50 protein-coding genes and 7 tRNA genes (2 of these 57 only partly in view) are annotated in these 56847 nt (G+C 64.2%); 26 read left to right on the top strand and 31 right to left on the bottom strand.

Going from position 1 to position 56847, the window contains the following annotated elements; translation table 11 throughout:
* The 3 genes from EPK82_RS05075 to EPK82_RS05085 all read right to left on the bottom strand — a co-directional run.
* A protein-coding gene (locus tag EPK82_RS05075; protein WP_037051856.1) for an ABC transporter permease crosses the window boundary here: on the bottom strand, positions 1–52 show its 5' portion. The gene continues 743 nt to the left of window position 1, outside the view; 52 of the gene's 795 nt are visible here — the first part of the coding sequence; it begins with the start codon at positions 50–52; its stop codon lies beyond the left edge, outside the window.
* On the bottom strand, positions 49–981 hold the full coding sequence (locus EPK82_RS05080; protein WP_037051855.1) for an ABC transporter ATP-binding protein: 933 nt from the start codon (positions 979–981) through the stop codon (positions 49–51). The genes EPK82_RS05075 and EPK82_RS05080 overlap by 4 nt, the downstream gene beginning before the upstream one ends.
* A gap of 280 nt (positions 982–1261) precedes the next feature.
* Positions 1262–1924, bottom strand: coding sequence for a transglutaminase-like domain-containing protein (locus tag EPK82_RS05085; RefSeq protein ID WP_134675944.1), 663 nt, complete (start codon positions 1922–1924; stop codon positions 1262–1264).
* Between the two features lie 137 nt (positions 1925–2061).
* Between EPK82_RS05085 and EPK82_RS05090 the strand changes: the two genes are divergently transcribed.
* The 13 genes from EPK82_RS05090 to EPK82_RS05150 all read left to right on the top strand — a co-directional run bounded on the left by EPK82_RS05090 (position 2062) and on the right by EPK82_RS05150 (position 14419).
* Positions 2062–4509 carry an acyl-CoA dehydrogenase gene (locus tag EPK82_RS05090; RefSeq protein WP_134675945.1) on the top strand — a complete coding sequence of 816 codons (2448 nt, stop codon included), beginning with the start codon at positions 2062–2064 and terminating at the stop codon, positions 4507–4509.
* 94 nt (positions 4510–4603) lie between these two features.
* Positions 4604–5014, top strand: a complete 411-nt coding sequence (locus tag EPK82_RS05095) for a PA2817 family protein (protein ID WP_134675946.1) — start codon at positions 4604–4606, stop codon at positions 5012–5014.
* A gap of 104 nt (positions 5015–5118) precedes the next feature.
* Positions 5119–5667: a Tll0287-like domain-containing protein gene (locus tag EPK82_RS05100; RefSeq protein WP_037051848.1), complete on the top strand. Its 549-nt coding sequence runs from the start codon at positions 5119–5121 to the stop codon at positions 5665–5667.
* Positions 5664–5948, top strand: a complete 285-nt coding sequence (locus tag EPK82_RS05105) for a metal-sensing transcriptional repressor (RefSeq protein ID WP_037051846.1) — start codon at positions 5664–5666, stop codon at positions 5946–5948. The genes EPK82_RS05100 and EPK82_RS05105 overlap by 4 nt, the downstream gene beginning before the upstream one ends.
* 195 nt (positions 5949–6143) lie before the next feature.
* Positions 6144–7007 (top strand): MBL fold metallo-hydrolase, encoded by an 864-nt coding sequence (locus EPK82_RS05110; RefSeq protein WP_134675947.1) that lies wholly within the window; start codon positions 6144–6146, stop codon positions 7005–7007.
* A gap of 10 nt (positions 7008–7017) precedes the next feature.
* Positions 7018–8757, top strand: coding sequence for a bifunctional protein tyrosine phosphatase family protein/NAD(P)/FAD-dependent oxidoreductase (locus EPK82_RS05115; RefSeq protein ID WP_134675948.1), 1740 nt, complete (start codon positions 7018–7020; stop codon positions 8755–8757).
* The gene (locus EPK82_RS05120) at positions 8754–10529 is read left to right on the top strand and encodes a SulP family inorganic anion transporter (RefSeq protein ID WP_134675949.1); all 1776 of its coding nucleotides are present in this window, start codon (positions 8754–8756) and stop codon (positions 10527–10529) included. The genes EPK82_RS05115 and EPK82_RS05120 overlap by 4 nt, the downstream gene beginning before the upstream one ends.
* Positions 10526–10906, top strand: coding sequence for a rhodanese-like domain-containing protein (locus EPK82_RS05125; RefSeq protein WP_134675950.1), 381 nt, complete (start codon positions 10526–10528; stop codon positions 10904–10906). Before EPK82_RS05120 ends, EPK82_RS05125 begins: the two co-directional genes overlap by 4 nt.
* A 174-nt stretch (positions 10907–11080) precedes the next feature.
* A complete protein-coding gene (gene cydP, locus EPK82_RS05130) occupies positions 11081–11299 on the top strand; it encodes a cytochrome oxidase putative small subunit CydP (RefSeq protein WP_134675951.1) in 219 nt (72 codons plus the stop codon).
* Positions 11296–12861 carry a cytochrome ubiquinol oxidase subunit I gene (locus EPK82_RS05135; RefSeq protein WP_037051830.1) on the top strand — a complete coding sequence of 522 codons (1566 nt, stop codon included), beginning with the start codon at positions 11296–11298 and terminating at the stop codon, positions 12859–12861. Before cydP ends, EPK82_RS05135 begins: the two co-directional genes overlap by 4 nt.
* 10 nt (positions 12862–12871) lie before the next feature.
* Positions 12872–14011, top strand: coding sequence for a cytochrome d ubiquinol oxidase subunit II (cydB, locus tag EPK82_RS05140; protein ID WP_134675952.1), 1140 nt, complete (start codon positions 12872–12874; stop codon positions 14009–14011).
* 11 nt (positions 14012–14022) lie between these two features.
* Entirely contained in the window at positions 14023–14136 is a 114-nt protein-coding gene (gene cydX, locus EPK82_RS05145) for a cytochrome bd-I oxidase subunit CydX (protein ID WP_037051820.1), read from the top strand.
* Positions 14129–14419, top strand: coding sequence for a cyd operon YbgE family protein (locus EPK82_RS05150; RefSeq protein WP_037051816.1), 291 nt, complete (start codon positions 14129–14131; stop codon positions 14417–14419). The genes cydX and EPK82_RS05150 overlap by 8 nt, the downstream gene beginning before the upstream one ends.
* A 54-nt stretch (positions 14420–14473) precedes the next feature.
* Here the strand turns inward: EPK82_RS05150 and EPK82_RS05155 are convergent.
* From EPK82_RS05155 to EPK82_RS05170, 4 genes are all read right to left on the bottom strand, one after another.
* Positions 14474–14549 (bottom strand) — tRNA-Gly (locus tag EPK82_RS05155).
* Positions 14550–14563: 14 nt separating this feature from the next.
* Positions 14564–14639 (bottom strand) — tRNA-Glu (locus EPK82_RS05160).
* A 45-nt stretch (positions 14640–14684) separates the two neighbouring features.
* Positions 14685–14760, bottom strand: a tRNA-Gly gene (locus EPK82_RS05165).
* A gap of 15 nt (positions 14761–14775) precedes the next feature.
* Positions 14776–14851, bottom strand: a tRNA-Glu gene (locus tag EPK82_RS05170).
* Positions 14852–15073: 222 nt separating this feature from the next.
* Between EPK82_RS05170 and EPK82_RS05175 the strand changes: the two genes are divergently transcribed.
* Both EPK82_RS05175 and EPK82_RS05180 read left to right on the top strand, forming a co-directional pair.
* Positions 15074–15841 carry a hypothetical protein gene (locus tag EPK82_RS05175; protein ID WP_208651089.1) on the top strand — a complete coding sequence of 256 codons (768 nt, stop codon included), beginning with the start codon at positions 15074–15076 and terminating at the stop codon, positions 15839–15841.
* Between the two features lie 61 nt (positions 15842–15902).
* The gene (locus tag EPK82_RS05180; protein WP_134675953.1) at positions 15903–16565 is read left to right on the top strand and encodes a glutathione S-transferase family protein; all 663 of its coding nucleotides are present in this window, start codon (positions 15903–15905) and stop codon (positions 16563–16565) included.
* 109 nt (positions 16566–16674) lie between these two features.
* On the opposite strand, the gene EPK82_RS05185 is transcribed toward EPK82_RS05180, so the two are convergent.
* Positions 16675–17322, bottom strand: coding sequence for a membrane protein (locus EPK82_RS05185; RefSeq protein ID WP_047589564.1), 648 nt, complete (start codon positions 17320–17322; stop codon positions 16675–16677).
* A gap of 103 nt (positions 17323–17425) precedes the next feature.
* Here EPK82_RS05185 and EPK82_RS05190 point away from each other — a divergent pair, with 103 nt between their 5' ends.
* Complete coding sequence (locus EPK82_RS05190) at positions 17426–18202, top strand: TSUP family transporter (protein WP_037052932.1); 777 nt, start codon at positions 17426–17428, stop codon at positions 18200–18202.
* A 42-nt stretch (positions 18203–18244) separates the two neighbouring features.
* On the opposite strand, the gene nudC is transcribed toward EPK82_RS05190, so the two are convergent.
* The 7 genes from nudC to EPK82_RS05225 all read right to left on the bottom strand — a co-directional run bounded on the left by nudC (position 18245) and on the right by EPK82_RS05225 (position 26255).
* Entirely contained in the window at positions 18245–19069 is an 825-nt protein-coding gene (nudC, locus tag EPK82_RS05195) for an NAD(+) diphosphatase (RefSeq protein ID WP_134675954.1), read from the bottom strand.
* A complete protein-coding gene (locus EPK82_RS05200; RefSeq protein WP_037052934.1) occupies positions 19069–20748 on the bottom strand; it encodes a hypothetical protein in 1680 nt (559 codons plus the stop codon). The genes nudC and EPK82_RS05200 overlap by 1 nt, the downstream gene beginning before the upstream one ends.
* Before the next feature lie 49 nt (positions 20749–20797).
* Positions 20798–21610: a crotonase/enoyl-CoA hydratase family protein gene (locus EPK82_RS05205; RefSeq protein ID WP_134675955.1), complete on the bottom strand. Its 813-nt coding sequence runs from the start codon at positions 21608–21610 to the stop codon at positions 20798–20800.
* Between the two features lie 199 nt (positions 21611–21809).
* Positions 21810–24053: an Orn/Lys/Arg family decarboxylase gene (locus EPK82_RS05210; protein ID WP_134675956.1), complete on the bottom strand. Its 2244-nt coding sequence runs from the start codon at positions 24051–24053 to the stop codon at positions 21810–21812.
* Positions 24054–24174: 121 nt separating this feature from the next.
* Complete coding sequence (dnaQ, locus tag EPK82_RS05215; protein WP_134675957.1) at positions 24175–24933, bottom strand: DNA polymerase III subunit epsilon; 759 nt, start codon at positions 24931–24933, stop codon at positions 24175–24177.
* A gap of 69 nt (positions 24934–25002) precedes the next feature.
* Positions 25003–25455, bottom strand: a complete 453-nt coding sequence (gene rnhA / locus EPK82_RS05220) for a ribonuclease HI (protein WP_134675958.1) — start codon at positions 25453–25455, stop codon at positions 25003–25005.
* Between the two features lie 41 nt (positions 25456–25496).
* Complete coding sequence (locus EPK82_RS05225; protein WP_037052945.1) at positions 25497–26255, bottom strand: class I SAM-dependent methyltransferase; 759 nt, start codon at positions 26253–26255, stop codon at positions 25497–25499.
* A 72-nt stretch (positions 26256–26327) separates the two neighbouring features.
* Here EPK82_RS05225 and gloB point away from each other — a divergent pair, with 72 nt between their 5' ends.
* Both gloB and EPK82_RS05235 read left to right on the top strand, forming a co-directional pair.
* Positions 26328–27101, top strand: coding sequence for a hydroxyacylglutathione hydrolase (gene gloB / locus EPK82_RS05230; RefSeq protein ID WP_134675959.1), 774 nt, complete (start codon positions 26328–26330; stop codon positions 27099–27101).
* A gap of 174 nt (positions 27102–27275) precedes the next feature.
* Complete coding sequence (locus tag EPK82_RS05235; RefSeq protein WP_134675960.1) at positions 27276–28847, top strand: lytic transglycosylase domain-containing protein; 1572 nt, start codon at positions 27276–27278, stop codon at positions 28845–28847.
* On the opposite strand, the gene EPK82_RS05240 is transcribed toward EPK82_RS05235, so the two are convergent.
* A complete protein-coding gene (locus EPK82_RS05240) occupies positions 28848–30290 on the bottom strand; it encodes an HDOD domain-containing protein (protein WP_134675961.1) in 1443 nt (480 codons plus the stop codon).
* 148 nt (positions 30291–30438) lie between these two features.
* Between EPK82_RS05240 and EPK82_RS05245 the strand changes: the two genes are divergently transcribed.
* From EPK82_RS05245 to fabI, 6 genes are read left to right on the top strand one after another with little or no spacing between them, the layout of a single operon-like run.
* Positions 30439–32268 carry an extracellular solute-binding protein gene (locus EPK82_RS05245; RefSeq protein ID WP_037052953.1) on the top strand — a complete coding sequence of 610 codons (1830 nt, stop codon included), beginning with the start codon at positions 30439–30441 and terminating at the stop codon, positions 32266–32268.
* Positions 32265–34112, top strand: coding sequence for an extracellular solute-binding protein (locus tag EPK82_RS05250; RefSeq protein ID WP_134675962.1), 1848 nt, complete (start codon positions 32265–32267; stop codon positions 34110–34112). The genes EPK82_RS05245 and EPK82_RS05250 overlap by 4 nt, the downstream gene beginning before the upstream one ends.
* 2 nt (positions 34113–34114) lie before the next feature.
* Positions 34115–35188, top strand: coding sequence for a microcin C ABC transporter permease YejB (locus EPK82_RS05255; RefSeq protein WP_037052957.1), 1074 nt, complete (start codon positions 34115–34117; stop codon positions 35186–35188).
* A gap of 2 nt (positions 35189–35190) precedes the next feature.
* Entirely contained in the window at positions 35191–36210 is a 1020-nt protein-coding gene (locus EPK82_RS05260) for an ABC transporter permease (protein WP_134675963.1), read from the top strand.
* A gap of 1 nt (position 36211) precedes the next feature.
* On the top strand, positions 36212–37825 hold the full coding sequence (locus EPK82_RS05265) for an ABC transporter ATP-binding protein (RefSeq protein WP_037052961.1): 1614 nt from the start codon (positions 36212–36214) through the stop codon (positions 37823–37825).
* Positions 37826–37853: 28 nt separating this feature from the next.
* Positions 37854–38648: an enoyl-ACP reductase FabI gene (fabI, locus tag EPK82_RS05270; RefSeq protein ID WP_003461408.1), complete on the top strand. Its 795-nt coding sequence runs from the start codon at positions 37854–37856 to the stop codon at positions 38646–38648.
* A 138-nt stretch (positions 38649–38786) separates the two neighbouring features.
* Here fabI and EPK82_RS05275 read toward each other — a convergent pair whose 3' ends face one another.
* From EPK82_RS05275 to EPK82_RS05315, 9 genes are all read right to left on the bottom strand, one after another.
* Positions 38787–40634 (bottom strand): SurA N-terminal domain-containing protein, encoded by a 1848-nt coding sequence (locus tag EPK82_RS05275; RefSeq protein ID WP_134675964.1) that lies wholly within the window; start codon positions 40632–40634, stop codon positions 38787–38789.
* A 184-nt stretch (positions 40635–40818) separates the two neighbouring features.
* The gene (gene hupB / locus EPK82_RS05280; protein ID WP_003239952.1) at positions 40819–41091 is read right to left on the bottom strand and encodes a nucleoid-associated protein HU-beta; all 273 of its coding nucleotides are present in this window, start codon (positions 41089–41091) and stop codon (positions 40819–40821) included.
* Between the two features lie 135 nt (positions 41092–41226).
* Positions 41227–43623, bottom strand: coding sequence for an endopeptidase La (lon, locus tag EPK82_RS05285; protein ID WP_037052967.1), 2397 nt, complete (start codon positions 43621–43623; stop codon positions 41227–41229).
* 149 nt (positions 43624–43772) lie between these two features.
* Positions 43773–45053: an ATP-dependent Clp protease ATP-binding subunit ClpX gene (clpX, locus tag EPK82_RS05290; protein ID WP_037052970.1), complete on the bottom strand. Its 1281-nt coding sequence runs from the start codon at positions 45051–45053 to the stop codon at positions 43773–43775.
* A gap of 107 nt (positions 45054–45160) precedes the next feature.
* The gene (clpP, locus tag EPK82_RS05295) at positions 45161–45802 is read right to left on the bottom strand and encodes an ATP-dependent Clp endopeptidase proteolytic subunit ClpP (protein ID WP_037052973.1); all 642 of its coding nucleotides are present in this window, start codon (positions 45800–45802) and stop codon (positions 45161–45163) included.
* Between the two features lie 94 nt (positions 45803–45896).
* On the bottom strand, positions 45897–47207 hold the full coding sequence (gene tig, locus EPK82_RS05300; RefSeq protein ID WP_134675965.1) for a trigger factor: 1311 nt from the start codon (positions 47205–47207) through the stop codon (positions 45897–45899).
* A 126-nt stretch (positions 47208–47333) separates the two neighbouring features.
* Positions 47334–47418: transfer RNA gene (locus tag EPK82_RS05305), tRNA-Leu, on the bottom strand.
* A gap of 55 nt (positions 47419–47473) precedes the next feature.
* A tRNA-His gene (locus EPK82_RS05310) sits at positions 47474–47549 on the bottom strand.
* Between the two features lie 38 nt (positions 47550–47587).
* Positions 47588–47664, bottom strand: a tRNA-Arg gene (locus EPK82_RS05315).
* Positions 47665–47933: 269 nt separating this feature from the next.
* Between EPK82_RS05315 and folD the strand changes: the two genes are divergently transcribed.
* On the top strand, positions 47934–48788 hold the full coding sequence (folD, locus tag EPK82_RS05320; RefSeq protein WP_134675966.1) for a bifunctional methylenetetrahydrofolate dehydrogenase/methenyltetrahydrofolate cyclohydrolase FolD: 855 nt from the start codon (positions 47934–47936) through the stop codon (positions 48786–48788).
* A gap of 84 nt (positions 48789–48872) precedes the next feature.
* Here the strand turns inward: folD and EPK82_RS05325 are convergent, their stop codons facing one another.
* From EPK82_RS05325 to EPK82_RS05350, 6 genes are read right to left on the bottom strand one after another with little or no spacing between them, the layout of a single operon-like run.
* Positions 48873–50615, bottom strand: coding sequence for an ABC transporter substrate-binding protein (locus tag EPK82_RS05325; protein WP_037053052.1), 1743 nt, complete (start codon positions 50613–50615; stop codon positions 48873–48875).
* Between the two features lie 50 nt (positions 50616–50665).
* On the bottom strand, positions 50666–50938 hold the full coding sequence (locus tag EPK82_RS05330; RefSeq protein WP_134675967.1) for a DUF2160 domain-containing protein: 273 nt from the start codon (positions 50936–50938) through the stop codon (positions 50666–50668).
* An 11-nt stretch (positions 50939–50949) separates the two neighbouring features.
* A complete protein-coding gene (locus tag EPK82_RS05335; RefSeq protein WP_037053055.1) occupies positions 50950–51750 on the bottom strand; it encodes a carbohydrate ABC transporter permease in 801 nt (266 codons plus the stop codon).
* Positions 51751–51758: 8 nt separating this feature from the next.
* Positions 51759–52622, bottom strand: coding sequence for a carbohydrate ABC transporter permease (locus tag EPK82_RS05340; protein ID WP_037053057.1), 864 nt, complete (start codon positions 52620–52622; stop codon positions 51759–51761).
* Positions 52619–53716, bottom strand: a complete 1098-nt coding sequence (locus tag EPK82_RS05345; protein ID WP_134675968.1) for an ABC transporter ATP-binding protein — start codon at positions 53714–53716, stop codon at positions 52619–52621. The genes EPK82_RS05340 and EPK82_RS05345 overlap by 4 nt, the downstream gene beginning before the upstream one ends.
* Positions 53716–54810: an ABC transporter ATP-binding protein gene (locus EPK82_RS05350; RefSeq protein ID WP_037053060.1), complete on the bottom strand. Its 1095-nt coding sequence runs from the start codon at positions 54808–54810 to the stop codon at positions 53716–53718. Before EPK82_RS05350 ends, EPK82_RS05345 begins: the two co-directional genes overlap by 1 nt.
* A gap of 280 nt (positions 54811–55090) precedes the next feature.
* Between EPK82_RS05350 and EPK82_RS05355 the strand changes: the two genes are divergently transcribed.
* Positions 55091–56847 carry the 5' portion of a sigma-54-dependent Fis family transcriptional regulator gene (locus EPK82_RS05355; RefSeq protein ID WP_134675969.1) on the top strand. Its footprint extends 79 nt past the window's final position, so the window shows 1757 of its 1836 coding nt (coding positions 1–1757); the start codon lies at positions 55091–55093; the stop codon falls past the right edge of the window.

Below are 56847 nucleotides of genomic sequence, written 5' to 3' on the forward strand. Positions count from 1 at the left end.
GCAGGGCCACCAGGTTGGCGGCGAATTCGCTGTTGAGGTACTGGGTATTCATTGCGCCACCTTGGCCAGGTTCTTTTCCACCAGGGAGACGAACAGCTCCTCCAGGCGATTGGTCTTGTTGCGCAGGCTGAGCACCTGCACCTGCTGCTGCGCCAGTTGCTGGAACAGGGCATTGAGGCCCTGGCTCTTCTCCACCTGCACCTCCAGGGTGTGGTGGTCGAGCAGGCGCGCCGGGTAGCCGACCAGGTCAGGCGCCTCGCGGTAGGAGTCCTGCAGGTCGAGCAGGAAGGTCTCGACGTGCAGCTTCTTCAGCAGGTCCTTCATGCTGCTCAGCTCGACGATGCGACCATGGTCGATGATGCCGATGTTGCGGCACAGCTGCTCGGCCTCCTCCAGATAGTGGGTGGTGAGGATGATGGTGATGCCCTGCTTGTTCAGGTCGGTGAGGAAGCTCCACATCGAGCGACGCAACTCGATGTCCACCCCGGCGGTGGGCTCGTCGAGGATCAGCAGGCGCGGCTGATGCACCAGCGCGCGGGCGATCATCAGGCGCCGTTTCATGCCACCGGACAGCTCGCGCGAGGCGACATCACGCTTCTCCCACAACCCGAGCTGGGTCAGGTACTGCTCGGCACGCTCCTTGGCGATGGAGCGCGGAATGCCGTAGTAGCCGGCCTGGGTGACGACGATGTCGAACACCTTCTCGAACTGGTTGAAGTTGAATTCCTGCGGCACCACGCCCAGACAGCGCTTGAGCGCATAGGGCTCGCGGTCGAGGTCGTGGCCGAACACATTGACCGTACCGCTGCTCTTGTTCACCAGCGTGGAGAGAATGCCGATGGTGGTGGACTTGCCGGCGCCGTTGGGTCCGAGCAAGGCGAAGAAGTCTCCCTCGGCGACGTCCAGATCGATGCCGTGCAGGGCCTGGAAGCCGTTTCCGTAGGTCTTGGTCAACTGGCGAATGGTCAGGGCGGAGCTCATGTAGATGGGGTTTCCCGCGCGAGTGAGGTCATTGAAGGCAGCTCTGAAAACATGGACGAAGCAGTCAGCACGATACCGACGGCGGCCCTGCGAGAACAGGCGAAAAGCGCTCGCAGCCGCGCTGCAGATCAGCCGGGCCAGCAAAGCGTTTTCAGAGATGCCTTGTTGATGAGGGCGAAGAGGCGTGATTGCAACCAGGTGTTTCCGCTCTTCGCAGGCATGCACCCTACCGACCCTGGCGTGCGGAGAAAAGGCCGTCGTGACGATCTTGACTATCGACTCAGTCGATAACGCCCGCCTCGCGCTGCATGTCGCCGCTGGGTTGCTGCGCGCCCGGCTCGAACAGATGTGGGTAGCAGTGGCGCAGATGGCCGAAGAACAGCTGCTCGGGCAGGTCCTCGAACTGGCCGTGGTCCTGCAGGTATTCCATGTAGCGCTCGCCCTGCTCGTTGTAGGGGTGGAAGACGCTGTCACAGGTACCGTCGAACGCCAGCGGCGCCACCCTGAACACCCGGCATAGCGCCTCGTTGAACGCAGGCGTGGCCTTGACCCAGCGACCATCGAGGTACAGCTCGGTATAGCCATGCATGGCGAACACCTCGCTGCGCAACAGCTCCAGCAGACGCGGGGTGGACAGGTGATTGCGCACGTCGGCCAGGCCGATGCGCGCTGGAATGCCGCAGTGCCGGGCGCAGGCCGCGAGCAGGATGGCCTTCGGCACGCAATAGGACTCCCCCGCCAGCAACGCATGGCTGGCCTTCAGCGTCTGTGCATCGAGGCTGAAGGCATAGGGGTTGTAGCGAATCTCGTCACGCACGGCGAGATAGAGTGCGACAACCTGACTGCGCGGTTCTCGTGACGCACCACGGTAACGTTCGGCGAACTCGATTACCCTCGGGTGGTCACTGTCAATGAAGCGGCCGGGACGTAGGTAGGTCTGCATGGGGGCTCCTGAAGTTCGTTTCAGTGTAAGCCTGCCGATTGCGCCAACTTAACGACGATCCGGCCAAGCTCACCGCCCTTGCCGCCATTTATGGCTATGCTCGGGGCGTCGCCCGCTCGAATCATGGAGGAATGCAAATGCTCGTCATCTGGTTGCTGGTTCTGCTACTCGGGGTCGTCTATCTGGCCCATAGCCGTACCGCCGCCCTGCCCGCGCTGGGCATCACCGCCGCCTACCTGTTGGCCATGGCCCTGTTCAGCCCGGTACCCGGCTGGCTGCAGCTGCTGCTGTGGATCGTCACCGGCGCGGTCGCTGCCTTCATCCTGCTCGGCGACCTCCGCCGGCAGCTGTTCACCAGCCCGCTGTTCGCCTGGTTCCAGCGCGTGCTGCCGCCCATGTCGAGCACCGAGCGCGACGCCATCGAAGCCGGCACCGTCTGGTGGGATGGCGAGCTGTTCAGCGGCAGGCCGGACTGGGACAAGCTGCTGGCCTACCCCAAGGCCACGCTGAGCGAGGAAGAGCAGGCCTTCATCGACGGCCCCACCGAGGAACTCTGCGGCATGATCAGCGACTGGCAGGTCGGCCAGCAGCTGGACCTGCCGGAGAAAGCCTGGCAGCACATCAGGCAGCACGGTTTCTTCGCCCTGATCATCCCCAAGGAGTACGGCGGCAAGGGTTTCTCCGCCTATGCCCACTCGCAGGTGGCGATGAAACTGGCCACCCGCAGCGGTGACCTGGCCTCCACCGTGATGGTGCCCAACTCGCTCGGCCCTGCCGAGCTGCTGCTGCACTACGGCACCGACGCACAGCGCCAGCACTACCTGCCGCGCCTGGCCAGCGGCGAGGACATTCCCTGCTTCGCCCTCACCGGCCCGCTGGCAGGCTCCGATGCCGGCGCGATGCCCGACACCGGGATCATCTGCAAGGGCCAGTGGAATGGCGAGGAAGTCATCGGCCTGCGCCTGAACTGGGAGAAGCGCTACATCACCCTGGGCCCGGTCGCCACCCTGCTCGGCCTGGCGTTCAAGGCCTATGACCCCGAGCACCTGCTGGGCGACCAGGAAGACCTCGGCATCAGCCTGGCCCTGGTGCCCACCGACACCCCCGGCGTGGAAATCGGTCGCCGCCACCTGCCGCTGGGCGCCGCCTTCATGAACGGGCCCAACAGCGGCAAGGACGTGTTCATTCCGCTGGACTACCTGATCGGTGGCCAGGAGTACCTCGGCAAGGGCTGGATGATGCTGATGAACTGCCTGTCGGTCGGGCGCTCCATCTCGCTGCCGGCCGTCGGCACCGGCGCCGCCAAGTTCACCAGCCTGACCACCGGCCAGTACGCCCAGCTGCGTGAGCAGTTCAACGTGCCGCTGGCCGCCTTCGAAGGCATTCAGGAAGCCCTCGCGCGCATCGGCGGCAACGCCTGGCTGATGGACAGCGCGCGCATCCTCACCGCCAACGCCGTCGACCTGGGCGAGAAACCGTCGGTACTGTCGGCGATTCTCAAGTACCACCTCACCGAGCGCGGCCGCGAGTGCATCGGCCACGCCATGGACGTGCACGGCGGCAAGGGCATCATCATGGGCCCGAACAACTACCTGGCCCGCTCCTGGCAGGGCGCGCCGATCTTCATCACCGTCGAGGGCGCCAACATCCTTTCGCGCAACCTGATGATCTTCGGCCAGGGCGCCATCCGCTGCCATCCCTATGTGCTCAAGGAAATGGCCCTGGCAGACCGCGAGGACAAGGACCAGGCGCTGGCCGAATTCGACACGCTGCTGATGAGCCATATCGGCTTCGCCGTGGGCAACGCCGCCAGCAGCTTGCTCCTGGGCCTGACCCTCAACCGCCTGGGCCAGGTTCCCGGCGACGACATCAGCCAGCCCTACTACCGTGCGCTCAACCGCCTGGCGGCTGCGTTCGCCCTGTGTGCCGACAGCAGCATGATGCTGCTCGGCGGCGACCTGAAGCGCCGCGAGCGCCTCTCCGCGCGCCTCGGCGATGTGCTCAGCCACCTGTATCTGGGCTCGGCGGCGCTCAAGCGCTATCACGACCTGGACTACCCGGAGGCCCTGCGGCCGCTGCTGCGCTGGGCCATGGAGGAAAACCTGTACCACGCCGAGCAGGCCCTCGATGAGTTGCTGGGCAACTTCCCCAACCGCCTGTTCGGCTGCCTGCTCAAGGTACTGGTGTTCCCGCTGGGCCGCCGCCATCAGGGGCCGAGCGACGAACTGGATGCCGAAGTCGCCGCGATCATCGGCCGCCAGGCCGGCGACCCGGCCCTGGAGTCGGTACTGGAAGGCTGCTATCGCCCGCAGGCCGACCAGGATTCGGTCGGCGCCCTGCAGCATGCGCTGAACCTGGTGCACGCCAGCCACGATGCCCGCAAGCGCCTGCACCAGGCGCTCAAGGATGGCAGCCTGCAACCGGCCCCCGGCCAGGACGCCATCGAAGCGGCGATTGCCGCCGGCATTCTCGACGGCGAGCAGGGCCAGCGCCTGCAGGATGCCGAAGCGGCGCGGCGCCGCGTGATCGACGTCGACGACTTCGCCAAGGAAGAGCTCAAGCTCGGTCGCGGCAAGGTGCGCTGACAGCAGCCGGCACCAGGCCGGCAATCACCCGGACGGGACAGCGGGCGCCAGGAACTCTATACTCCTGCGCCCGTTTTACCCTTCAGGAAATCGCATCATGGCCAGCCATCTCGAACACCACCTCGCCCTGCTCAACCACCTGCGCGGCATCCTCGTCGCCCTGGGCGAAGCCGAACAGGTGCTCGACGACAGCCACGCCCTGTTCCTCGAACGTTACGACGAACTGCTCGCCGAACTGCCGCGTGACCCGGTCTCCAGTCAGTACCTGGGCCAGGACCTGATCAGCCAGGTGTTCAACCGCTACCCGCAGATCGCCCACCTGGTGCCGCGCGACCTGCTGTGGTTCTTCGGCGGCGATTGCCTGCACTTCATGCCGGACGAGGAAATTGCCCTGTACCAGACGCTCGATGAACGTCGCTTCGCCGCCGAAGAGAACGGCGAGCCGTTCGACTGGCACCAGGAAAAGCAACTGCTGACCCTGCCCACCGACGGCGCCCGGCACTGATCCGCACCTGAATGCACCACGAGTCGTCGTGTCGCAGGTCGTGGCGATGACAGCGCGCAGGTTTCGTGCATAAATACCCCCACCAGTATTTATGAGGATCGATCATGCGCACCCTGCTGCTCGCCGCCCTGCTTACCAGCGACACCCTGTATGCCGCCACGCCCTGGCAGGAGGACGCGGCGAAGCAGATACCTGCGTTCGCCGAACAGCTGCTCGGCACCGTGCGCCAGGCCATCGCCGATGGCGGGCCGGGTGCAGCGGTCCAGGCCTGCCATGCACTGGCGCCGCAGATCGCCAGCGAACACAGCCGGCAGGCCTGGCAGATCGGCCGCACGTCACTGAAGGTACGCAACCCGGACAACGCCCCCGATGCCTGGGAGCGCCGCGTACTGCAGGATTTTGCCGCCGCAGCCGCCAGCGGCACGCCCGTCGCGCAGCTGCGTCATGCCGAGGAAGTCGACGGGCAATACCGCTACATGCAGGCCATTGCCGTCGGCGAGCCTTGCCTGGCGTGCCACGGTGCGACGATCAGGACAGAGGTAGAGAATGCGATTGACCAGTACTATCCGCATGATCAGGCCCGCGGCTACCAGCTTGGCGAACTGCGCGGCGCCTTCACCCTGAGTCGCCCCATCGCACAGGACATGCCATGACCGAACCCACCGACCTGCACGCACGCATGCTCGAGCAGCAACAAGCGATGCTCAAACGCCTGGCCCGGGTCGAGGGCCAGATACGCGGCATCCAGGCGATGATCAGGCGCGGCGAGGATTGCGCCGCCATTGCCCAGCAGTTCTCGGCGGCGCGCAGTGCGCTGGACAAGTCCTATCGGCTGATGCTCACCTGCCTCATCGAGGAGGCCATGCTCGACCCGGAGCAGGACACCGAAGCGTCACTGCAGCGCGTGCGCGAGATCTTCACCAAGTACACCTGATCACCCCTCTCCGGCGTGCGTTCGAGTCCGCCGGATCTGGCCAAAGCCAAGTCATTCAACGACTTGCAGGACGGTTATGGCCGTCCTGAACAAGGCCACCCTCGCTTATTCCATATCAATCTATGCATAGAACCAAAACACAGTTAAGCTCTTTCTTAACTAAATACTCCCACGGGTATGAGAAGGAGCCTGGTCATGCAGCCCGATGTCGTCGAATTCTTCGATCCTGCCACCTACACCTACAGCTATGTGGTCATTGACCCAACCTCGCAGCATTGCGCGATCATCGACTCGGTGCTGGACTACGATGCCGCCTCCGGGCGCACCTCGCACGCCAGCGCCGAGCGCATCGTCGCCTTCGTCAGGGCACGCGACCTGCACGTCGAGTGGCTGCTGGAAACCCACGTGCACGCCGACCACCTCTCCGCCGCGCCCTACCTCAAGCGCGAGCTGGGCGGTCAGTTGGCCATCGGTGAAAACATCAGGGTGGTGCAGAACACCTTCGGCAAGCTGTTCAACGCCGGCAGCGAGTTCGCCACCGACGGCAGCCAGTTCGACCGCCTGCTTCGCGATGGTGACGAGTTCCGCATCGGCGAGCTGCGTGGCCGGGCCCTGCACACCCCTGGCCATACCCCGGCCTGTATGACTTACCTGATCGGCGACGCTGGCTTCGTCGGCGACACGCTGTTCATGCCGGACTACGGCACCGCGCGCTGCGACTTCCCCGGCGGCGATGCCCATGTGCTGTTCCAGTCGATCCAGAAGCTCTTCGCCCTGCCCGATGACACCCGCCTGTTCATGTGCCACGACTACAAGGCAGCGGGCCGCGACGATTTCCGCAACCAGACCACGGTCGCCGAACAGCGCGCGCACAACGTGCACGTTCACCAGGGCATCGCCGAGGCCGATTTCGTCGCCATGCGGCGCGAGCGCGACGCCACCCTGGGCATGCCCAACCTGATCCTGCCCTCGGTGCAGGTCAACATGCGCGCCGGTCAGTTGCCGCCGGCCGAAGGCAACGGCACCCGCTACCTGAAGATCCCTCTCGACGTGCTCTGAGGTCATCACCATGGAATCGCTCAAGCGCCTGACCCCGTTCATCGCCGTGGCAGCCCAGTTGCAGCCGGCGGACATGGGCATGCTCGCCGCTGCCGGTTTTCGCAGCATCATCAACAATCGCCCCGACGGCGAAGAACAGGGCCAGCCCGGCTCCGCCGAACTGGCGGTCGCCGCCCAGGCCAATGGCCTGGAGTACTACCACCTGCCCGTGGTTTCCGGACAGATCGGCGACGACGACGTCAGCGCCTTCAATGCCCTGCTGACACAGGCGCGTGGCCCGCTGCTGGCGTTCTGCCGAAGCGGCACTCGCTCGACCAGCCTGTGGGCGCTGAGCGAGGCCCACCACCTCGACCCGCAGGTGCTGCTCAGCACCGCAGGCGAGCACGGTTACGACCTCAGTGGGCTGGCACCACGCCTGCAGCAACGCTGGCAGCAGGCGCCGCTGCCCCAGGCGCAGTCCGCCAGTACGCCCACCCAGCGCTACGACGTGGTCGTGGTCGGAGGCGGCGCGGCGGGCTGTGCAGTGACCGCCAGTCTGTTCAAGCGCAACCCCGAGCTGCGCATCGCGGTGATCGAACCGCGTGAGCAGCACTACTACCAGCCGGGCTGGACCCTGGTCGGTGCCGGCGTGTTCGACCGCGCCCGCACCGAGCGCCCGATGGCGCGCTGCATTCCCCATGGCGCGCACTGGATCCACGCGGCGGTGGCCGGTTTCGAGCCGGAGCAGCAACGGGTGGTGCTGGAAGACGGCAACCGGATCAGCTATCGCGCCCTGGTCGTGTGCCCCGGCCTCAGCCTGCACTGGGATGGCATCGAAGGTCTCAGGGAGACGCTGGGCAAGAACGGCGTGACCTCCAACTACCAGTTCGAACTGGCGCCCTATACCTGGCAACAGGTACAGAACCTGCGCGAGGGCCGCGCCCTGTTCACCCAGCCGGCCATGCCGATCAAATGCGCGGGAGCGCCGCAGAAGGCCATGTACCTGTCGTGCGACTGGTGGCTCAAGCAGGCGGTGCTGGCGCAGATCGACGTCGAGTTCTGCTCGGCAGGCGCGGTGCTGTTCGGCGTCGCGGCCTTCGTTCCGCCGCTGATGCAGTACGTCGAGCGCTATGGCGCACAGCTCAACTTCAATACCGATCTGATTGCCGTCGATGGCCCCGCCAGACGGGCCTGGTTCCGGCAGACCGATGCCAATGGCGAAAGCCGGACGATCGAGAAGACCTTCGACTTCCTGCATGCCGTCCCACCCCAGCGCGCCCCCGAGTTCATCCGCCAGAGCCCGCTGGCGGGTGCCGATGGCTGGCTCGAGGCCGATCACGAAACCCTGCGCCACCCGCGCTTCGGCAACGTCTTCAGCCTGGGCGACGTCTGCGCGGCACCCAATGCGAAAACCGCAGCCGCCGTGCGCAAGCAGGCCCCGGTCGTCGCCGAGAATGTGCTGGCGCTGCTCGCTGGCCGAGGCCCACAGGCGATCTATGACGGCTACGGCTCCTGCCCGCTGACGGTGGAGCGCGGCAAGGTGGTGCTGGCCGAATTCGGCTATGGCGGCAAGCTGCTGCCGACCTTCCCCCTGGACCCGACCGTGCCGCGCCGCCTGGCCTGGGACCTGAAGGTGAAGATGATGCCTGGCATCTACTTCGACCTGATGCTCCGGGGGCGCGAGTGGCTGGCAGAACCCAGGCATCTGCCGCATCAGCCCCTGGCGGTGGAGGCAGCCGCAGCGTGTGACTTCGACAAGGAGCAGAAATGAAGCCGAGCCACTGGCTGCCCTGTCTGCAATGGGGGCGGGCGTACAACCGCGCCAGCGCCTCGCAGGATGGACTGGCCGCGGTGATCGTCACGCTGATGCTGATCCCGCAGAGCCTGGCCTACGCCATGCTCGCGGGCCTGCCGCCGGTGACCGGCCTGTACGCCAGTATCCTGCCGCTGCTGGCCTATGCCGTGTTCGGCACCAGCCGCACCCTGGCCGTCGGCCCGGTGGCCGTGGTTTCGCTGATGACCGCCGCCAGCCTGGCACCGCTGTTCCCTGCCGGCAGCCCCGAATACATCGGCGCCGCGATGCTGCTGGCCTTGCTCTCGGGCCTGCTGCTGGCCGCGATGGCCATGCTGCGCCTGGGTTTCGTCGCCAACTTCCTCAGTCATCCGGTGGTTTCCGGCTTCATCAGCGCCTCCGGCATCCTCATCGCCGTCGGCCAGCTCAAGCACCTGCTGGGCGTCTCCGCCTCCGGCGAGAACCTGCTGCACCTGCTGCCAGACCTGCTGCAGGCACTGCCACAGACACACTGGCCCACGCTGATCATCGGCCTGCTCAGCCTCGCCTGGCTGGGATGGGCCAGGGGTTACCTCAAGCAGACGCTGCAACGCCTCGGGCTGTCGGCGCAGCTGGCCGGCAACCTGGCCAAGGCCGGACCGGTGCTGGCCATCGTCGTCGCGATCATCGCGGTCAGCCTGCTGCACCTGCAGCAGGCCGGGGTCAAGGTCGTCGGCAGCGTGCCCCAGGGCCTGCCCGGCCTGACACTGCCGACGCTGAACCTGGAGCTGGCCGTGCAGCTGCTGCCGGCCGCGCTGCTGATCAGCCTGGTGGGCTTCGTCGAGTCGGTCTCCGTCGGCCAGACGCTGGCGGCGAAACGCCGCCAGCGCATCCAGCCGGACAACGAGTTGCTCGGCCTGGGAGCGGCGAACCTTTCCGCAGCCTTCAGCGGCGGCTTTCCCGTCACCGGCGGCTTCGCTCGCTCGGTGGTCAATTACGATGCCGGGGCGCAAACCCCCATGGCCGGCGTGTTCACCGCCATCGGCATCGGCGTCAGCGTGATGCTGCTGACGCCCCTGCTGCACGACCTGCCGCAAGCGGTGCTGGCAGCCACCATCATCGTCGCGGTGCTCAGCCTGGTGGACCTGCGATCGCTGCGCCATACCTGGCGTTACTCGCGCCAGGATGGCGCAGCGCAGGCCGCAACCCTGTTCGGCGTGCTGCTGATCGGTGTCGAAGCCGGCATCCTCATTGGCGTCGGCCTGTCGCTGCTGCTGTTTCTCTGGCGCACCAGCCAGCCGCACATGGCCGTGGTCGGCCAGGTACCGGGCAGCGAGCACTTTCGCAACGTCGAGCGCTTCGCCGTGGTCGAGTCTCCCAGCGTGCTGTCGCTGCGTGTCGACGAGAGCCTGTACTTCCCCAATGCCCGCTATCTGGAAGACCGTATCGGCGAGCTGATCGCCAGCCGCCCGCAGGTGCGTCACCTGGTGCTGATGTGTCCGGGCGTCAACCTGATCGACGCCAGCGCCCTGGATTCGCTGCACGCCATCGTCGAGCGCCTGCATGCGGCCGGCGTGCAGCTGCACCTGTCCGAGGTCAAGGGACCGGTGATGGATCAGCTGCGCCGCTCCGACTTCCTCGAACGCTTCGCCGGCCAGGTATTCATCAGCCAGTTCCAGGCGCTCAAGCACCTGGCGCCGCAGCTGACCCGGGAGACCCTGGAGCGTGCCGATACTCCCTCCCCCATACGCGACGAAAGGAACGTTTCATGAAGAGCGCACATGACCTGGTGGCCGCTGCCAGGAGCCGCATCGACGAAGTCGATCTGCCGCAGGCTGACGCGGCCATCCAGGCTGCCGACCTGCTGATCGACGTGCGAGAGGCGGACGAGTTCAGCGCGGCACACATTCCCGGCGCCGTCCACATCCCTCGCGGGCTGCTGGAGTTCAGGCTGAGCAACGACCCGCAACTGGCCAACCGCGACCTCAGGCTGGTGCTCTACTGCAAGAACAGTGGACGCTCGGCGCTGGCCGCCGACGCCCTGCGGGAAATGGGCTACCGCCAGGTCCTTTCCCTGGCAGGTGGTATCGATGCCTGGCAGGCCGTCGGACGCGACGTGCTCGCCCCCAGCCTGCCGGAATTCGACTGAAACGGCCCGTGACCGGCAACGTCTGTCACCGTCGGCAGGCTAATCGCGGTTCTACTGACCTGCATCAATCTCCGGCACTTCTATACTCCCCCAGGTAATCAGTAACATTAGGACACACACTGCCAGCGAGCGTCGCCCGCTCAGGGCCGCCCGCTGCCGGCAAGGAGTTCCTGGATGTCCGAACGCCAACCCTCCGCCTCCGCATGGCGCATCCCGCTGGTACGCGAGATCGCCGTGATCCTGCTGATCAAGCTGACCCTGCTGCTGAGCATCAAGGCCATCTGGTTCAACGAGCCGACCGTCCCCGGCGACGGCCAGCAACGCGTCGAGGCCCACCTGTTCGGCCCCGCTACCACCCCCTCTTCAATACCCACCGAGGAGAAACCGAGATGATCTCGGAATCAGTCGTCGACCTGTCACGCCTGCAGTTCGCCATGACAGCGATGTATCACTTCATCTTCGTGCCCCTGACCCTGGGCCTGGCCTTCCTGCTGGCGATCATGGAGTCGGTCTACGTGATGACCGGCAAGCAGGTCTATCAGGACATGGTCAAGTTCTGGGGCAAGCTGTTCGGCATCAACTTCGCCCTGGGCGTCACCACCGGACTGACCATGGAGTTCCAGTTCGGCACCAACTGGGCCTACTACAGCCACTACGTCGGTGACATCTTCGGCGCGCCACTGGCCATCGAAGGGCTGATGGCCTTCTTCCTCGAATCCACCTTCATCGGCCTGTTCTTCTTCGGCTGGGATCGCCTGTCCAGGCTGCAGCACCTGACCGTGACCTGGCTGGTGGCACTGGGTTCGAACCTCTCGGCGCTGTGGATCCTGATCGCCAACGGCTGGATGCAGAACCCGGTCGGCGCCGAGTTCAACTTCGAGACCATGCGCATGGAGCTGACCGACTTCGGCGCCCTGCTGTTCAACCCGGTGGCCCAGGTCAAGTTCGTGCACACCGTGGCGGCCGGCTACGTCACCGGTTCGATCTTCGTCCTGGCGATCTCCAGCTACTACCTGCTGAAAAAGCGCGACCAGGGCTTCGCTCGCCGCTCCTTCGCCATCGCGTCGGCCTTCGGCCTGGCCTCGATCCTCTCGGTGATCGTCCTAGGCGACGAATCCGGCTACGAGATCGGTGACGTGCAGAAGACCAAGCTGGCCGCCATCGAAGCCGAGTGGGACACCCACCCGGCACCGGCCGGCTTCACCCTGTTCGGCCTGCCCAACCAGCAGGAGCAGCGCACCGACTATGCGGTGAAGATTCCCTACGTGCTGGGCCTGATCGCCACCCGCTCGCTGGATGAAGAGGTCAAGGGCATCAAGGACCTGCTCATCGAGCACGAGGCACGCATCCGTACCGGCATGAGCGCCTACGCGCTGCTGGAGCGCCTGCGCGGCGGCGACAAGTCGGCAGAGACCATCGCCGCCTTCAACGAGGTCAAGAACGACCTGGGCTACGGTCTGCTGCTGAAGAAGTACACGCCGAACGTGGTCGATGCCAGCGAAGCGCAGATCAGGCAGGCGGCGCTGGACACCATCCCCAACGTGTTCAGCCTGTTCTGGACCTTCCGCATCATGGTCGCCTGCGGCTTCCTCATGCTGACGCTGTTCGCCTGCGCCTTCTGGGCCTCGGCGAAGAAGAACGAGGAAAGCAAACCCTGGCTGCTGAAATGGGCGCTGTGGAGCCTGCCCCTGCCGTGGATCGCCGCGCAGACCGGCTGGTACGTGGCCGAGCATGGTCGCCAGCCCTGGTCGATCGGCGAGGTGCTGCCGACCCACCTGTCCGCCTCCAGTCTGTCGACCGGCGACATCTGGGGCTCGCTGACGGCGCTGATCGCCTTCTACAGCCTGCTGCTGGTGGTGGAGATGTACCTGATGATCAAGTTCGCCCGCCTTGGCCCCTCCAGCCTGCACAGCGGACGCTACCACTTCGAGCAACAGCAGCCGGCCCACGCCTAAGGACTTCGTCATGTTCGACTACGAAACACTGAAACTCGTGTGGTGGGTGCTGATCGGCGTGCTGCTGATCGGCTTCGCCCTGACCGATGGCTTCGACATGGGCGCCATGGCGCTGATGCCCTTCGTGGGCAGGACCGACAACGAACGCCGCGTCGCCATCAACACCATCGCCCCGCACTGGGACGGCAACCAGGTATGGTTCATCACCGCCGGCGGCGCGCTGTTCGCCGCCTGGCCAATGGTCTACGCGGTGGCCTTCTCCGGGCTGTACTGGGCGATGCTGCTGGTGCTGTTCGCCCTGTTCTGCCGGCCCGTCGGCTTCGACTACCGCAGCAAGGTCAGCGACCCGCGCTGGCGCAGCGCCTGGGATTGGGCCCTGTTCGTCGGCGGCGCGGTGCCTGCGCTGGTATTCGGCGTGGCCTTCGGCAACCTCTTCCTCGGCCTGCCGTTCCAGCTCGACGACATGATGCGTTCGACCTACCACGGCTCCTTCTTCGCCCTGCTCAACCCGTTCGCGCTGCTCTGCGGCGTGGTCAGCCTGAGCATGCTCTGCGCCCATGGCGGCGCCTGGCTGATGCTGCGCACCGAGGGTGACCTGGCAGCACGTTCGCGCCGCGCCACCTACCTCTGTGCCCTGGTATTCCTGGTTGGCTTCCTTCTCGCTGGCAGCTGGCTGGCCATGGGCATCGAAGGCATGACCCTGGCCGGCGCCGTGGATGCCGGCGCCGCCCTGAACCCGCTGAACAAGCAGGTGATCGCCGACAACGCCGGCTGGCTCGGCAACTATGCCCGTTACCCGGTGACCCTGGTCGCCCCCGTACTGGCCCTGCTCGGCGCCCTGCTGGCGATTCTCGCCAGCACCTGGCGACGCGCCGGCCTGGCCTTCGTCGGCAGCAGCCTGATGATAGTCGGGGCCATCTGCACCGCAGGCTTCGCCCTGTTCCCCTTCGTCTTCCCCTCGAGCCTCGATCCGGCCTCCAGCCTGACCCTGTGGGACGCGGTATCGAGTCGCAAGACCCTGGGCATCATGTTCGTTGTCGCCTGCATCTTCGTTCCGCTGATCCTCATCTACACCCTGTGGGGCTACGTGAAGATGTGGGGCAAGCTCAACGAGCAGAGCATCGAAGCCAACCCCCACGGCCTGTATTGAGGAGAAACGCGATGTGGTACTTCACCTGGATTCTTGGCGTGCTGCTGGCCTGCAGCTTCGGCATCATCAACGCCCTGTGGCTGGAAACCACTCAGGACCTCGACACCGAGAGCGAGCATGAGTGAACTGGCCCTGAGCGAGCGCGCGCCACTGCGCGCGCTCTCCTGGCTGCTGGCGGTGCCCATGGCGCTGGTGCTGCTGATCCACCCCGGCGCCATGCTCGACAGCCAGGGAGGCTACAGCCATTCGCTGCTGATGCTGGTGATGTGGGGCGTGTCCTGCGCCTTCATCCACGGCGTCGGCTTCACGCCGCGCCTGCGGCTCTGGCGCACGCTGTTCTCGCCCTGGCTGGGCTGGGGGCTGTGCGGGCTGGGCTATGCCCTGCTGGGCCTGGCACAAGCGACCTGAAGGCAAATCGCAGAAACGAAAACGCCGCTCGAATGAGCGGCGTTTTCGTTTATTTGGAGCGGGAAACGAGACTCGAACTCGCGACCCCGACCTTGGCAAGGTCGTGCTCTACCAACTGAGCTATTCCCGCGGTACAACTTGAAGTGGCGTCCCCTAGGGGACTCGAACCCCTGTTACCGCCGTGAAAGGGCGGTGTCCTAGGCCACTAGACGAAGGGGACCTGGAACTTCGTTTGAAACCCTGCCGAAGCAGCATTTCGAAAATCTGGAGCGGGAAACGAGACTCGAACTCGCGACCCCGACCTTGGCAAGGTCGTGCTCTACCAACTGAGCTATTCCCGCATGTACAACTTAAAGTGGCGTCCCCTAGGGGACTCGAACCCCTGTTACCGCCGTGAAAGGGCGGTGTCCTAGGCCACTAGACGAAGGGGACACACCCCGGAACATCAAGCAACTTTCCGGCTTCCTTCGCTCTGTTTCTAGCATTGCGCTGGAAGTGGCGCGCATTCTATGGAGCCTTTCGGAGTCCGTCAACCTCTCTCTAAAAAATTTTTAAAATCAAAGACTTCAGACCATAAATTGACATGGCACTAGGAGCCATGCGGCCAAGCCACTACACTCGGTCGAAAAGTCGATTTCCGAGAGGTCCCAAGCAGTGTCCGCACTCGTGATTACCCTGCTGATCGTCGGCGGCATCGCCCTGTTGATGGTGATTGCCTATATCAACCACGCCGTCGAGAACAGCAAGCTGGAGAAGGCGCGCCAACGTGCCGACCTGCTCGACCGCATCCGGCGCTGCCAGGACCTCTCCGAACGCCTGCCAGGCCAACTGATGACCCCGCAGCTGAAGCTGCTGCTCGCCAAGCTGCAACTGCAGGCCAGTGAACGCCTGCTGCCGCTGGAAAAACAGAACGCCACGCTCAAGACCGACATCGAGACGCTGAAGGCGCAGATCGCGCAAGGCGAATCCATCGCGGTGAAGAACCCTCCGCAACCGATCGCCAACGAAGCCAAGGCCAAGGATGTGCGCTTCCTGCTGGAGAACCTTCACGCTCTGATCACCGGTTCGGTACAAGGCGGGCTGCTGCCGGCCAACGAAGGCAAGCACTGGCTGAAACAGGTCCGCCAGATGCTGGTGCTGGTGCATATCGAGTTCTTCAGCACCCTGGGCCAGGCGGCCCTGCAACAGAAGCAGCCAGGACAGGCCCGCCTGGCCTTCGAGCGAGGCGTCCAGTACCTGCGCAAGCAGCCTGAGCCCGCCCAGTACCAGGCGCAGCTCAAGCGCTTCGAAGAGCAGCTGGCGCGCGCCAACGCCATGGTACTCAACAACAACGCCCCGAGCGCCGAGGAGTCCAGCGAGCTGACCGAAGGCCTGAAGAGCCTGGGAGACGACGACTGGAAGAAGAAGAACATCTACGATTGAGCCTCGCGCGACTTCATCCCGCCCAGTCGAAAACACCGTACGCCGATAGAAAGGAACTGCAATGAGCCTGACCGTCTACGGGGCACCCCTGTCCCCTTTCGTCCGCAAACTCTGCCTGTGCCTGATCGAAAAGGAGCTGGATTACGAGCTCGAAGTGGTCATGCCCTTCGGCCAACCCGACTGGTTCCGTGAGCTCAACCCGCTGGGACGCATTCCGGCCTTTCGCGACGGCGACCTCAAGCTGGCCGACTCCAGCGTCATCTGCCAGTACCTGGAAGAACGCTACCCCGAGCGCAAGCCTCTCTATGGTGCGGACGCGCAGCAGCGCGCCCAGGTCCGCTGGCTGGAGAAGTACGCCGACTACGAGCTGGCCCCCTTGTGCACCTTCACCGTGTTCCGCCATCGCGTGCTGAAAACCAGCATGGGCCAGCCCTGTGACGAGGACAAGGTGCAGCAGACGCTCAGGGACAAGCTGCCCGGCCATTTCGACTATTTCGAGGCGACCCTGGGCGACGCGCCCTACTTCCTGGGCGAGCAACCGAGCATGGCCGACCTGGCGCTGGCCAGCCAGCTGCTGAACATGGAACACGGCGGGGAGACACTGGACACTGCGCACTGGCCGAAGCTGGCTGCTCACTACCAGCGCATCAAGGCCAGCGCCTCGATGCAGCAATTGCTCCCACGCGAACTGCGCACGCTGGAAAAGATCGGCATCAAGCGCTGAACCGGAACGCCCGCGCGGGCAAGCAACCCCGCCGAAATTCCCCCTGAAAGAACAATGCCCCTGATCCTTGCGAGGATCAGGGGCATTTCACGTCACCTGAGTACTGCGCTTACCAGTCCTTCAGCGCCGCCTCGGCAGCAGAATTCATCGGCTCGGCCAGCAGCCCGGTCGGGGTCAGGCTCACGCTGTACACGGCATCCGCCGCGATCGGCAGGTAGGTCACGCGCAGCGCCTGCGGATCGAACAGCAGCAGGTCACGCTGGCTCAGGCGCAACCAGCGCCACAGGTCGACGCCATAGGGACTCTCGGCCAGCTGCACGCGGCCATGCTGCGCCAGTGCCTGCTGCTCGATGGCGAGAAAACGCCCGGAAAGGCGCTCCAGGCGGTAACCGGGCTCGAGGCCGATCAGCTCGGCCAGGCCCTTCCAGCGAATCAGCCGGCCATCGAGCTGCCACATGTCACCCTCGAGGGTGACGACCCGCTCCCGCCCGCCTTCCAGCAGGCTGACCCGATAGCGCTGCGGGCCATCCGCCTTGAAGCTCAGCGTCACCAGCGGCTTGCCCGGCTCCAGCGGCTCGTAGGTATACAGGTCGTAGGCCACCAGGCCAATCAGGCCGGCCAGTGCGAGAAACGCCAGGCCGCAGGTGCCGCGCAGCCAACCGAGGAACCAGCCTGTATTGAGCAGAACGCGCAATGCCACCAGTAGCGCCAGCACGGCCAACAGCGCCACGGCCCAGGCCAACCCATCGTATTGCATCGCTCGCATTCCTTCTCTGACGAAATCCCGGCATTATGCGCAGCTCTCCCTGCCACGAACAGCCGCCAGGCTGCGCACTTGCCCACAAGTCGACATTTTTAATATGCCCCTGCTCGAACTCGCCATCGACCCCAGCACGCTGGCCATCCTCGCTCTGGTTGCCTTCATCGCCGGTTTCATCGACGCCATCGCCGGCGGCGGTGGCCTGCTGACCATCCCGGCACTGCTGACCGCTGGCCTGCCACCACACCTGGTGCTGGGCACCAACAAGCTCTGCGCCACCTTCGGCTCGGGCACCGCCGCACTGACGTTCTACCGGCGCAAACTGTTCGATCCGAAACAGTGGCGCAACGCCCTGCTGGCCACCCTGATCGGCGCCCTGCTCGGCGCCGTCATCGCCCACTGGATGCCGGCCGCCTGGCTCAATCAGATGCTGCCGGCCGTGGTCTTCGCCTGCGGCATCTACCTGTTGTTCGGCCGCATGCCGGAGGCCCCGGCCGAACACGACCTGCCGATAGCCAAAGCACGCCAGTGGCCTCAAGGCCTGGGGCTCGGTCTGTATGACGGGGTGGCCGGTCCTGGTACGGGCGCATTCTGGACGGTCAGCAGCCTGCTGATGTACCCGCTGGACCTGGTTCGTGCCAGCGGCGTCGCACGCACCATGAACTTCGTCAGCAACGCGGCGGCCCTGGTGGTCTTCATCGCCTTCGGCCAGGTGGCCTGGGTGCTCGGTCTGAGCATGGGCGCAGCCCTGATGATCGGCGCCTTCCTGGGCGCGCGCACCGCGATCAAGGGCGGCTCGAAATTCATTCGCCCGGTGTTCATTCTGGTGGTATTGGCACTGACCGCCCGCCTGGTCTGGCAACACTGGGTCGCCTGAGCGACCTCGCACCGCGCACGAGCAGGCCTTGCGCCTGCTCTGTCAGGCCTGCAGTTCTGGCTCCGGCAGGCCCAGGCGACGTGCCACGTAGAGATCGATCAGGTAGCGCGCGATGGAGCGCGAAGCCGGCAGCGGTGGCAGGTCGTCGACACGGAACCAGCGCGCGTCCTCGATCTCGTCCTCCTGCATGACGATGTCGCCGCCGGCGTACTCGGCATGGAAACCCAGCATCAGCGAGTGTGGGAACGGCCAGCCCTGGCTGCCGATGTACTGCAGGTTCTGCACCTCGACACCGACTTCCTCGCGCACTTCACGCGCCACGCAGTGCTCCACCGACTCGCCTGGCTCGACGAAACCGGCCAGGGTGCTGTAGATCCCCGTGACGAAACGCGGCGAGCGCGCCAGCAGGACCTCGTCGCCGCGCGTGACCAGGACGATCATGCTCGGTGAAATCCGCGGATAGTGCTGCGATTCGCAGCTGTCGCAGCGCATCGCCCGCTCGCCGGGCAACTGCCGGGTCGCAGCCCCGCAGCTGCCACAGAAACGGTGCTCGGCATACCAGGTGCCGATCTGCGCGGCGTAGGCGAGCATGCGGAAGGTTTCCGCCTCGCCCTGCAACATGAACTGACGCAGGCTCTGCCAGCTGCAGCCCTCGAGCTGGGTCGACGGTTTCACCTGCAGCAGGTAGACCGCATCCTCGCCGAAGTAGCCAATGCCCTGCTCACCGACTATCTCCAGGTCCTGGCGCTTGATCCAGTCACGCGGGAACAGGACGCCGTTGCTGTCGGCCAGAAAGTGCTGCTGGTTGTACAGCAGCGCCCAGCCCCCCGCCTGCGCGGGATCGAGAAAGGCATTGCGCCAGGCCATCAGGCGGCCACCGGCATGCCCAGCGCCTTGACGCTTTCCTCAGCCAGATCAAGCACGCTGGGCCGCGTTTCCGGACGCATCACGGCACCGGCTTCCAGGTAGTACTCCAGGCTGCTGAGGGCATCAGCCAGGGTTTCGAGCATCTGCTCGGAGGGCATTTGCCCCGAATCGAGCATGCGCGTCTGGATGTAGTCGGCGCAGGCACCGACCAGGTTCGCCGCACGGCGCTGCTCGAGGAACCACAGGCCACCCCGGACGGCCTGCAGGCTGAACGGTACGTTGGCCAGGTGCATCTTGTCGCCACCCGCTTCCAGGTAGGCGGTGATGGCCCGCTTGGCCAGCGCCAGGCCGGCCTGAGCCTCGTCAACCACCACGATGCGCGCTTCGTTGAGCTGGTGATGGGCGAAGGAGTCGGCCTCGTTGCCAGGCTCGGCCGCCGCTGGACGTACCTCTCGTCCCTCGCCCCGCTCCAGGCTGGCCACCATGCCCTCGACGTACAGCACCGCGTCGGCGAGCTTGTGCAGCTGCTCCGGTTGCGGCGGTGTCTCGGCATTCCAGGCGGCGACGTGCGGCAGTTGAGCGCTGAGCGAGTTGCCAGCGGAGTTCAGGCCGACCATGCCAAGGGTCTTGGCCAGCTTGCCCAGCAACGCATGCAGGGTCCCCAGGGTCTCGCCCTGCAGGGTGCCGCGCTCGAGCAGGTCGAGCATGTCCTTGACGCTGGCCAGCTCCTCACGGATCGCCGAGGACAGCGACCGCATCACCGCCTTGCCCGGCCCGGACAGGCGCTGGTATTCCTCTTCCAGCAGGTGATCGGTGAACGGCAGCGGCGTCAGGCCGAATACCTCGCGCATGGCGCTCGCCTGGGGACCATGGCTGTCCGCCAGCGCGACGAGGTACAGCAGTTCCTTCAGCAGGCTGCGCGGGGCTTCGTACTGCGGGTTGCCCAGCATCAGCTTGAGTTCGCGGTCGACCCGCGAGAACAGCTGTTTGCGGGACTTGCGCGCCAGCAACTGCGCGTCGCACTGCGCCTCGATGGCCGCCGCGCCGATCCAGCACATGCGCCCGCGCGGCTCGTTGGCGAACAGGCTGTCGAGGCGCACCATCGCCCGCACCATCAGCTTCAGGCTGGCCTGCGGGTTCTGTTCGCGGATGAAGCCCAGCAGGCCGACCTGGTACATGTGCCGCAGGCGCTTGCCTTCCGTCAGCTTGGCCGCGCCATCGAGTGGCTGGGTCGCGGTGTGCGGCCGCGCATGATCGAGGCGCACGCTGAAGAAGAAGCTCTCCGGCAGGGGCTGCTGTGCCCCGGCCTGGCGCAGGTCATTGATCGCCGGCAGCAGCAGCTCGGGCATTTCCTGGCGATGGGCATCGACGTTTTCCAGGTAGCGGCGCAGCACGTGCAGCGCATTGCTCAGCGCCGCCAGTTGCACGTCACGCTCCTCGCCCGCCCCGACCGGAATGTCGGTGGCCTGGTCCAGCACTTCCTGGGCCAGCAGCTCGGCCCCGGCCAGCTCGATCAGGTTGAGCGTGCCACGCACCTGCTGCAGGCTCTCTACCGCCTGCTGCAGCAGGCTGCCGTTGTGCCGCTCGGCAATGAAATGCTCCAGGCTCTGCTCGGCCTCTTCCATGGTGACGAACAGCTCGTCGCGCACCAGACTCAGGGATGTGGCTCCACTTACCATGCTCTATGCACCTCGCGGTTCGCTCGCATCAAACGACAGTGGAACGGCATCAGTCGGCGAACTCCGGCTTCTGCTTGCTCATGTGCGCGGTCATCGCCAGGCGCAGGTCTTCCGACTGCAGCATGGCGGCATTCCAGGTGGCAATGTATTCGAGACCATCGTCGACCCGATGATCACGCATGTAGCGAATCATTTCCTTGGTTCCTCGTACCGCAACCGGTGATTTGCTGGCGATCTCCGCGGCGATGCCCATGACCCCGTCCAGCAACGCTTCCTGGCTGGCATAGGTGCGGTTGACCAGGCCGATACGTGCGGCCTCGCTGCCATCGATGCTGCGCCCGGTGAAGGCCAGCTCGCGCATCATGCCATCGCCGATGATACGCGGCAGACGCTGCAGGGTGCCGACATCCGCGGCCATGCCCATGTCAATTTCCTTGATGGAGAACTGTGCATCGACCGTCGAATAACGCATGTCGCAGGCGCTGACCAGGTCGATGGCACCACCGATGCAATAACCCTGGATCGCCGCCAGTACCGGCTTGCGGCAGTTGTCGACGGCATTGAAGGAGGCCTGCAGCTCGAGAATCTTGCGGCGCAGGGCGTCGGCGTTGCGACCGACGTCCTTGCCCAGCTGCGCGCCGACCGAAGCCAGCAGCATCAGGTCGATGCCCGAGGAGAAATGCTTGCCCGCACCGGAAAGCACCACGACACGCACGGCGTCGGTGGCATCGACCCAACGGAAGATCTCGATGATCTCCCGCCAGAAATCGGCGTTCATCGCGTTGACCTTTTCCGGACGATTGATCTGCACATGGGCGATCTTGTCCGCCAGGTCGACGCGGAAGGCTTTGTAGTCGGACATGGCAGGCATCCTCAGCCGCAGCTCGGCACAATAATTATTTTGTGATTAATAACCGAGCAACTATAACAAGCACGCCATAAAAGTCGATGCTTGCCAGTGTGACGCAGGGCACGCCCCGGATGTTAACGAACGCTTTGAATATCCGTGGTAAGGGTTTGATCTGCCGAGAATCCTGATCCCCGGCAGAGCGACCCTGCGGTCATTCCACCAGGCAATCCACGCAGTACTGCCCCGCCTCGGTCTGCAATCCGTGCACGTCGATGTCGAAGCCCGGGAAGGCCTGGTCGAAGGTCCGCGCGAAGGCCAGATAGTCGAGAATAGAGCGCGTCGCTGCCGTGAAGCGTTCGCCCGGCATGATCAGCGGAATGCCCGGCGGATAAGGCACCAGCATCACCGCCGCGATGCGCCCCTGCAGCTGATCGATGGGCACCGCCTCGACCTCGCCGCGCACCAGCCGGTCATAGGCGTCGGCCGGCTTGATCGCCACCTCGGGCAGCGCCGTGTACATGCTCTTCAGCGCCTTGGCCGTGGCGTTGTCGCGGTAGCAGCCATGCAGCGCATCGCACAGGTCGCGCAAGCCCATGCCCTGGTAGCGCCCGGCGCCGGCATGGGCGATGGACGGCAGCACGTCGATCAGCGGCAGATTGGCATCGAAGCTGCGCTTGAACTCCAGCAATTCGGTCAACAGCGTGCTCCACTTGCCCTTGGTGATGCCCATGGAGAACAGCACCAGGAAGGAGTACAGGCCGGTTTTCTCCACCACCAGACCGCGCTCCCAGAGGAACTTGCTGACCACGGCGGCGGGAATGCCCTGTTGCTCCAGCTTGCCCGCCGCGTTCAGGCCAGGCATGACCAGCGTGACCTTGATCGGATCGAGCAACACGTAGTCGTCGGCCACCTCGCCGAAGCCATGCCAGTCGGCATCCGGCTGCAGCACCCAGTCGCCCGTGGCCAGCTCATCGGCCCCGTCGACCGCCCCCGGCTGCCAGATGCTGAACCACCAGTCGTCAGCACTGAGGTTGCGGCGCACGTTGGCCAGGGCGCGGCGGAAGCTCAGCGCCTCGTCGAAGGTTTCCTGGATCAGCGAACGACCGGCCGGCCCCTCCATCATCGCCGAGGCCACATCCAGCGAGGCGATGATGCCGTACTGCGGCGAGGTCGAGATGTGCATCATGAACGCCTCGTTGAAGCGATCACGGTCGAGCTGGCGCTGCCCGCCATCCTGCACATGGATCATCGACGCCTGGCTGAAGGCCGCCAGCAGCTTGTGCGTCGAATGCGTGGTGAACACCAGCGGCGAGTGCTCGTCGCACTGGGTGCCCATGCCAAAGCGCCCGGCGTAGAAGTCGTGGAAGGCGGCGTAGGCGTACCAGGCCTCGTCGAAGTGCAGCACCTCGACCGAATCGCCCAGGGCCTGCTTGACCATCTCGGCGTTGTAGCAGAGCCCGTCGTAGGTGGAGTTGGTCACCACGGCCAGCTTGACCTTCGGCGCCCGACCGCGCGCCAGCGGGCTGGCGTCGATCTTGGCCTGGATCGACTCCCGGCTGAACTCGCTCAGCGGAATGGGGCCGATGATGCCCAGTTCGTTGCGCTCGGGGCAGAGATACAGGGGAATCGCCCCGGTCATGATGATCGAATGCAGGATCGACTTGTGGCAGTTGCGGTCGACCAGCACCAGGTCGTCACGGCCAACCATCGAGTGCCAGACGATCTTGTTCGCCGTGGAGGTGCCGTTGATCACGAAGAAGGTGTGATCGGCGCCGAAATTGCGCGCAGCCCGTGCTTCGGCCTCGGCCAGCGGCCCGGTGTGATCGAGCAGCGAGCCCAGTTCCGGTACCGACACCGAGAGGTCCGAACGCAGCGTGTTCTCCCCGAAGAACTGGTGGAAGGCCTGGCCCACCGGGCTCTTGCGATAGGCCACGCCACCGCCGTGCCCGGGCGTGTGCCAGGAGTAGTTGGACTGCGCGGTATGCTGCACCAGCGCCTTGAAGAAGGGCGGCAACAGGCCTTCCAGGTAGTTGTGCGCGGCACGCGCCACCTGCCGCGCCAGGAAGGACACGGTGTCTTCGTAGAGGTAGAGGATGCCACGCAGGTGGTTGAGATCGGCCATCGCCTCGGCCGGCGCATTCTCGATGGTGACCTGTTCGCCGAGGGCGAAGATCGGCAACTGCGGCGCCCTGACCCGCGCCACGCGAATCAGCTCGACCATGTCCTGCAGCAGCCGGCTGTTCTCACCGGCGCCTTCGGCGGCGACGAGGATGCAGGCCAGGCCATGGTGGGTCGAGGCGACGATGCGCCCCTCGGCCGCACTGGCCGTGGGCAGGATGCTGAAGCCGTCCTGGGTGAGTTCCTGAGCGATGGCGCGCACCCGATCACCGGCCACGGTGTCGGCCTTGATGTCGCGGTGCACGATTAGGACGGGAAACTTGAGATCTTTATACATTGTGACGTCCTGAAGGCTGGCAGGCCTGGCCTGCCCATCGCTTCAGGTTAGAGGCTCCCCCCTGGCGGCGGAACCCCCTGTGCATCACGCTATAAGAAAAGGTCGCAATTGCGCTGTTCGGTTATTCCGGCGCCTTTTCCAGCTGGGCCCACAATGCCGGGCCACCGGAGGATTTCTCGATGGCGGCGAGCCGCGTCAGATGCGCCGCCAGCTCGTCTTCACTGGCGCGGATGACCCGCGTGCGAGGACGACCGGCATCCAGCCGGCGAATCGGCGTGGCCTGCTGGCGCCCGCTGCCATCGCCATCACCGCCCTCGCCCGCCAGCGACAGGTGGGTCTGCCCACCGGTCATGGCCAGGTAGACGTCGGCCAGAATCTCGGAGTCGAGCAGTGCGCCGTGCAGCTCACGGTTGGAGTTGTCCACGCCGTAACGCTTGCACAGCGCATCCAGGCTGTTGCGCTGCCCCGGATGGCGCTCGCGCGCCATCATCAGGGTATCGAGCACCGAGCAGTAGTCACTGACATCGGCGCGTTCGCTCTGCCCCAGCAGGGCGAACTCGTTGTTGATGAAGCCGACGTCGAACGCCGCGTTGTGGATGATCAGCTGGGCGCCCTTGATGAACTCGTAGAATTCATCGGCCACTTCCCTGAAGCGCGGCTTGTCGGCCACGTAGTCGTTGGTGATGCCGTGGACCGCGATGGCGCCTTCGTCGATCTCACGGTCCGGATTGAGGTAGACATGGAAGTGACGCCCGGTCAGGCGCCGCCCCAGCAACTCGACACAACCGATCTCGATGATCCGGTGCCCGTCCGTGACCGGCATGCCCGTGGTTTCGGTATCCAGCACCACATAGCGGTTGGGGGTGTTATCGGTCGTCACGCCTTGTCTCTCTCATCGTTCAGGTTGCCGCACAAGCGCGACATGTTAACCCAGGTTGCCGGGCATCACTCAGCGCGCTGCGCGCATCTCGTCGACCCCGCGGTTGGCCAACTGGTCGGCACGCTCGTTGCCCGGATGACCAGTGTGACCACGCACCCACTGCCAGCTGACCTGGTGGCGATTCACCTCCTCGTCCAGCTTCTGCCAGAGGTCGGCATTCTTCACCGGCTCCTTCGAGGCGGTTTTCCAGCCACGCTTCTTCCAGTTCGGCATCCATTCCTGGATACCCTTCATCACGTACTGCGAATCGGTCACCAGCTTCACCGCGCAAGGGCGGGTCAGCGCGATCAGGCCGGCAATCGCGGCCATCAGCTCCATGCGATTGTTGGTGGTACTCGGGTCGCCGCCCCACAGTTCCTTCTCCACGCCCTTGTAGACCAGCAACGCGCCCCAGCCGCCGGGGCCGGGATTGCCCTTGCAGGCGCCATCGGTGTAGATCACCACTTCATCGGTTTCAGACATTCATCAGCTCTGTACGGGTTTGACCAACCGGGGCGCGGCGCCTAGCTGTCCAGATCACGCCGGCTGACCTTCGCCACCGGCATCGGCAACAGCTTGCCCATCGGCTCGCGGCGCGCCTGCCGCAGCGGACGCAAGCCGACCACCAGCTTGCGCGCCACCAGCAGGTAGAAGCCGGCACCCGGCAGCTGCCAGGCATCGCCCCAGCGCTCCATCCGGCGCAGGCGCATCTGCCAGGCCAGTGAAGCGAGCGGCGGACGATAGCACCCGAACCGGCGTTTCTCCAACGCAAAGCCGAGCAGCGCCAGCCAGTCGCCAACGCGCCCGGGGTCGATGCAGCGCGCCTTGCTCAGGCCATCGCGCGCGAACAGGCGGCGGGCGCCCCACGCGCTCCAGGGGTGAATGCCCAGAATCAGCAGATGCCCACCGGGCCTGACGCTGCGCGCCGCCTCGCGCAGCAGGCCGTGAGGCGACAGGCTGAAATCCAGGCCGTGCTGCAGCAGCACCACATCGGCGGCGTGCTCGCCCAGCGGCCAGGACTGCTCTTCGCAGACGATCTGCACACCGGGCAGCGGCGCCCCCAGGCGCACGTTGTGCTGAATCTGCCCGGCCTCCGGCGTGCGCTCGGCACCCGGACCGTAACTCACCAGATAGCCGCCGAAGAAACGCGCCAGCTCGTCTTCCAGCAAGCGCCGCTCCTCCTCCAGCAGCAACTGCCCGAGCGGCCCGGAAAGCCAGTCGCGCGCCTCGCTGATGAGCTTGAGCCACTCAGGATCGGCCTGAGCGAATACCTGATCGGTCATCGCTGCCTCCGCATGACAGTCTCTGCATCCAGTGTCTAAGATGCACCTTTATATCCAGCTTAGCGACCCACAATGATTCAGATCGACGCGCTACCGGCCTTCACCGACAACTACCTCTGGCTGCTGCAGGAGCCGACCAGCAAGCGCTGCGCAGTGGTCGACCCGGGCGATGCGGCGCCGGTGCTGGCGTGGCTGGAGGCGCACCCCGGCTGGTGCCTCAGCGACATTCTCATCACCCACCATCACTTCGACCATGTCGGCGGCGTCGAGACGCTGAAGAACGCCACCGGCGCCCGCGTGGCCGGCCCGGCGGCGGAGAAGATCCCGGCACGCGAGCTGGACCTGGGCGACAACGACACGCTCGAGGTGCTCGGCCTGCGCTTCCAGGTCCTTGCCGTTCCGGGGCACACCCTCGGCCACATCGCCTACTACAACGCCGAGCAGCAGCTGCTGTTCTGCGGCGACACCCTGTTCGCCGGTGGCTGTGGCCGCCTGTTCGAAGGAACGCCGCAACAGATGCACGCCTCGCTCGGCCGCCTGGCTGCCCTGCCCGGGAGCACGCAGGTCTACTGCACCCACGAGTACACCCTGAGCAACCTGCGCTTCGCCCATGCCGTGGAGCCGGACAACCCGCGCCTCAGCGAGCGCCTGGCCGAAGTGACGCGCTGGCGCGAGGCGGGCCGCATCAGCCTGCCCTCCTCGATCGAGCTGGAACGGGCTACCAATCCGTTCCTGCGCACCGACGCGCCAGACGTCATCGCGGCGGCTGCGAACCGTGCGGGCGAATCCCTCGACGAAGCCAGCGCGGTGTTCGCCAGCCTGCGTGCGTGGAAGGATAAATTCTGAGTCGCCGACGAACGCGCTGGCGCCTTGCCAGCAGCGGTTTTCTGGCGCCATGACCCAGGCATATTGAACCAAGTGAGAGGGATGCAGGTCACAATTGGCTGGTGAAAACTTGACCAACCTTGACCCGATTCCTAGAATCGCCCGATCTTTTTGTCGGGAAAAACACCTCACCCAATGCCTTTTTTGTCACGTAAGCCATTGAATTTCAAGGCATTGGCGCGAAGCTCTCGAGTGCTCGCGGTGATGTGTTGCATAACCCTGGCCGGCTGCCAGAGCCTGCCCAGCGAGGGCCCGGACGGCGCGACCGATACCTCGCGCGCCGTCGGCCTGGAGCGCGAGCCCGAGTGGCTGAGCAACGAGATCAAGCCGCGCGAGTACAACGATATCTGGGAGCGCCTGCGCGATGGCTTCCAGCTGCAGGACGAGATCGGCGTCAATCCGCGCATCGAACGCCTGCGTCTCTGGTACGCCAGCAACCCCAGGCACGTCAACGCCGTCAGCGAACGCAGCGCGCCGTACATCCACTACATCGTCGAGCGACTGGCAGAGCGCGACATGCCGATGGAACTGGCGCTGCTGCCGGTCATCGAGAGCGCCTACGACCCGCAGGCCTATTCCCCGGCGAACGCCGTCGGCCTGTGGCAGTTCATCCCCTCCACGGGTCGCCACTTCAATCTGCGCCAGACCAACTGGTATGACGGCCGCCGCGACGTCACCGCCTCCACCCAGGCGGCGCTGAACTACCTGAGCCGCCTGCACGAGATGTTCAATGGCGACTGGCTGCTCGCCCTGGCCGCCTACAACGCAGGCGAAGGCCGCGTCAGCCGCGCCATCGAACGCAACGAGAAACTCGGCCTGCCCAGCGACTACTGGAACCTGTCGCTGCCCAAGGAAACCGAAGACTACGTGCCCAAGCTGCTGGCCCTGTCGCAGGTGATCCTCACCCCCGAGGCCTACGGCGTGAACCTGGCGCCGATCGCCGACGCGCCCTACTTCGAACAGATCGCCATCAAGCAGCACATGGACCTGTCCCGCGTGGCCAAGCTGGCCGACCTGGACGAAGAGGAACTGCTGCAACTGAACCCCGCCTACAAGCGCGGCATCACCCTGGACGGCCCGCAGCACCTGCTGGTGCCTACCGACAAGGCGGAAATGCTCAGCGCCAACCTGGCCCTGATGAAGCCCCAGGAGCTGGTCGACTGGCAGACCTATACCGTGCGTTCCGGCGATAGCCTGCATGCCATTGCCAATCGCAATCACCTGACCGTCAGCATGCTCAAGGACGTCAACCGCCTGAGCAGCAACAACCTGCGCATCGGCCAGGTGCTGACCATTCCGGGCAAACCCGGCGCGCAGCCGAGCGAGCCGCTCTACCAGCAACGCAGCACGCTGGCCAGCGCAAGCCGCACCTACAAGGTGAAGAACGGCGACAACCTCTGGCAGATCGCCCGCGAACACCAGGTTGCCGTGCATGACCTGCGCCGCTGGAACGCACTGCTGGGCAACAACCTCAAGGTTGGCCAGGTGCTCAATCTGGCCGCCGCCGAGAGCGCACCCCAGGCCGTCGCCGCGACACGCCGGCAGAACGCCGCACGCGACAAGGCAACCTACTATCGCGTGCAGCAAGGTGACTCGCTCTACGTCATCGCCAAGCGCTTCAAGATCGAGCTCAAGCACCTGCAGGCCTGGAACCCGCGCAGCAACACGCTGCGCCCAGGGCAGATGCTGACGCTCTACCTGCCCTGATCAGCGCTTGCTGATCGCCTCCAGGCAACGCCCGGTCAGCTGGGTAAAACGCTGGAACGCCACGAACTGCTCGTGGCGCAAGGCGCGGCCGGACAAGCGACTGTCGGCATAGAGCACGCCGATCTCCCGCGTACCCGCGACGATCGGTGCGATGAAGAACATGCCACTGCCGAGGCTGCGGCGAATCGGCTGGGTGACCAGCTCGGCCAGGTTGTAGCTGGCCGGCACACCCATCCAGATCGCTTCGCGATGGCGCAGCACGTAGCTGAAGATGTGCGGCTGCTCCGTCTGCTCCGCTGGCAGGACGAAGTCGTCCAGCCAGTGCTGGGTGTCTTCGCCAACCACGCGCTTGGCGCGAAAGCGGCTCTGGCCATCGGCCAGCACCGTGAGCATGACCCGCTCCAGCCCCACCCCCCGATGCAGGCCCTTGAGCAGGGTATCGAGCACCAGGCCGACATCGGCTCGCGCACTGACCATCAGCCCCAGGTCCTGCAGCGCCTGCTGCATCAGCAGCAGGTCCGGCTGCAGCAGCCGCGCGCGCCGCTCCTCCTGCTGCAGACGAATCTGCTCCGGGTCGGTATTGGGTATCAGGCGGCACAGCTTGCTGGCACCGAAGGTCGAGGCGACCTTGACGGCCTCCTCGGCGCTGGCCAGCACCTGCTGCAGGGTTTCCTCCTGGGTCAGCGCGGTGAAGTTGGCCACCTTGGCCAGCACCTCCTCCATCTCTGCGCAATCCCAGCCATCGAGCGCAGCCTCGCTGATACGCACGCCCAACTGCACGGCATAGGCGGCGGGGTCGTGCTGATTGCTCCCGGCCTGCGCCAGGCTGGCGGTCTCACCCAGGTTCCAGCTCTTCAGCAAGGCCTGCGTCAGCTGCCGAAAGCTGGTGCCGAGAACCTCGCGCACCGCTTCATCGACGTCCACCCCTGGCCGCTCGAGCACCGCGACCAGCTCATCGGCCTGCTCGCCAGCGCAGCCCCAGAACGCCAGCTCACCCAGGTGATGCAGCAAGGCGGCGATGAACACCTCTTCGGCGTGCCCGGACAAGGCGTAGCCCGCGATATTGCGCGCCTGCACGGCGGCATGGAAGGAACGCGCGAGCAGCATCTGCAGCTGCTCGCGCGGGGTTCGGGTCAGCAACCCGTCGATCAGGCTGACCGACAGGCCGATCAGGCGCACGTTCTCGAAACCGATCAGGACGATGGCCCTGGAGATGGTCTTGATCGCTTCCTGCGACGGGTTGTAATAGACGCTGTTGCCGACGCGCAGCACCTTGGACGTCAGCGACGCGTCGCGCAGCAGCACATCGGCCAGTTGCTGCACCGAGGCGGAGTCCTGCTGGGCAAGGCGCTGCAGGTCCTGCACGACGGCGGCCAGCGCGGGGAGTTCGGCTTGGTTGAGGCGATCGATCCATGACTGCAAACCATGGCTACGTTCCGGCAAAATCTTACCCTCTAGGTGTATCCTTCAAGTGTATGTCAAAGCGCCACGACTGCTCGCTCGCCAGCCCACTCTTTTTCCTGCCGATACAAGCTGTTACTGTACCGCTCAAGAAGCCCAAACGCCGCCATGGATCGGATCTCACCTCCCGATGCGACCCCTCCTCCTGCTGTTCCTCAGCCTGGCCTTGAGCTTTCCCGCCTCTGCGACTATCAGCGAGAGCCACGGCTACGCCCAGTTCGGGACGCTCAAGTACCCTGCCAGCTTCAGTCATTTCGACTGGGTCAACCCCGACGCGCCCAAGGGCGGCACGTTGCGCGTCATGGCATCCGGCACCTTCGATACGCTCAACCCCTACACGTTCAAGGGTACCAGCCCGATCTCCACTGCACATTTCCTGCAGTACGGCGTCAATGAACTGAACGAACCGCTGATGGTGGGCACCGGCGCCTACGACCCGTCGGGCGACGAGCCGGCCTCCAGCTATGGCCTGATCGCCGGAAGCGTGGAGTACAGCGAAGACCGCAGCTGGGTGGTCTTCAACCTGCGCCCGGAGGCGCGCTTCAACGATGGCAAGCCGATCACGGCCTATGACGTGGCCTTCTCCTATCGCCTGCTGCTTGCCGAAGGCCACCCGCAGTACCGGACCAACCTGCAGGAGGTGAAGCGTGTCGACATCCTCGGCCGTCACCGCATTCGCTTCGTCTTCAAGCGTGCCGGCAACCCCCTGCTGATACTGCGCCTGGGTGAACTGCCGGTCCTGCCGCAGCACTACTGGAAAGGCCGCGACTTCAAGAGCACCACCTTCGAACCACCACTGGGCAGCGGCCCCTACCGCATCGTCGAAGTCGTGCCCGGGCGACGCCTGGTGTTCGAGCGGGTGAAGAACTGGTGGGGCAAGGACCTGCCGGTCAATCGCGGCAAGTACAACTTCGACCGGGTTGAAGTGGAGTTCTACCGCGACAACAACGTGGCCTTCGAAGCGTTCAAGGCCGGTGAATTCGATTTCTACATCGAGAACCAGGCGAAGAACTGGAGCAACGGCTACAACTTCCCGGCCGTCGCCCGCGGCGAGGTGGTTCGCGCCGAGATTCCGCACCGCATCCCGACCCAGACCCAGGCACTGTTCATGAACAGCCGGCGCGCCCTGTTCAGCGACCGTCGGGTGCGCGAGGCACTGGGCCTGATGTTCGACTTCGAGTGGACCAACCGCACGCTGTTCAACAACGCCTACGTGCGTGCCGCCAGCTACTACCCCAACAGCGAGTTCTCGGCGACCGGCAAGCCCGAGGGCGCCGAGTGGCTGCTGCTGTCACCGCACCGCGACAAGCTCCCCGCCCGCCTGTTCACCGAGCCACCGACCCAGCCGGTGACCAACGGCCGTGGCATCCCCCGGGAAACCTTGCGCCGGGCCCTCGGTCTATTGGCCGAAGCCGGCTGGAAGCCGGTCGGTCAGGAGCTGCGCAATGCCCGCGGGCAACGTCTCGAATTCGAGATCATGCTGGTCAACCCCAGCCTCGAGCGCATCCTCCAGCCCTACACCGCCAACCTTGCCAGCATCGGCATACAGGCCAACCTGCGTACCGTGGACCGCGCCCAGTACAAGCAACGCCTCGACCAGTTCGACTACGACATGATTCTGCTGACCCTGCCACAAACCCTCAGCCCGGGCCTGGAGCAGTCGCTGTATTTCCACTCCAGCCAGGTGAACGTCAAGGGCGGCAAGAACTACGCCGGAATCAACGACCCGGTGGTCGACGAGATGATCGACAAACTGCTCTCGGCGCAGACCCGCGACGAACAGATCGCCGCCACCCGCGCCCTCGACCGTGTGCTGCTGTGGCAGTACTACAGCATCCCCAACTGGTACATCAATTATCACCGCCTGGCGTACCGCAATCGGTTCGCCTTCGTCACCACGCCGCCCTACACGCTGGGCCTGCGTACCTGGTGGCTGAAGCCAACGGAGAACGCTCGATGACCCACCCGCTGCGCAGTTTCCTGCTTCACGGCAGCAGCCTCATTCTGCTCGGCCTGGCCGGCCTGGCCTCCGCCGCCCCGCAACACGCCGTCACCCTGTATGACGAACCGCCCAAGTACCCCGCCAACTTCACCCACTTCGAATACGCCAATCCCGATGCGCCCAAGGGCGGCACCTTCCGCGAGGCCGGTTTCGGCGGCTTCGACAGCCTCAACCCGTTCATCAGCAAAGGCGTGGCCGCCGACGACATCGGCCTGATCTACGACACCCTCGCCGTACAGAGCATGGATGAGCCCTTCACCGCCTACGGCCTGATCGCAGAGAAGATCGAGAAAGCACCGGACAATGCCTGGGTGCGCTTCCTGTTGCGCAAGCAAGCGCGCTTTCATGACGGCACCCCCATCACCGCCGAGGACGTCAAGTTCACCTTCGACACCCTGATGGAAAAAGGCGCGCCCATGTACCGCGGCTACTACGCCGACGTCGACCACGTCGAGGTGGAGTCGCCACACAGCGTGCGCTTCGTGTTCAAGCATGCCGGCAACCGCGAGCTGCCGCTGATCGTCGGCCAGCTGCCGGTACTGCCCAAGCACTGGTGGGCCGAGCGCGACTTCGCCAAGGGCAGTCTCGATGCTCCGCTGGGCAGCGGCCCGTACCAGGTAGGCCGGGTCCAGGCCGGGCGCAGCATCCGCTACGAACGGGTCAAGGACTGGTGGGCCAAGGACCTGCCGGTCACCCGTGGCTTCTACAATTTCGACGCCATCCAGATCGACTACTACCGCGACAATACCGTGGCCCTGGAAGCGCTCAAGGCGGGTCAGTTCGACTATTGGCTCGAGACCAGCGCGAAGAACTGGGCCACGGCCTACAACACGCCGGCCGTCGCCAACGGCCAGCTGATCAAGGAAGAGATCCAGAACCGCAACCCCACCGGCATGCAGGGCTTCATCTTCAACACCCGCCGCCCGCAGTTCCAGGACCGCCGGGTGCGAGAGGCACTGGGCCTGCTGTTCGACTTCGAGTGGGCCAACAAGCGCCTGTTCAACGGCGCCTACAGCCGCACCCACAGCTACTTCGACAACTCCGAACTGGGCTCCAGCGGCTTGCCGGGCGACGAGGAACTGGCGATTCTCGAGCCGCTGCGCAACCAGATTCCGCCCGAGGTGTTCAACGAGGAGTTCCGCGTGCCAGTCACCGACGGCAGCGGCATCATCCGCGAGCAGCAGCGCCGCGCCTATCAGCTGCTGCAACAGGCCGGCTGGCGCATCGACGGCGACCGCATGCTCGATGCCAACGGCCAGCCGGTGACGTTCGAATTCCTCCTCGCGCAGACCGAGTTCGAGCGCATCCTGCTGCCCTTCAAGCGCAATCTTTCCGACCTCGGCATCGAACTGGTCATCCGCCGTGTCGACGTCTCGCAGTACATCAACCGCCTGCGCTCGCGTGATTTCGACATGATCGTCGGCGGCTTCGGCCAGTCCAACTCGCCCGGCAACGAGCAGCGCGAGTACTGGCACTCCTCCAGCGCCGACAACCCGGGCAGCCGCAACTACATCGGCCTGAAGGACCCGGCCATCGACCAGCTCGTCGAAGGGCTGATCAACGCCGACTCCCGGCAGGACCTGATCAGTCACACCCGCGCCCTGGATCGCGTGCTGCTGTGGGGCTACTACGTGATCCCCAACTGGCATATCAAGACCTGGCGCGTGGCCTACTGGAATCGCTTCGAGCATCCCAAGGTCACTCCGCTCTACGACATCGGCCTGCATACCTGGTGGGTACGCCCCGGTCTCGAGCAACCGGACGAAGAACAGCAACAACCCGCTGAACAGGCGGAGCAATAAGCATGCTGGCCTATATCATCCGCCGTTTGCTGCTGATCATTCCGACCCTGTTCGGCATCCTGGTGATCAACTTCATCATCATCCAGGCCGCGCCAGGTGGCCCGGTCGAGCAGATGATCGCCAAGCTCGAGGGTTTCGAGGGCGCCACCAGCCGCATCGCCGGTGGCGGCGCCGAAGTCTCGGTGGCCGGCTCCAACTACCGAGGCGCCCAGGGCCTCGACCCGCAGCTGATCAAGGAAATCGAGAAGATGTACGGTTTCGACAAGTCGGCGCCGGAACGCTTCTGGATCATGCTGAAGAACTACGCGCAGCTGGACTTCGGCTCCAGCTTCTTTCGCGACGCCCAGGTCATCGACCTGATCATCGAGAAGATGCCGGTCTCCATATCACTGGGCCTGTGGAGCACCCTGATCATGTACCTGGTCTCCATCCCGCTGGGGATCGCCAAGGCCACCCGGCACGGCAGCGCCTTCGACATCTGGACCAGTTCGGCGATCATCATCGGCTATGCCATTCCCGCCTTCCTCTTCGCCATTCTGCTGATCGTGCTGTTCGCCGGCGGCAGCTACTGGGACTGGTTCCCGTTGCGCGGCCTGACCTCCAACGACTTCGAGTCGCTCAGCCTCGGCGGCAAGATCCTCGACTACCTCTGGCACCTGGTGCTGCCGGTCACGGCACTGGTCATCGGCAACTTCGCCACCCTGACCCTGCTGACCAAGAACAGCTTCCTCGACGAGATCAACAAGCAGTACGTGATCACCGCCCGCGCCAAGGGCCTGACCAACCACCGCGTGCTCTATGGTCACGTCTTCCGCAACGCCATGCTGCTGATCATCGCCGGCTTCCCGGCGGCCTTCATCGGCATCTTCTTCACCGGTTCCCTGCTGATCGAAGTGATCTTCTCCCTCGACGGCCTCGGCCTGATGAGCTTCGAGGCGGCAATCAACCGCGACTATCCGGTGGTCTTCGGCACCCTGTTCATCTTCACCCTGCTGGGGCTGATCGTGAAACTGATCGGTGACATCACCTACACCCTGGTCGACCCCCGTATCGACTTCGAAAGCCGGGAGTGTTGAGCATGAAACTGTCCCCGCTCAATCGCCGCCGTCTCGACCGTTTCAAGGCCCACAAGCGTGGCTGGTGGTCGCTCTGGCTGTTCCTCATCCTGTTCGGCCTGAGCCTCGGCGCCGAACTGATCGCCAACGACAAACCGCTGGCCGTGCGCTACGACGGCGAGTGGTACTTCCCCGTGCTCAAGCGCTACCCGGAGACCGTGTTCGGTGGCGAATTCCCGCTACAGGCCAACTACAAGAGCCCGTACATCCAGGACCTGATCGCAGAGAAGGATGGCTGGATGCTCTGGCCACCGATCCCGTTCAGCTATTCGAGCATCAACTACGACCTGGAAGTCCCGGCCCCGGCGCCGCCCTCGGAGCAGAACTGGCTCGGCACCGACGACCAGGGACGCGACGTGCTGGCGCGGGTCATCTACGGCTTCCGCATCTCGGTGCTGTTCGCCCTGACCCTGACCCTGGCCAGTTCGGTGATCGGCGTCATCGCCGGCGCCCTCCAGGGCTTCTATGGCGGCTGGGTCGACCTGCTCGGCCAGCGCTTCCTGGAAATCTGGTCCGGGCTGCCCGTGCTCTATCTGCTGATCATCCTGGCCAGCTTCGTGCAGCCGAACTTCTGGTGGCTGCTGGGCATCATGCTGCTGTTCTCCTGGATGAGCCTGGTCGACGTGGTCCGCGCCGAGTTCCTCCGTGGGCGCAACCTGGAATACGTGCGCGCCGCACGCGCGCTGGGCATGGGCAATGGCGCGATCATGTTCCGCCACATCCTGCCCAACGCCATGGTCTCGACCATGACCTTCATGCCCTTCATCCTCACCGGCGCGATCGGCACCCTGACCGCCCTGGACTTCCTCGGTTTCGGCCTGCCTCCGGGCGCGCCCTCGCTGGGGGAACTGGTCGCCCAGGGCAAGAGCAACCTGCAGGCGCCCTGGCTGGGTATCAGCGCCTTCGCCGTGCTGGCGCTCATGCTGAGCCTGCTGGTGTTCATCGGCGAGGCCGCCCGCGATGCTTTCGACCCGAGGAAATGACATGAGCCAGAACGAAACCCTGCTGCAAGTTCGCGACCTGGCCGTCGAGTTCGTCATGGGCGAGCAGTGCCAGCGCGTGGTCGAGGGCGTCAGCTTCGACATTCACAAAGGCGAGACCCTGGCCCTGGTCGGCGAAAGCGGCTCGGGCAAGTCGGTCACCGCACATTCCATCCTGCGCCTGCTGCCCTACCCCCTCGCGCGCCACCCGTCCGGCAGCATCGAATACGCCGGTGAAGACCTGCTCAAGCTCGGCGAGGGCCGCCTGCGTGGCATTCGCGGCAACCGTATCGCCATGGTCTTCCAGGAGCCGATGACCTCGCTCAACCCGCTGCACAGCATCGAGAAGCAGATCAACGAGGTGCTGGCCCTGCACAAGGGCCTGCGCGGCAAGGCCGCCAGTGCGCGCACGCTGGAGCTGCTGGAGCTGGTCGGCATTCCCGAGCCGAAGAAACGCCTGAAGGCCTACCCCCACGAACTGTCCGGCGGCCAACGCCAGCGCGTGATGATCGCCATGGCCCTGGCCAACGAGCCGCAACTGCTGATCGCCGACGAACCGACCACCGCGCTGGACGTCACGGTGCAACTGAAAATCCTCGAGCTGCTCAAGGATCTGCAGGCGCGCCTGGGCATGTCGTTGCTGCTGATCAGCCACGATCTCAACCTGGTGCGCAGAATTGCGCATCGCGTATGTGTCATGCAGCGCGGTCGCATCGTCGAACAGGCGTCGTGTGAAGAATTGTTCCAGGCTCCGCAGCATCCCTATACCAGGGAACTGCTCGGTGCCGAGCCCAGCGGCGAACCTGCGGCCAACCCCGTGGGCCAGCCGCTGCTGGAAGTGGACGACCTGCGCGTGTGGTTCCCGATCAAGAAGGGCCTGCTGCGTCGGACGGTGGATCATGTCAAAGCGGTGGACGGCATCAACTTCAGCCTGCCCCAGGGCCAGACCCTGGGCATCGTCGGCGAGAGTGGCTCCGGCAAATCCACCCTGGGCATGGCCATTCTGCGGCTGCTCGCCAGCCAAGGTGACATCCGCTTCCAGGGCCAGCATCTGCAGGGCCTTAGCCAGCAGCAGGTACGTCCGCTGCGCCGGCAGATGCAGGTGGTGTTTCAGGACCCCTTCGGCAGCCTGAGCCCACGCATGTCGGTGAGCCAGATCGTCGGTGAGGGTCTGCGCATTCACGGTATGGGCAACGAGGCGGAACAGGAGCAAGCCATCATCGACGCGCTTTTGGAGGTAGGGCTGGACCCGCAGACGCGGCATCGCTACCCCCACGAGTTTTCTGGCGGACAACGGCAGCGGATTGCCATTGCCCGAGCACTGGTGTTGAAACCGGCGCTGATCCTGCTCGACGAGCCCACTTCGGCGCTCGACCGCACGGTACAGCGTCAGGTGGTGGAGTTGTTGCGCGGCTTGCAGGCCAAGTACAACCTGACCTATCTGTTTATCAGCCATGATCTGGCGGTAGTCAGAGCGCTGAGCCATCAGCTGATGGTGGTCAAGCAGGGCCAGGTAGTCGAACAGGGGTCTGCCGAGTCGATCTTCAGTGCACCGCAACACCCTTATACGCAGCAGTTGCTGGAAGCCGCTTTCATGGCCCCGGCAACGGCTCACTGATCCTTGAAACAGGAAGAGGAATAGCACAATGGGTTTTCTAACCGGTAAGCGCGTACTCATCGTTGGCGTAGCCAGCAAACTGTCCATCGCCTCGGGTATCGCCGCCGCCATGCACCGCGAAGGTGCCGAGCTGGCTTTCACCTACCAGAACGAAAAGCTCAAGGGTCGCGTCGAAGATTTCGCTGCCGGCTGGGGCTCCAGTGCCGACCTGTGCTTCCCTTGCGATGTGGCCAGCGACGAGGAAATCGCCGCGGTATTCGAAGCGCTGAGCAAGAAATGGGACGGCCTGGACTGCATCGTCCACTCCGTCGGTTTCGCTCCGGGTGACCAGCTGAACGGCGACTTCACCGACGTCACCACCCGTGAAGGCTTCAAGATCGCCCACGACATCAGCGCCTACAGCTTCGTCGCCCTGGCCAAGGCCGGTCGCGAGATGATGAAAGGCCGCAACGGCAGCCTGCTCACCCTCTCCTACCTGGGTGCCGAGCGCACCATGCCCAACTACAACGTCATGGGCATGGCCAAGGCCAGCCTGGAAGCCGGCGTTCGCTACCTCGCCGGCAGCCTCGGCCCGGAAGGCACCCGCGTCAACGCCATCTCCGCCGGCCCGATCCGCACCCTGGCCGCCAGCGGCATCGCCAGCTTCCGCAAGATGCTGGCCGCCAACGAGAAGCAGACCCCGCTGCGCCGCAACGTCACCATCGAAGAAGTCGGCAACGCCGGCGCATTCCTCTGCTCCGACCTGGCTTCGGGCATCAGCGGTGAAATCATGTACGTCGACGGCGGCTTCAACACCACCGCCATGGGCGCCATGGAAGACTGATCCGCGCCGCTCCCGGCAGAGCAGTTGCCGGGAGCGTCTCGCTGTCATCCTCGGATGGCAGGCAATAAAAAACCCGCACGCCGTGCGGGTTTTTTATTGCCTGTTCCAGCGCCTCGCCAGAGGCACTGGAGGAGCGACTCAGAAGCGCTCGATATCGGCTTCGGCGGCCAGCTGCTTGCGCAGTGCGGCGAAGTCCTGCTGGCCTTCGCGCGAGGCCAGGAAGTTGCGGTACATGGCCAGTTGCTCGGCCGCCAGCGCTTCTTCCGGCACGTTGACGCCATCCAGGCGCAACAGCACGTAGTCACCCGTGTTCAGGGTCACGCCGGCAAAGGTCGGCTCACCCGCCTTGCTCGGCTTGGCCATGCGGAACAATGCCTGCAGTACCTTGGGCTCCACACCGTCCTGGCTGCGGGTAGCCGCTTCCTGGACCTGCCAGCCGGCAGCCTGGGCCTCGCCAGCCTGGGCTGCGGCCAGGCGCTTCTCACCCTCGGCCTTGGCTGCCGCGCTTGCGCGCTCCTGCAGCAGATGACCACGAATGCTCTCGGCAACCTGCTCCAGCGGCAACTGCTCGGGCTGGTTGTGCTCCTTGACGCGAACGACGACGACGGTGCTCGGGTCCAGCTCGATGGTCGAGCTGTTGGCGCCATCCTCGAGAACCTCGGGGCTGAATGCCGCCTGCAGCACCTGACGATTGGCCGTGATGCCGGTAGCGCCGCCTTCGCGACCAACGGGCTCGCTGACCTTGACCTCGAGACCGAGATCCTGAGCCGGCTGCGCCAGATCCGAAGCCTCGAACGCCGCATCTTCCAGTTGCTTGGTCGCCTCGACGAAACGCTGCTCGACCTGCTGCGCCTTGAAGTCACGCGCCAGCTTGTCCTTGAGGCTGTCGAAGCTCGGCACCTCAGGCGACTGGACACCCAGCAGCTTGATCAGGTGCCAGCCGAACGCGCTCTTCACCGGCGCGGAGACCTGCCCCTGCTGCAGTGCGTAAAGCGCCTCTTCGAAGGCCGGATCGTAGACGCCAGGGCCGGCATAGCCCAGATCACCGCCGTCGGCGGCCGAGCCCGGATCCTGGGAAAACTCCTTGGCCAGTGCCGCGAAGTCTTCGCCAGCGTCGATGCGCGCCTTGATTTCCTCGGCCTTGGCACGGGCCGCCTCGTCATCACCCTCGATGAGGATGTGCGCGGCATGGCGCTGCTCGGCGAGGTTGGCGATCTCGCTCTCGTACGCCGGCTTGAGGTCCTCGTCACTCACTTCGATCTGATCGAAGAAGCTGTCCTTCTTCAGCTCGACGTATTCCAGCACCACCTGTTCAGGGCTCATGAACTCGCTGGCGTGCTCGTCGTAGTAAGCCTTGACGTCGCTGTCGCTGAGCTCGACCGCAGCGGTGTCGGCCTTGATGGTCAGGCTGGCGAAATCACGCGTCTGCCGCTCGAGATTGGCGAAGGCAAGCGCCTGCTGCTCGGTGACGAAGCTGCTGGCACCGATGCCTGCGCGCAGCTGCCCGATCAGCATTTCCTCTTCCAGCATCTGACGGAACTGCAGGCGGGTGTAACCCATCTGGCGAATCACCTGGTCGAAACGCGCCGCGTCGAAGCGGCCGTCGGCCTGAAACTCCGGCGTCTGCAGGATGACCTGGTCGAGCGCGGGCTGCGAGAAGGCGAAACCGGCGTCGCCAGCGGCCTGCAGCAGCAGCTTGCGGTCGATCAGACCTTTGAGCGAAGACTCGCGCAGCAGCTTGTCGTCGAGCAGCGAGGCATCGAAATCACGCCCCAGTTGCTGCAGCAGCTGACGACGCTGCATCTCAACGGCCTGGTTCAACTCGTTGAGGGTAATGGTGTCACCGTTCACGTCCGCAGCGTTGTTGCGATTGCTGGTCCCCGTGACGATGGCTTCGAAACCGGTAAAGGCCATCAGCATGACGATGAGGCCGATGATGGTTTTGGCAATCCAACCGCGTGAATTGTCCCTGATGTTTTGCAGCATGCTTCCCCCAGAACGACTGTACAGAGCCACCAGCCGCGCAGTGTGGGTAATGTCCAGATAGAAGAAAGGCGCATCCTTGGATGCGCCTTCTCGTAACGCGTTAAGCGGTCAGTGCAGAAGACCTGCTCTGCCTCCTAACAGCCGCTGGGCATGGCCCTGACGGCGAGGCAAACCCGGAAGACGCTTAGTTGACGGCGTCTTTCAGAGCCTTGCCAGCTTTGAAGCCTGGGATCTTGGCGGCGGCGATGCTGATCGGCTTGCCGGTCTGCGGGTTGCGGCCAGTGCGAGCAGCACGCTCTTTGACAGCGAAGGTGCCGAAGCCAACCAGGACAACGGAGTCACCAGCCTTCAGGGCGCCAGTGACGGATTCAATCACTGCATCCAGCGCGCGGCCAGCAACAGCTTTCGGGATATCAGCAGATGCAGCGATGGCATCGATCAGTTCCGACTTGTTCACTCTAAGTCCCCTTATTTCTGTTGAGTTTGTTTCTTGATTTTTAGTGTAAGCAAAGCGGGTGCTGGATGGCTCGCCGACACAATAAAAGCCGCTTTATAACAAGGGCTGAAAAATTGTGTCAAGAAAGCCCCCCGGCTAATGCGTGCTGATTCGCTCCTTGGAATCAGACTCGCGCTTGTCATCCGTTGCAACCATCTCGGGAGCCGCATCAGGCAAGGGCTCCGGGGCGTATTGCAGCGCAATTTGCAGGACCTCGTCAATCCATTTAACCGGTTTAATCTGCAGGTCTTGCTTAATATTTTCCGGAATTTCTTTCAGGTCACGCACATTTTCTTCCGGAATGATCACCGTCTTGATCCCACCACGGTGAGCGGCCAGAAGTTTTTCCTTGAGCCCGCCGATCGCCAGCACCTGACCACGCAGGGTGATTTCCCCCGTCATGGCGACGTCCGCGCGCACCGGAATCTGCGTCAGCGCCGACACCAGCGCCGTGCACAGGCCGATGCCTGCACTCGGGCCGTCCTTGGGCGTCGCACCTTCCGGCATATGGATGTGAACGTCGCGCTTCTCGTTGAAATCGCTGGGAATTCCGAGGCTTCTGGCGCGACTGCGGACCACCGTCATGGCAGCCGTCATGGACTCCGCCATGACATCGCCGAGGGAACCGGTCTTGATCAGATTGCCCTTGCCCGGCACCACCGCCGTCTCGATGGTGAGCAGCTCGCCACCCACCTGAGTCCAGGCCAGACCGGTCACCTGACCGATCTGATCCTGCTGCTCGGCAAGGCCATAGCGATGCTTGCGCACGCCCAGGAAGTGCTCCAGCGACTCCGCCGTCACCGTGACCTGGAAGCGCTTCTCGCGCATGTGCTCCTTCACCGCCTTGCGGCACACCTTGGCAATCTGCCGCTCCAGGCTGCGCACACCCGCCTCGCGGGTGTAGTAACGAATGATGTCGCGAATCGCCGCCTCGTCGAATGCCAGTTCGCCCTTCTTCAGGCCGTTGGCCTGGATCTGCTTGGGCGCCAGGTACTTGATGGCGATGTTGACCTTCTCGTCCTCGGTGTAACCCGGCAGACGGATGATTTCCATCCGGTCCAGCAGCGGGCCGGGGATGTTCATCGAGTTGGCCGTGCAGAGGAACATCACGTCCGACAGGTCGTAGTCGACCTCCAGATAGTGATCGTTGAAATTGTGGTTCTGCTCGGGATCGAGGACTTCGAGCAGCGCCGAGGCGGGATCGCCGCGCATGTCCTGCCCCATCTTGTCGATCTCGTCGAGCAGGAACAGCGGGTTGCGCACGCCGACCTTGGTCAGCTTCTGGATCAGGCGCCCAGGCATCGAACCGATGTAGGTGCGGCGATGGCCGCGAATCTCGGCCTCGTCACGCACGCCACCCAGGGCCATGCGCACGAACTTGCGGTTGGTCGCGGTAGCGATGGACTCGGCCAGCGAGGTCTTGCCCACGCCGGGCGGCCCCACCAGGCACAGCACCGGCCCCTTGAGCTTCTTCACCCGCTTCTGCACGGCGAGGTACTCGAGAATGCGTTCCTTGACCTCTTCGAGGCCATAGTGGTCGGCATCGAGGATGCTCTCGGCACGCGCCAGATCGAGGCGCACCTTGCTCTCGGCCTTCCACGGCACGTTCACCAGCCAGTCGATATAGGAGCGCACCACGGTGGCTTCGGCGGACATCGGCGACATCTGCTTGAGCTTGTTCAGCTCCGCATTGGCCTTGGTCAGCGCCTCCTTGGACAGGCCCGCGTTGTCGATGCGCTTGCGCAGCTCATCGAGCTCGTTGTGCCCCTCGTCAATGTCGCCCAGCTCTTTCTGAATGGCCTTCATCTGCTCATTCAGGTAGTACTCGCGCTGGCTGCGCTCCATCTGCTTCTTGACGCGACCACGGATGCGTTTCTCGACCTGCAGCAGGTCGATCTCGGCGTCCAGCAGGGCCAGCACGTGCTCGACACGCGCGGACAGGGAGGTGATTTCGAGGATTTCCTGCTTCTGCTCGATCTTCAGCGCCATGTGCGCGGCCATGGTGTCGACCAGGCGGCTGGGCTCATCGATGCTGTTGAGCGACGAAAGCACCTCGGCGGGCACCTTCTTGCCCAGCTGCACGTACTGCTCGAACTGGCTCAGCAGGCTGCGCGTGAAGACTTCGGACTCGCGCTCGGCGGTTTCGCCCTCTTCGATCAGCAGCACCTCGGCACGGCAGTGGTCATCCACCTCGACGACGCGCTCGATGGAGCCACGCTGCTCGCCCTCGACCAGCACCTTGACGGTGCCATCAGGCAACTTGAGCAGCTGCAGCACGGTGGCGACGGTGCCAACACGATAGAGATCCTGATCATCCGGATCATCGACCGCCGGGTTCTTCTGGGCCACCAGCAAAATCTGCTTGTCACCCGTCATCGCGGCCTCGAGGGCCTCGATGGATTTCTCACGCCCGACGAAAAGCGGGATGACCATGTGCGGATAGACCACAACATCGCGCAAAGGCAGGAGAGGCAATTCGATGGTTGTCTTCATGATTTCGGCTCAGCGGCGGCCATAAGGCCGTAAACAGGCGGGATTACCCTTGGCTTTTAAGATGGGGGCAGTGCCCGTAAAAAACAAGCGCAATGTCCACAAAAGCAAAGGGCCCCTGGGGGCCCCTTGCGTGCATCGTGTGACAGGCGTTACGCGTCTGGCGCGGCCTTCGCGGGCGGCTCGCTGTTCTCGTAGATCAGCAGCGGCTTGGAAGAACCATCGATGACGCTCTCGTCGATCACCACCTTGCTCACGTCCTGCTGGGACGGGATTTCATACATGGTGTCGAGCAGAATGCCCTCCAGGATCGACCGCAGACCACGCGCACCGGTCTTGCGCTCCAGGGCCTTCTGCGCCACTGATTTCAGCGCATCCGGACGGAACTCCAGGTCCACGCCTTCCATCTCGAAGAGCTTGCCGTACTGCTTGGTCAGCGCGTTCTTCGGCTCGGTCAGGATCTGCACCAGGGCCGCCTCGTCCAGCTCTTCGAGGGTCGCGATGACCGGCAGACGACCGACGAACTCGGGAATCAGGCCGAACTTGACCAGATCGTCCGGCTCGACCTCACGCAGCGACTCGCCGATCTTCTTGCCCTCTTCCTTGCTGCGCACCTCGGCACCGAAACCGATACCGCCCTTGGTGGAGCGGGCCTGAATGACCTTCTCCAGGCCAGCGAAGGCGCCGCCGCAGATGAACAGGATGTTGCGCGTGTCGACCTGCAGGAACTCCTGCTGCGGGTGCTTGCGGCCGCCCTGCGGCGGTACCGAAGCCACGGTCCCCTCGATCAGCTTGAGCAGGGCCTGCTGCACGCCCTCGCCCGATACGTCACGGGTGATCGACGGGTTGTCGGACTTGCGCGAGATCTTGTCGATTTCGTCGATGTAGACGATGCCCATCTGGGCCTTCTCGACATCGTAATCGCACTTCTGCAGCAGCTTCTGGATGATGTTCTCGACGTCCTCGCCCACGTAACCGGCCTCGGTCAGCGTGGTCGCGTCGGCGATGGTGAACGGCACATTGAGCAGGCGCGCCAGGGTTTCCGCCAGCAGCGTCTTGCCCGAACCGGTCGGACCGATCAGCAGGATGTTGCTCTTGCCCAGCTCGACATCGTCTTTCTTGTCGCGCTGATTGAGACGCTTGTAGTGGTTGTACACCGCTACCGACAGCACCTTCTTCGCACGCTCCTGACCAATCACATACTGATCGAGGATGCTGCTGATTTCCTTGGGTGCCGGGAGTTTGTGCGCGCTGCTCTCGGCCTGGGCTTCCTGCACCTCCTCGCGGATGATGTCATTGCACAGGTCGACGCATTCGTCGCAGATGAAGACGGAAGGACCGGCGATCAACTTGCGCACTTCGTGCTGGCTCTTGCCGCAGAAGGAGCAATAAAGCAGTTTGCCGCTGTCCTCACCGTTACGGGTGTCAGTCATTCGATCAATCCAATACGGTAGGCTTGAAACACAAGATGAAGGCAAATGCGGGCATTTTCAAGGGCACGAATCGTCCCCGTGCAGAATGCCCGCAGCCGGCGCCTCATCTACACCGGCATTTGACGCTTCTCATGCACCGCATCGACCAGGCCGTACTCGACGGCACGCGACGCGCTCATGAAGTTGTCGCGGTTGGTATCACGCTCGATGGTTTCCAGGCTCTGCCCCGTGTGATGCGCCAGCAACTCGTTCAGGCGCTCACGGATGAAGAGGATTTCCTTGGCATGGATCTCGATATCCGAGGCCTGACCCTGGAAGCCGCCCAACGGCTGGTGGATCATCACGCGCGAGTTCGGCAGGCAGAAACGCTTGCCCTTGGCGCCGCCGGCCAGGAGGAAGGCGCCCATGCTGCAGGCCTGACCGATGCAGGTGGTGGACACGTCCGCCTTGATGAACTGCATGGTGTCGTAGATGGCCATACCGGCCGTCACCGAACCGCCCGGCGAGTTGATGTACAGGTGAATGTCCTTGTCCGGGTTCTCTGCTTCCAGGAACAGCAGCTGGGCGCAGATCAGGTTGGCCATGTAGTCCTCGACCTGGCCCACCAGGAAGATCACACGCTCCTTGAGCAGGCGCGAGTAGATGTCATAGGCACGCTCGCCACGAGCGGACTGCTCGATGACCATCGGCACCAGGCCGCCAGCGGCCTGGATTTCAGGCATGTTTTGCATAAAAGGATTGCGGGACATGTCTTGCGCTCACTCCCTAATAGTCATGTCTCAAATACACATAAGCCAGCACGGAGGCTGGCTTATGGTGGTGTTCTCGAACGAGGTGACCCGATCAGTCGGCTTTAGGAGCTTCCGCCGGCTTGACTGCGTCTTCGTAGGAAACCGCTTTATCGGTCACGTTGGCCTTCTGCAGAACAGTATCTACAACTTGTTCTTCCAGTACAACCGAACGCACTTCGTTCATCTGCTGATCGTTCTTGTAGTACCAGGCGACCACTTGCTCGGGCTCCTGGTAGGCGGAGGCCATCTCTTCGATCAGCTCGCGCACACGGGCCTCGTCAGGCTTCAGCTCGAACTGCTTGACCACTTCCGCGACGATCAGGCCCAGCACGACGCGACGCTTGGCCTGCTCTTCGAACAGCTCGGCCGGCAGCTGGTCAGGCTTGATATTGCCACCGAACTGCTGAACGGCCTGCACGCGCAGACGATCCACTTCGTTGCCGATCAGCGCCTTCGGCACTTCGACCGGGTTGGCAGCCAGCAGGCCGTCCATTACCTGGTTCTTGACCTTGGACTTGATGGCCTGGCGCAGTTCGCGCTCCATGTTCTTGCGAACTTCGGCGCGGAAGCCTTCCAGACCGCCTTCCTTGATACCGAACAGGGCGAAGAACTCGTCGTTCAGCTCAGGCAGCTGCGGTGCGGAAACGCTGTTCACGGTCACGGTGAACTCGGCGGTCTTGCCGGCCAGATCGAGGTTCTGATAGTCCTCGGGGAAGGTCGGGTTGATGACGCGTTCGTCACCCGCCTTGACGCCGACCAGAGCCTCTTCGAAGCCCGGGATCATGCGACCGGAGCCCAGTACCAGCTGAGTGCCCTTGGCGCTGCCGCCGGCGAAGGCTTCGCCGTCGATCTTGCCGACGAAGTCGATGTTCAGCTGGTCGTCGTTCTCGGCAGCACGCTCGACGGTTTCGAAGCGGGTGTTCTGCTTGCGCAGGATGTCCAGCATGTTGTCGACATCGCTGTCAGCCACGTCGGCCTGCAGGCGCTCGATGGCGATGGAGTCGAAGCCGGAAACCTCGAACTCGGGGAAAACTTCGAAGGTCGCGACGTATTCCAGGTCCTTGCCTTTCTCGAAGGACTTCGGCTCTACCGCAGGAGCGCCGGCCGGGTTCAGCTTCTGCTCGACCACGGCTTCATAGAAGGTGGCCTGGATCAGGTCGCCCAGTGCTTCCTGACGAGCGGCGTCTTCGTAACGCTGACGAATGACGCTCATCGGCACCTTGCCAGGACGGAAGCCAGGAACCTTGGCACGACGGGCAGTCTGTTGCAGACGCTTGTTGACTTCGGTCTCGATGCGCTCGACGGGGACGCCGACGGTCATGCGGCGCTCAAGAGCAGAAGTGCTTTCAACAGAAACTTGCATGGATATTCCTCGTTGCACAGACATAAGCCGGCTCGAACCGGCCCCGAATCAAGGCCAAGCATTCTAGAGGGTCGATATGAAGAAGTCACCCTAGAAACAGGCGGCAATGCGGGGGGATTTGTAAGATGGTGCGGACGGAGAGACTCGAACTCTCACACCTTGCGGCGCCAGAACCTAAATCTGGTGTGTCTACCAATTTCACCACGTCCGCGTGGTTTCAAGCTAAAAACAAAAACGCCAGGCTTTTGGCCTGGCGTTCTGGAATATGGGGTGGACGATGGGAATCGAACCCACGACACCAGGAGCCACAATCCTGTGCTCTACCAACTGAGCTACGCCCACCATATTGCATTGCTTACTCAAATTGCCTGACCGCCAAATGGCGCACCCGGCAGGACTCGAACCTGCGACCATCCGCTTAGAAGGCGGATGCTCTATCCAGCTGAGCTACGGGCGCTTATCCATCCGCTAATGCAGACTTAGAAGCTTTCGGCTCCAGCCTCACCACGGGGGCTTGGCTCTTGCCGTCTCACCCAGCGAGTGGCTGTTCCTGAGAAGCGGGGCGAATGTTATAGACGCTTACGCACCTCGTCAACAGAAAAAATCAAAAAAATTCAGCGATATAAAGGAGTTACGCGAAAACGACGGCAGGCGCCTTTGCCCGGGTGAGCACCCATGCGAGAATGCGCGTCCTTTTTTCATCCTTATTAATGGTTAACCAGCGTAATGACCGCACAACTGATCGATGGCAAGGCGATCGCCGCCAGCCTCCGCCAGCAGATTGCCAAACGCGTCGCCGAACGCCGCGAACAAGGCCTTCGCACTCCGGGTCTGGCCGTGATCCTGGTCGGTACCGATCCTGCCTCCCAGGTCTATGTGTCACACAAACGCAAGGATTGCGAGGAAGTCGGCTTCCTCTCGCGCGCCTATGACCTGCCGAGCGACACCAGCCAGACCGATCTGCTGGCCCTGATCGACGAGCTCAACGACGACCCGGCCATCGACGGTATCCTGGTGCAGTTGCCGCTGCCCGAGCATCTGGACAGCTCGCTGCTGCTCGAGCGTATTCGCCCCGACAAGGATGTGGACGGTTTCCACCCCTACAACATCGGCCGCCTGGCCCAGCGCATGCCGCTGCTGCGCCCCTGCACGCCCAAGGGCATCATGACCCTGCTGGAAAGCACCGGCGTCGACCTCTACGGTCTGCACGCGGTGGTGGTCGGCGCCTCGAACATCGTCGGCCGCCCGATGGCCATGGAGCTGCTGCTGGCCGGCTGCACGGTCACCGTCACCCACCGTTTCACCAAGGACCTCGCCGGCCATGTCGGCCAGGCCGACATCGTCGTGGTCGCCGCCGGCAAGCCGGGGCTGGTCAAGGGCGAGTGGATCAAGCCGGGTGCCATCGTCATCGATGTCGGGATCAACCGCCAGGAAGACGGCAAGCTGGTCGGCGACGTGATCTACGAGACCGCCCTGCCTCGCGCCGGCTGGATCACCCCGGTACCGGGCGGTGTCGGCCCGATGACCCGCGCCGGCCTGCTGGAAAACACCCTGCACGCGGCCGAGCACCTGCATGAGTGATCGCTGCGGCTGAATCGAAAACGGCACCCAAGGGTGCCGTTTTTTTTCGCGGCTGAAGCCGCCCCTACAGCACAGGCATCGGCCTCACTTGCGCGCCTGCTCCCAGGACTTGAGCAGCTCGTCATAGGCGATGGTTTCGCCCTTGGGCTTCTCGTTGGCCAGCTTGGGCTTGGGTGCACCCGGCTGATCGAACCAGTACTGCGGATCACGCGGCTCGTTCAGCTTCGGCCCGCACTCGCCAAGCACGTTGGAGCGTTCCAGGCGACCGAGCATGGTGTCCTGCGCGGCAGCCAGACCATCGAGCGCCTGCTGTGGCGTCTTGTCGCCACTCGCGGCTTCGGCGATGAACTGCCACCACAGCTGGGCCAGACGCGGATAGTCCGGCACGTTGGTGCCGGTCGGCGTCCACTGCACGCGAGCCGGGCTGCGGTAGAACTCCACCAGACCGCCAAGCTTCGGCGCTATGTCCGTCATGGCCTGCGAGTTGATGTCCGATTCGCGAATCGGGGTCAGGCCGACCAGGGTCTTCTTCAGCGAGACGGTCTTGGAGGTGACGAACTGGGCGTACAGCCAGGCCGCCAGGCGCTGCTTCTCCGGGGTCGACTTGAGGAAGGTCCAGGAACCGGTGTCCTGGTAGCCGAGCTTCATGCCCTCCTCCCAGTACGGCCCCTTCGGCGACGGCGCCATGCGCCATTTCGGCGTGCCGTCCTCGTTGACCACCGGCAGGCCCGGCTTGGTCATGTCGGCGGTGAAGGCGGTGTACCAGAAGATCTGCTGGGCAATGGCGCCCTGCGCCGGCACCGGACCGGCCTCGGAGAAGGTCATGCCCTGGGCTTCCGGCGGTGCGTACTGACGCATCCAGTCGACGTACTTCTGCGTGGCGAACACTGCCGCCGGGCCGTTGGTGTCGCCGCCACGGGCAACGCTGGAGCCCACCGGGCGGCAGCCGTCGACGCGAATGCCCCACTCGTCCACCGGCAGGCCATTGGGCAGGCCCTTGTCGCCGCCGCCAGCCATGGAGAACCAGGCATCGGTGAAGCGCCAGCCCAGCGACGGGTCTTTCTTGCCGTAGTCCATGTGGCCATAGACGCGCTGGCCATCGATCTCCTTGACGTGCTTGGAGAAGAACTCGGCAATGTCTTCATAGGCCGACCAGTTGACCGGCACGCCCAGCTCGTAGCCGTAGATTTCCTTGAACTTGGCCTTGAGTTCCGGGCGCTCGAACCAGTCGGCGCGGAACCAGTAGAGGTTGGCGAACTGCTGATCCGGCAGCTGGTACAGCTTGCCGTCCGGCCCGGTGGTGAAGGACGTGCCGATGAAGTCCTCGAGATCCAGGGTCGGCGAGGTGTAGTCCTTGGCTTCGCCGGCGATCATGTCGCTGATGGCCACCGCCTTGCCGTAGCGCGCATGGGTGCCGATCAGGTCGGAATCGTTGACCCAGCCGTCGTAGATGTTCTTGTCCGACTGCATCTGCGTCTGCAGCTTCTCGACCACGTCGCCTTCCTGCAGCAGGTCATGGCGCAGCTTGATCCCGGTGATCTCGCTGAACGCCTTGGCCAGCACCTTGGACTCGTACTCGTGGGTGGTGATGGTTTCCGACACCACGCTGATATCCATGCCGCGGAACGGCTCGGCGGCCTTGATGAACCACTGCAGTTCGGCGAGTTGCTGCTCGGGTGTCAGGGTCGAGGGGTTGAACTCCTCGGCGATCCATTTCTTGGCGGCCTCTTCGTAGGCATCCGCCCAGGCCGCACCGCTCAAACCGGACAACGCCAGCAAGGCGGCCAACGCCATGCTATGTCGGGTCTTGTTGTTATTGTCGAACATAGAGACCTCCATCTCAGGATATGGGAGAGGCAAACCGGTGGCAGCCCGGCTCAGCCCCAGCGCATGACTGCGCACAACCACAACAGCGATAGCAGTGACGCTATCCACACGCTCCAGTCGGTCACGCCTATCACCAGCAGGTGCAGGTAGGCGCTACCGAGCAGACCGATGAACAACCGGTCGCCACGGGTCGTGGCGATCGGCAGAAAGCCCTTGCGTTCCACGCAAGGCCAGCGCAGCTCCACCAGCGTCATGCCGGCCAGCAGCACGGCGATGACGGCGAAGAACAGCGCAGTCGGTAGAGTCCAGGCCATCCAGCTCATGACGAACCTCCTTACACGCGACCGAGGGCAAAGCCCTTGGCCACATGATTGCGAACGAACCAGATCACCAGCATGCCGGGAATGATGGTCAGCACCCCGGCGGCGGCCAGCACGCCCCAGTCGATCCCCGACGCGGATACCGTACGGGTCATCACCGCGGCGATGGGCTTGGCGTCCACGGATGTCAGGGTGCGCGCCAGCAGCAGCTCGACCCAGGAGAACATGAAGCAGAAGAAAGCCGTGACGCCGATGCCGGAACGGATCAGCGGGATGAAGATCTTCACGAAGAATTTCGGGAAGCTGTAGCCGTCGATATAGGCCGTCTCGTCGATTTCCTTGGGCACGCTGGACATGAACCCTTCCAGGATCCACACCGCCAGCGGCACGTTGAACAGGCAGTGCGCCAGCGCCACGGCGATGTGGGTGTCGAACAGGCCGATGGACGAATACAGCTGGAAGAACGGCAGCAGGAACACCGCCGGCGGCGCCATGCGGTTGGTCAGCAGCCAGAAGAACAGGTGCTTGTCGCCGAGGAAGCGGTAGCGCGAGAAGGCATAGGCCGCCGGCAGCGCCACGCTGAGCGAAATCAGGGTGTTGAGGCTGACGTAGTACAGCGAGTTGAGATAGCCCTCGTACCAGCTGCGATCGGTGAAGATCACCCGGTAGTTTTCCAGGGTGAAATGCTGCGGCCACAGGCTCAGGCCACCGAGAATCTCGGTGTTGCTCTTGAACGACATGTTCAGCAGCCAGTAGATCGGCACCAGCAGGAAGAGGAAGTAGATCAGCAGAGCCAGGCGTTTGCGTAGCATCATGGTCGGCCTCAGCGATTCTTGTCGTCGTGGGTCATGGCGGTATAGAACAGCCAGGACACCAGCAGGATGATCAGGAAGTAGACCAGCGAGAACGCCGCCGCCGGGCCCAGGTCGAACTGACCGATGGCCATCTGCGTCAGGGTCTGGCTGAGGAAGGTGGTGGCGTTGCCCGGGCCGCCCCCGGTCAGCACGAACGGCTCGGTGTAGATCATGAAGCTGTCCATGAAGCGCAGCATCACCGCGATCAGCAGCACGCTCTTCAGCTTGGGCAGCTGGATATGGCGGAACACCGCCCAGTTCGACGCACGGTCGATGCGCGCCGCCTGGTAGTAGACGTCGGGTATCGCCCGCAAGCCCGAGTAGCACAGCAGCGCCACCAGCGACGTCCAGTGCCAGACGTCCATGATCAGCACCGTCACCCAGGCATCCATGGTGTTGGCGGCATAGTTGTAGCTGAGGCCCAGCTTGTTCAGCGCCCAGCCCATCAGGCCGATGTCGGCACGGCCGAAGATCTGCCAGATGGTGCCCACCACGTTCCATGGAATCAGCAGCGGGATGGCCATCAGGATCAGGCACAGTGACGCCCAGCGCCCTCGGGTCGGCATGCACAGGGCGATGGCGATGCCCAGCGGAATCTCGATCAGCAGCACACAGGCGGAGAAGATGAACTGGCGCAGCAGCGAGTCGTGCAGGCGCGGGTCCTGCAACACCTGGCGATACCAGTCGACGCCGACGAAGTAGCGCGTGGCCGGATCGAAGATGTCCTGCACCGAGTAGTTGACCACCGTCATCATCGGCACGATGGCACTGAAGGCCACCAGCAGGAACACCGGCAGGACCAGCCACCAGGCCTTGTTGTTCTGTACCTTCATGGCGCCACCTCCACCAGGTAGTCATCGGCATAGAGCATCAGCCACTGCGCCGGAAAGCTCAGGTAGACCTGTTCGCGTGGCACCGGCTGGTCCTCCTGCAGGCGTGCCTTGAGCACCTGGCCGTCGAGGTCGAAGGTGAGGATCTTGTAGGTGCCGAGGTCCTCGACGTGCAGCACGCGCCCGCACAGCGCGTCTTCATAGGCGCCGTCCCAGACATGCACGAACTCGGGGCGGATGCCCACCTGCAGCCGCCTTCCGTCCAGTTCGGCCAGGCGCTGGTTGAGCGCGTCGGAAAGCGGCAGCACGGTATCGGCGAAACGCACGCCACCCTCGCAGCGCTGCACGTCGATCAGGTTCATCCCCGGGCTGCCGATGAAGTAGCCGACGAAGGTGTGTCCGGGGCGCTCGAACAGTTCGCGCGGCGTACCGAACTGGACGATCTGCCCGCCGTACATCACCGCGATCTTGTCGGCGAAGGTGGAAGCCTCCAGCTGATCGTGGGTGACGTAGACCATGGTGATGTTGAACTGCTCGTGGATCTGCTTGAGCTTGCGCCGCAGCTTCCACTTCAGGTGCGGGTCGATCACCGTCAGCGGCTCGTCGAAGAGAATCGCCGATACGTCGTCACGCACCAGGCCACGCCCCATGGACACCTTCTGCTTCTCGTCGGCGGTGAGGTTGCGCGCCTTCTTGCGCAGCAGCGGATGGAGTTCGAGCACCTCCGCGATCTCATGCACCTTGCTGGTGATCCGCGCCTCGTCCATGCCCTGGTTACGCAGCGGGAAGGCCAGGTTGTCGAACACCGTCATGGTGTCGTAGACCACCGGGAACTGGAACACTTGGGCGATGTTGCGCTGCTGCGGCGACAATGCGTTGACCGCCTTGCCGTCGAACTGCACCTCGCCCTGGGACGGGCTGAGCAGGCCGGAGATGATGTTGAGCAGGGTCGACTTGCCGCAGCCCGAGGGCCCCAGCAGCGCGTAGGCACCGCCCTGCTGCCAGATGTGGTTCATCTCGCGGATCGCATAATCTTCCGCCGCCTTCGGTGCGCCGCTGTAGCTGTGCGCGAGGTTGTGCAGACGAATCTCGGCCATCAGGCAGCCCTCCCCTGGCGACGACTGGGTGCCTGGACCAATTGCCCATCGGCGGCAAAGACGAACAGCTTGTGGGTCGGGATGTAGATGAGTATCGGCGTATCCACCGCGTACTCGTGCACGCCCGGCAGGTGCAGCACCAGCACGAACTGTTCGTTGCGCACGTGCAGGAAGGTTTCCGAGCCGCTGATCTCGGCCAGCTCCACGGTGACCGCCAGCTCCAGGTCATCGTCGTTCGACGGCACCAGGCCAATATGGCTCGGGCGCACGCCGAAACGGTACTCGCCCTCGGCGATGTCGCGCAGGTCCTGATTGAGCGGAAAGTGCACGCAGTCGGCAAAGCTCACCTCGCTGCCGCTGATCCGCCCCGGCATCAGGTTGATCGCCGGCTCGGAGAACAGCTCGGCGGCCAGCACCTGCTGCGGACGGTGATAGACATCGGCGGTCTTGCCACTCTGCACCACCCGCCCCTCGTGCAGGATGGTGGTGGTGCCACCGAGGGCCAGCGCCTCGTTCGGCTCGGTGGTGGCGTAGATGGCGATGGTGTGGCGCGCCTGGAACAGCTCGCGCATTTCCTGGCGCAACTCCTCGCGCAGCTTGTAGTCGAGGTTGACCAGGGGCTCGTCGAAGAGGATCAGCGACGCGTCCTTGACCAGTGCCCGCGCCATGGCCGTGCGCTGCTGCTGACCACCGGACAGTTCCAGTGGGTAGCGTGACAGCAGGTTGTCGATGCGCAGCATGCGTGCCGTGCTCTCGACCTTGTCGGCGATCAGCTCCCTGGCCATTCCGGCCTGGCGCAGCGGCGACGCGATGTTCTCGAACACCGTCAGGGTCGGGTAGTTGATGAACTGCTGATAGACCATCGACACGTTGCGCTGACGCACCGGGACGCCGGTGACATCGGCGCCGTTCATCAGCACGCGGCCGCTGCTGGGTCGATCCAGGCCGGCCATCAGGCGCATCAGGCTGGTCTTGCCGGCCAGGGTGCGGCCCAGCAGGACGTTGAAAGAGCCGGGTTCGAAACTCAGGCAGGCATCATCGATATGCACCTGGCCGTCGACGATACGGGTGACGTGTTCGAGCTTGAGCGACATGGCCTGTCCTTTTTCTTGTCGTGCCATTCGATTACGAACACCTTAGCGACAAGCATGCCAGGGCCGAAAAACATCAACTATCCATCTGATAAACAAGAAAAAACGCGAAACTCCTGGAAAGCTCATCGCGACCTGAATGAACAGCTTTGCACAAGCGGATGTGAACAACTGAACAGTTCGACTGTTGACTTTGAACAGTTTTGAACAAGACTGGACGGACGCGACGCAGGTCGCGAGCACATCGCGGCGCAGATCGCGAACCTACAAGAAGAGAGCGTCCATGACAGAAGCTGCCCGCGCGCAGGCGCACGACACCATCATCGAGCAATCCTGGTCGCGCTGCCGTGACTACGGCCTGACCCACCAGAGTCCGCCCTGCTTCGACCCGCCCCCTCCCGGTGAACTCTCGGCCCTGCTGGAGAGCCGCCAGGCACTGGTACAGACCACCCACCAGGAAGTGTTGCCCTACTACGGCACCATCCTGGCCAACTCCAACTGCCTGATCATGCTCGCCGACGAGCAGGGCCGGCTGTTGCAGTCCTGGGGCGACCAGCGTTTCATCGAACCGCGCCAGGCCGCGGGCTTCGTCGCCGGCGCCAGCTGGCTGGAGCGCTACACCGGCACCAATGCCATCGGCACCGCGCTCAGCTGCGGCCAGGCCGTGCACATCCAGCACGACGAGCACTTCCTCAAGGCCAACCGCTTCATGACCGGCTCGGCCTCACCGATCTTCGACGAGCAGCGGCGCATGGTTGCCGTGCTCGACGTGTCCAGCGACAGCTACCTGCCGCCCGCGCACACCCTGGGCATGGTCAAGATGATGAGCCAGTCGGTGGAGAACCGCCTGATCCTCAAGCTGTTCGCCGAGCAGTACCACCTGCTCAGCTTCAATACCAGCCTGGACAACCTCGACAGCCCCTGGGCCGGGCTGGTGGTGTTCGACGAGCAGGGCCACGTGGTCTCGGCGAACCGCCGCGCCGACAACCTGCTCGGGCAACCCCTTGCCTACTGCGCCATCGAGCAGCTGTTCGACGTGCCGCTGCAGCAGTTGCTCAACCAGCCGGACAACCTGCCCTTCAACCTGCGCACCAGCGGCCACTTTCGCTTCCACGCACGGGTACGCCGCCCTACCCGGCCAGCCCCCGTTCAACCCCGCGACTTCCGCCCGCCGCTGACCAGCCGCAGCGAGCAGGAGCCGCACCTGCACGCACTCAACCTGGGCGACGCCAGAGTGGACAAGGCCATTCGCCAGGCCGAACGCCTGCTGGAGAAGGACATCCCGATTCTGGTGCAGGGTGAAACCGGCGCCGGCAAGGAGGTCTTCGTCAAGGCCCTGCACCGCTCCAGCTCACGCGCCAGCCAGGCGTTCATCGCGGTCAACTGCGCCGCCATCCCGGCGGAGCTGGTGGAGTCGGAGCTGTTCGGCTACGAGAAAGGCGCCTTCACCGGCGCCAGCCAGAAGGGCCATGTCGGCCTGATCCGCAAGGCGCACAAGGGCACGCTGTTTCTCGACGAAATCGGCGACATGCCGCTGCGCGTCCAGGCCCGATTGCTGCGTGTCCTGCAGGAACGCTGCGTGCAGCCGCTGGGCAGCAGCGAGTTGCACCCGGTGGACGTGCGCCTGATCTCCGCGACCAACCGCCCGTTGCGCCAGGACATCGACAATGGCCAGTTTCGCGCCGACCTCTACTACCGCATCAGCGGCCTGAACCTGGAGCTGCCGCCGCTGCGCGAACGCACCGACAAGGCGGCCCTGTTCCAGAAGCTCTGGGAACAGCACCGCGAACCCAGGCAGTGGGCGGGGCTCAGTCGCGAGGTACTCGAACTGTTCCAGCGCCACCCCTGGCCGGGCAACCTGCGCCAGCTCAGCAGCGTGCTGCGCGTCGCGCTGGCCATGGCCGACGACCAGCCGATTCGCGCCGAACACCTGCCGGACGACTTTTTCACCGACCTGCCCGGCGCGGCGCCGCAGCCGTCACTGCCCGTGGCAGACAGCGACGACCTGGCCAGCCAGTACCAGGCCTGCGGCGGCAATAT

It is taken from the genome of Ectopseudomonas khazarica (genome assembly GCF_004521985.1).
GTDB lineage: Bacteria > Pseudomonadota > Gammaproteobacteria > Pseudomonadales > Pseudomonadaceae > Aquipseudomonas > Aquipseudomonas khazarica.

Bases quoted from the DNA above. Each gene is read 5' to 3' on its own strand.
- EPK82_RS05190 (WP_037052932.1), top strand. From the start codon at position 17,426: ATGCCCCTGCTCGAACTCGCCATCGACCCCAGCACGCTGGCCATCCTC.
- EPK82_RS05330 (WP_134675967.1), bottom strand. From the start codon at position 50,938: ATGAGCTGGATGGCCTGGACTCTACCGACTGCGCTGTTCTTCGCCGTC.
- EPK82_RS05265 (WP_037052961.1), top strand. From the start codon at position 36,212: ATGAGCCAGAACGAAACCCTGCTGCAAGTTCGCGACCTGGCCGTCGAG.
- EPK82_RS05080 (WP_037051855.1), bottom strand. From the start codon at position 981: ATGAGCTCCGCCCTGACCATTCGCCAGTTGACCAAGACCTACGGAAAC.
- EPK82_RS05135 (WP_037051830.1), top strand. From the start codon at position 11,296: ATGATCTCGGAATCAGTCGTCGACCTGTCACGCCTGCAGTTCGCCATG.
- EPK82_RS05150 (WP_037051816.1), top strand. From the start codon at position 14,129: ATGAGTGAACTGGCCCTGAGCGAGCGCGCGCCACTGCGCGCGCTCTCC.
- EPK82_RS05105 (WP_037051846.1), top strand. From the start codon at position 5,664: ATGACCGAACCCACCGACCTGCACGCACGCATGCTCGAGCAGCAACAA.
- EPK82_RS05350 (WP_037053060.1), bottom strand. From the start codon at position 54,810: ATGTCGCTCAAGCTCGAACACGTCACCCGTATCGTCGACGGCCAGGTG.
- nudC (WP_134675954.1), bottom strand. From the start codon at position 19,069: ATGGCCTGGCGCAATGCCTTTCTCGATCCCGCGCAGGCGGGGGGCTGG.
- EPK82_RS05335 (WP_037053055.1), bottom strand. From the start codon at position 51,750: ATGATGCTACGCAAACGCCTGGCTCTGCTGATCTACTTCCTCTTCCTG.
- EPK82_RS05325 (WP_037053052.1), bottom strand. From the start codon at position 50,615: ATGTTCGACAATAACAACAAGACCCGACATAGCATGGCGTTGGCCGCC.
- EPK82_RS05255 (WP_037052957.1), top strand. From the start codon at position 34,115: ATGCTGGCCTATATCATCCGCCGTTTGCTGCTGATCATTCCGACCCTG.
- EPK82_RS05200 (WP_037052934.1), bottom strand. From the start codon at position 20,748: ATGGTAAGTGGAGCCACATCCCTGAGTCTGGTGCGCGACGAGCTGTTC.
- EPK82_RS05125 (WP_134675950.1), top strand. From the start codon at position 10,526: ATGAAGAGCGCACATGACCTGGTGGCCGCTGCCAGGAGCCGCATCGAC.
- EPK82_RS05100 (WP_037051848.1), top strand. From the start codon at position 5,119: ATGCGCACCCTGCTGCTCGCCGCCCTGCTTACCAGCGACACCCTGTAT.
- EPK82_RS05345 (WP_134675968.1), bottom strand. From the start codon at position 53,716: ATGGCCGAGATTCGTCTGCACAACCTCGCGCACAGCTACAGCGGCGCA.
- clpX (WP_037052970.1), bottom strand. From the start codon at position 45,053: ATGACTGACACCCGTAACGGTGAGGACAGCGGCAAACTGCTTTATTGC.
- EPK82_RS05090 (WP_134675945.1), top strand. From the start codon at position 2,062: ATGCTCGTCATCTGGTTGCTGGTTCTGCTACTCGGGGTCGTCTATCTG.
- EPK82_RS05120 (WP_134675949.1), top strand. From the start codon at position 8,754: ATGAAGCCGAGCCACTGGCTGCCCTGTCTGCAATGGGGGCGGGCGTAC.
- EPK82_RS05340 (WP_037053057.1), bottom strand. From the start codon at position 52,622: ATGAAGGTACAGAACAACAAGGCCTGGTGGCTGGTCCTGCCGGTGTTC.
- EPK82_RS05250 (WP_134675962.1), top strand. From the start codon at position 32,265: ATGACCCACCCGCTGCGCAGTTTCCTGCTTCACGGCAGCAGCCTCATT.
- EPK82_RS05260 (WP_134675963.1), top strand. From the start codon at position 35,191: ATGAAACTGTCCCCGCTCAATCGCCGCCGTCTCGACCGTTTCAAGGCC.
- cydB (WP_134675952.1), top strand. From the start codon at position 12,872: ATGTTCGACTACGAAACACTGAAACTCGTGTGGTGGGTGCTGATCGGC.
- EPK82_RS05085 (WP_134675944.1), bottom strand. From the start codon at position 1,924: ATGCAGACCTACCTACGTCCCGGCCGCTTCATTGACAGTGACCACCCG.
- EPK82_RS05235 (WP_134675960.1), top strand. From the start codon at position 27,276: ATGCCTTTTTTGTCACGTAAGCCATTGAATTTCAAGGCATTGGCGCGA.
- fabI (WP_003461408.1), top strand. From the start codon at position 37,854: ATGGGTTTTCTAACCGGTAAGCGCGTACTCATCGTTGGCGTAGCCAGC.
- gloB (WP_134675959.1), top strand. From the start codon at position 26,328: ATGATTCAGATCGACGCGCTACCGGCCTTCACCGACAACTACCTCTGG.
- tig (WP_134675965.1), bottom strand. From the start codon at position 47,207: ATGCAAGTTTCTGTTGAAAGCACTTCTGCTCTTGAGCGCCGCATGACC.
- EPK82_RS05275 (WP_134675964.1), bottom strand. From the start codon at position 40,634: ATGCTGCAAAACATCAGGGACAATTCACGCGGTTGGATTGCCAAAACC.
- EPK82_RS05205 (WP_134675955.1), bottom strand. From the start codon at position 21,610: ATGTCCGACTACAAAGCCTTCCGCGTCGACCTGGCGGACAAGATCGCC.
- EPK82_RS05210 (WP_134675956.1), bottom strand. From the start codon at position 24,053: ATGTATAAAGATCTCAAGTTTCCCGTCCTAATCGTGCACCGCGACATC.
- EPK82_RS05180 (WP_134675953.1), top strand. From the start codon at position 15,903: ATGAGCCTGACCGTCTACGGGGCACCCCTGTCCCCTTTCGTCCGCAAA.
- EPK82_RS05245 (WP_037052953.1), top strand. From the start codon at position 30,439: ATGCGACCCCTCCTCCTGCTGTTCCTCAGCCTGGCCTTGAGCTTTCCC.
- cydP (WP_134675951.1), top strand. From the start codon at position 11,081: ATGTCCGAACGCCAACCCTCCGCCTCCGCATGGCGCATCCCGCTGGTA.
- EPK82_RS05110 (WP_134675947.1), top strand. From the start codon at position 6,144: ATGCAGCCCGATGTCGTCGAATTCTTCGATCCTGCCACCTACACCTAC.
- rnhA (WP_134675958.1), bottom strand. From the start codon at position 25,455: ATGTCTGAAACCGATGAAGTGGTGATCTACACCGATGGCGCCTGCAAG.
- EPK82_RS05115 (WP_134675948.1), top strand. From the start codon at position 7,018: ATGGAATCGCTCAAGCGCCTGACCCCGTTCATCGCCGTGGCAGCCCAG.
- EPK82_RS05185 (WP_047589564.1), bottom strand. From the start codon at position 17,322: ATGCAATACGATGGGTTGGCCTGGGCCGTGGCGCTGTTGGCCGTGCTG.
- clpP (WP_037052973.1), bottom strand. From the start codon at position 45,802: ATGTCCCGCAATCCTTTTATGCAAAACATGCCTGAAATCCAGGCCGCT.
- lon (WP_037052967.1), bottom strand. From the start codon at position 43,623: ATGAAGACAACCATCGAATTGCCTCTCCTGCCTTTGCGCGATGTTGTG.
- cydX (WP_037051820.1), top strand. From the start codon at position 14,023: ATGTGGTACTTCACCTGGATTCTTGGCGTGCTGCTGGCCTGCAGCTTC.
- EPK82_RS05225 (WP_037052945.1), bottom strand. From the start codon at position 26,255: ATGACCGATCAGGTATTCGCTCAGGCCGATCCTGAGTGGCTCAAGCTC.
- folD (WP_134675966.1), top strand. From the start codon at position 47,934: ATGACCGCACAACTGATCGATGGCAAGGCGATCGCCGCCAGCCTCCGC.